The sequence below is a fragment of the Pseudogemmobacter lacusdianii genome (assembly GCF_030848395.1).
GTDB classification, from domain to species: domain Bacteria; phylum Pseudomonadota; class Alphaproteobacteria; order Rhodobacterales; family Rhodobacteraceae; genus Pseudogemmobacter; species Pseudogemmobacter lacusdianii.
On the sequence record NZ_JAVDBT010000005.1, the window covers coordinates 225,351 to 281,045 of the forward strand.

Below are 55,695 nucleotides of genomic sequence, written 5' to 3' on the forward strand. Positions count from 1 at the left end.
ATTACCAAAAGGCGCTGCGGGCTGAGGTGTCGGACCTTTTGACCGCGCCGCTGACGCTGGACGAAGGTCGGACGGGTGCCAGCCATCCTTTGCAGGGGTTTGCGGCGCAAGTTGTGAACAATATCAACGCCACGCTGACGCAGATCCCGGCGGAAGAATTCCTCGCCGCCGCCGCTCTGCTGGCCGATACGCAAAGGCGGATCACCGTGATGGGCGGGCGGCTCACCCATGCGCATGGCGATTACCTTGCCACATTGCTGCGGGTGATCCGCGCCGATGTGACTTATCTCGCGGATGTGCTGACCGATTGGCAGCAAGCGCTTTTGGATCTGCGCGAGGGCGATGTGGTGGTGATCTTCGACATCCGCCGCTACGAATCAAATGCGGTGCATTTTGCCGAACTCGCGGCGGAGCAAGGCGCTGAGGTGATTTTGATCACCGACCGCTGGCTTTCGCCCGCCGCCGCTCATGCCCAACATGTGCTGGCCTGCGCGGTCGAGGTGCCTGCGGCCTGGGACAGCACGGCTTCGATCCTTGTGGTGGTCGAGGCGCTCCTGGCCCAAGTCCAAGGCCGGTTGGCAGATCAGGTGCAAGCAAGGCTCAACCGGCTTGAAGACCTTTTCGCCCGCACCAAAGTCTTCCGCGCGCCTAAGATGACCAGCAAGAACTGATCTTCGTCTTTCATCTTGATGAAAATACTCCACGGGGGTCCGGGGGTGTGAAACCCCCGGCCGCCGGGCCAAAACCTCAGCTCAGGTAATGATTGACCGGCGCCAAAGCCTCAGGCGCGGTCTCGCCGAGATGCGGCGCGAGGGAAATCTCGGCAGCGCGACAGATCGCATCCAAAGCGATGCCATTGGGGCTTGAGGCGAAGGGGTGGCTCAGCTCCTCGGTCACCTCGGCGAGACCAAGGAACATATAGGCCACCACAGCGACCAGAACCGGGGTCATCCAGCCGGTGCTGGAGGTCAGCGCCAAGGGCAGGAGCAGGCAGTAAAGATATGAGGTGCGGTAGATCAGCAGCGAATAAACAAAGGGCAGCGGTGAATTGGCCACGCGCTCGCACCCGGCTTGCTGCAAGGCCATGCTGGCCAGTCGACCGGTGAGTGCCCGCGCGCCGAACCCATCGACTTGGCCACTCCGATGCGCCTCGGCCACCAGCGCATTCACCCGATCGAGTGCCGCACAAGGTGGATGCGGTGCACTTGCCACTGGCTCTTGCCCTTTCGCCTGCGGCGAGAGGCGGCGCAGGTTGATGCGATGCGCGTGGAGATAGACCAGCGCGCCCCGCAGGATCTGATGACGCAACGGGGGATCGGCGACAAAGACCTCGGTCTCGCGGGCAAGGCTGCGCAGATCAGCCAAAAGCCCGCCCCACAGCTTGCGCGCCTCCCACCAACGGTCATAGGCGGCGTTGTTGCGAAACCCAAGGAAGAGCGACAGGCCGATGCCAAAGACGGTGAAAGCCGTGCCGTCAAGGCGCGGCAGGATATGGGCATGGCGCTCTGGCGCGACCACGGCGGTGGCAATCGCGGTCAAAAGCAGCACCGGCAACGTGATCCGCGGCACGATCGAGCCGCGCAACGCGGTCAGAAGATCCCAGACGTCGGGCTTGTCGCGGACGATCATAACGGCTCATTCCTTTTGGCAGCGCCGGCAAGACGTTCGCACCATTGCGCTCTGTGCTGTTCTTAGCAGAGCCGGTGCCGCGCAAAAGCCTGATCCGTGGCATCGCTTGCCGGAAATGCGTAATCTGATTGTCAGAATTGGCCGGTCAGGCTAGCCAAGTAGGGCGCGCAACAGCAGGGGCGGTCGGCGATGGCGGTACAGCTTTGGGACGCGACGGCCAAGGCACATGTGATTGCCATCGATGACGGTGGCAACTGTCGGGCGCGCATCAGCGATTTTGGCGCGCGTCTGCTGGACCTTTGGCTGCCCGATGCGCAAGGCCGCTTGGCCGATGTGGTGCTGGGCCATGAAAAGGTGGCGCCTTACACCAAGGCCGCAGGGCTCTTCACCGGTGCCACCTGCGGCCGCTTTGCCAATCGGATCGCAGGGGCGGGGTTTACCCTTGAGGGGCGGCGCTTTGAGCTCGAGCGCAACGATGGCGACAACCAACTGCACGGTGGCAGCGGCGGCTTTCATGGCAAGATCTGGCGCATCAATGAGGTAAGCCCTCGTGCAGTGCGCTTCGCGCTGCATGCGCCCGAGAGGGAGATGGGCTATCCCGGAGACCTTGCCGCCTCGGTCCGCTATGCCTTCACCGGCCCCGCGCAGTTTGAGATCACGATGGAAGCGCAGGTCGCGGGGCGGGCGACGGTGGTGAACATGGCGCATCACAGCTATTTCAATCTGGCCGGGCAGGGCTCGGGGCCTATTGATGCGCAGCTTTTGCGGCTGGATGCGCCAAAGTATCTGCCGGTGGATGCGCAGAAAATCCCCATTGGCGCGCCTGCCGCGGTGGCGGGAACCGCGTTTGATTTCCGCTCTTTGCGGGCTTTGGGCGCGCTCGTGCCTCCGGGTGGATTTGACCATAACTTCTGCCTTGCCGCGCGCCCGCCCGACAGCCCGCAGATCGAGGCGCGCGATCCTGCCTCCGGCCGGGGGTTTCGGCTTTGGACCAATCAGCCGGGGGTGCAGCTTTATACCGGCGGGCATTTCCCGGAAGGCCTGCCCGGCAAAGGTGGCGCGCTTTATGGGCCAAGGGCGGGCTTCGCCTTGGAGACACAAGGTTGGCCAGACAGTCCCAATCGACCGGATTTCCCATCGACCATGCTGAGGCCGGGGGAGAGCTACCTGCACCGGATGGTGTTCGATCTAAGCCCGCGCGCGGTCTGAGCTTAGTCCTCGGGCCGGGACTTCCACAGTCGGAACAGCAAAGGCGCGCCCATGATCACCAGTAAGATGCGCGTCAGATGGTGGACGATGACAAAGCCCAGATCGGCCCCGGTGATCAGCGCCAGCATCGACATCTCGGCCTGACCGCCGGGGGTGAAGGCCAAGAAGCCCTCAACCGGCGGGCCAAGGCCGGTGAGCGTGACGATCTCGGTCATCGCAGCGGCGAGAATGGCAAGGATGATCACGAAGGCAGCCCCCCCCGCGACGGTGTCGCGCAGCTCGCGCAAGGTGACGCCGACGTAGCTGACGCCAATTCCCATGCCGATCAGGAATTGCGCGGCCAAAAGCGCCTCACGCGGGGGGCGGAAATGCAAGAGGCCGGTCAGCGACAGGATCATCGCCACGATCAGCGGGCCAAGGATCGCGGCGCCAAAAAGCCCGATCCGCTCGCCGCCTTTCCAGCCGATCAGGGCGGCGGCGATCATGATGGCAAGCTCGGCCAGCGGGATTTCCCCGACCGGCTGGCCGATTGGATGGTTCAGCGCCACGCCGTAGATCTGCACCAGCACGATGGGGGCGACGATCATGATGACCAAAAGCCTTGTGGCATGGACCAGCGAGAGCTGGCGCACATTGGCCCCGGCCTCTTGGCCGAAAAGCACCATATCGGCAGCGCCTCCGGGCATGGCGGCGTAAAAGGCGGTGACGCGGTCGAAGCGGCAGATTTTGCGGAAATAGGGCACGCCGATCAGCCCGATCAGCAGAATATAGATCGGGACCAGCGCCATTGAGGCCAGCATTTGCGGCACTTGGGCCACCAAGGCAGGCGTGACCGAGGCGCCAATTGCCACGCCAAGGATCGAGCGTGCCCCGACCGAGATCTGCCCCAGACCCGCCAGATTGGCCCCCAAAAGTGCCGCCACCAGCGAGGCCGCCATCGGGCCAAAAAGGAACGGCAGCGGCAGCGACAAAAGCTGAAACGCCATCACCCCCAAAGCTGCGATGGCAAGGGTCAGGATTTGGCGGGGCAGGTTCGTAAACATCTCTATCAGTTTCTGGCAGCGCCGGGACGCCAAGGGGCAGGGAGAAAAGCGAACCGGCCGCCGGGTGGGGCGGCCGGGGTAAAACTTACGGCAGAGGCTCGATCTTGCGACTGCGCCGCCATTGCAGCGCGGCGGGCACCACCACGACCGCCAGTGCCACCGCCATCAGCGTGGCCGAAAGCGGTGTGCTGACCAGCGCAAGGATATCGCCCTGTTGGGCTTGCAAGGCGCGGCGCAATTGCTGCTCGGCCATCGGGCCAAGGATCAGGCCGATCAGCACCGGGGCGATGGGGAAGTCATAGACCCGCATGACATAGCCCAAGACGCCAACGCCAAACATCATTGCCAAATCGACCCAAGAGTTAGACACGCCCCAGATGCCGACCAGCGAGAAGATCAGAATGCCCGCGTAAAGATAGGGGCGCGGCACGAAGAGGAGCCGCACCCAAAGCCCCGCCAGCGGCAGGTTCAGCACCAAAAGCATCAGGTTGCCGACATAGAGCGAGGCAATGAGGCCCCAAACCAGATCGCCCGAGTTGATGAAAAGCTGTGGTCCCGGTTGCAGCCCGTAGTTCTGGAAGGCGGCCAAAAGGATCGCCGCTGTGGCCGAAGTGGGCAGGCCCAGCGTCAGCAAAGGCACCAAAACCCCTGCTGCGGCGGCGTTATTGGCGGCCTCGGGGCCAGCGACGCCTTCGATCGCGCCATGGCCAAACTCTTCGGGATGTTTGGTCAGCTTGCGCTCAACCGTGTAGCTGAGGAAGGTCGGGATCTCGGCCCCGCCCGCGGGCAAAGCGCCGATCGGGAAGCCAAAGCCCGCGCCGCGCAGCCACGGCTTCCAACTGCGTTTCCAGTCTTCCTTGGTCATCCAAATCCCACCCGCCAGCGGGTTGAGGTTGGGGGTTTGCTTGCCGTAGCGGCTGGCGACATACAAAAGCTCACCAATGGCGAAAAGCGAGACGAGGACCACGGTCATCTCGACCCCGTCCATCAGATCGGGCACGCCAAAGGTGACGCGCTGCATACCGCCCGCCTTGTCGATGCCAATCACCCCGAGCGACAGCCCGATGAAAAGCGAGATGAAACCGCGCACTTTTGAGGTGCCCATGACCACCGAGACCGACAGGAAGGCCAAGAGCATCAGCGCGAAATAATCCGGCGGTCTGAAGTAGAAGGCGAGTTCGGCAATCGGCGGGGCAAGGAAGGTCAAAAGCACCGTGCCGATGGTGCCTGCCACGAAAGAGCCGATGGCGGCGGTGCAAAGTGCGGCCGCACCCCGGCCTTTGCGGGCCATCTTATTGCCCTCTAAGGCGGTCATCATCGAGCCGGACTCGCCGGGCGTGTTCAAAAGGATCGAGGTGGTCGAGCCGCCATACATCGCGCCGTAAAAAATGCCAGCGAACATGATGAAAGCGGCGGTCGGCTCAATATAAACGGTGACGGGCAGCAAGAGCGCGATGGTGAGTGCGGGGCCAATCCCCGGCAGAACGCCAATCGCGGTGCCCATGAAGGTGCCGACAAAGCACCACAGCAGGTTTTGTGGCTGCAAGGCGATACCGAAGCCCTGCATCAGGCCCGAGAGTGACTCCATCTCTACATCTCCGCGATAGGAAGCAGGCCGCCCAATTGGACGCCAAGCTTGCGAAAGAGCCACCAGCAGATCAGCGAGAACACCAAACCAATCGCGGCATTCAGAACATGGCTGCGCGATTTGAAAGCCGCTGCGACCAAAACGAAACATCCCACGCAGGTCACGACGAAGCCCAAAGGCTTCATCGTCAGCATCGGGAGGGCGCAGGCGGCCGCGGCAAGGCCGAGGGCGCGGTAGCTGACCGCATGCCCCTCGGCCACATCCTCGGCCTCCTGCTCTTCGAAGCGAACGCCCCGGTGGATCTGCCAGGCCAACATCAGGCCCAAGACGATCAGCACTCCGCCAACGATTGAGGGGAACATCCCCGGTCCAATCCCAGCGTATCGGTCAAACTGTGGTAATTCCGCAGCCTTCCACAGCACGATGGCGCCCCATCCTGCAAGGCCAGCCGCGATCCACCAAGGGCGTTCGGTCATGCTTTATCCTTCCGAAAGGGAAACCGCTTACTGGATCAGGCCAACCTCTTTCAGGACGGCTGCGGTAAGCTCTTTCTCTTGCTCAAGGAAAGCTGCGAAGTCGTCACCCGCAAGGAAAGCATCTTCCCAGCCTTGCAGAGCAAGGGTGTCCTTCCAAGCTTGGCCTTCGTGCATCTTGGTGAAGCGGTCAATCCACATGGCCTTGCCCGCATCCGACATGCCGCCAGCGCCGACGATGCCGCGCCAGTTGCCGGTGACGACCGGGATGCCGGCCTCGGTCAGGCTGGGGGCATCAATGCCGTCGACGCGCCCTTCTGAGGTCACCGCGATGATCTTGATCCGGCCCGCATCGGCCATCGGCTTGAACTCGGACACGCCCGAGACCGCCAGAACCACCGCGCCGCCGCCGACCGCCGTCACGCTCTCGGCACCGGAATCGTAGGGGATGTAGTTCAGCGCCGCCGGGTCGAGCCCGATGTTTTTGGCGATCAGCGCCATGGTGATATGGTCGACACCGCCCGAAGAACCGCCCGAGATAGACACCGCGCCAATATCGGCCTTCATCGCTGCGACCAGATCATCGACCGATTGGATCGGGCTGTCCGGTGCGACGGCGATCACGCCGGTGTCATTGGTCAGCCGCACCAGCGGGGTCACATCATCCAGCGTCACGGTGGAGTTGTTGAGCAGGATGCCGCCCACCATGATCACACCCATCGACATGATCGCATTGTCATTGCCGGTGTTGGCGCCGACGAATTCGGTCAGGCCAATGGTGCCGCCTGCGCCGCCTTTGTTGGTGTAATTGGCGCCATCGGTGAAGATGCCGTCTTTCTGCATCGCTTCAAGCGGCAGGCGTGCGGTGGCGTCATAACCGCCGCCAGCACCGCCGGGGGCCATCACCACGGCCGGTTCGGCAAAGGCGGCAAGGCCCGAAAGCGACAAGGCGGCTGCAGCCGTAAACATCGTTCTGATCATCATCTTCCTCCCAAAAGATCCGGGGCGTTTTGCCCGCATTCTGCTGCGGTTTGGGTGAGGGAGGAAAACTGTGCTTCCGCCGTCGCGCCGCAGTTTCGTCTGCCTAGTGATACGCAATCCGCTTGGCCGATCAACTTATTTAGTGGCGGGATGGGTGGGCGAGTGCAGATTTTTACGATCTGAAATTTTGTTATTTATCAGATATTTAGAATATATCCTGCGCGCTCCGGTCGCATCTGCGCAGCCAGAGGGACGCGTTGCACAACGCGGAGGGAAGTGCCGCTCTGGCCCATTCAACCTATGGCCTGTGGCGGCGAGGAAGGTCCGCGCAGCGCCCCGCGGCGGGGGGCTGGCGGCAAGCGGTTCAGTCGATCTGCATCTCTTCAAGAAGGCTGGCCCAGCCCGCGCCATGCATGTCGCGATCAGCCCGCGTGCCTTGCACCTGTGGGCGCGGGAAGGAGAATTTCACCACGTTGAGATCGGCGATGTCGAAGCGCTTCACCAATTGGCGATCCACCCGGTAAAGCTTTGCCACCGCATCATCTTTCAGGCTGCCGCTGACCCGTTCGAACACCTCGGCGCTGCCGCAAAAGATATCGATCGTCACCCAAAATGGCCCCGCATTTTTCGAGCGCACTTTCTGTGCGATCTGTCCCAGTTCAGCCATGACCCACCTCATGCAGCTCAAGCTTAAAGGCCGCCATCGGGTCATCCAACTCCATCACATGGTTGAGGCAAAACTCATAAAGCGCGCCGCGCTGCATCTCGGCGGGCGAGAAGGGGAAGGCGAAGGTCGGCATCGGCTCATCCTCGGTGAGGGGATGGTGCAAGAGATAGGGGTTGAGGATCTTGGCCGCCTCGGCCGCCTGTTCCGGCGTGGGGCAGGTGAGGATGCCCAAAGCGCCAACCTCAACCGGCAGATCGTGCCGGTTCTCAAGGTCTCCCAAGGTGGCATTCATGCCGATAAGCCGCAGCTCAACCGCGAAATCGTCAGGCTTCAGCCCCATGCGGGCTTCGATCTTGGCGCGGACTTTGGTCTCAATATCCGCCGCCCAAACGCGGGCATTGGCGACGTAATGGCGGTCGCGGATCACCGCAAGGCCGACCGATTGATAGCCCACCACCCGCGCGCCTTCGAGCTTGACCGTATAAGGGCCGGGCACCCATTTGGAGCCCTCAACCCGCACCCGCCGCGCGTCCAAAGCGCGGTAGTCCGAGCCGGTGACATCAAGATAACCGCCCGGTTCGTAAAGGATAAAAGGGTCGGAGTTTTCATAAAGCATATGGGCCGAGACGGTGTAGGCTGTCGCGGCTGCCGCCTCTGCCATCGGCTCAATCGTGAAGCCACTGGCGTCAAAATCGATCTGGATCACGCCGGAATTGGGCTGGGTTGTCGCCAAAGCCCCGCATTCGCCAACCTTGGCGCCATGCCAAGCCGCCCCCGCATTGTCGCCTCGCGTCAAAGGCAAAGCGGCGATGATCGCGGTATCGGTGGTGCGGCCCGCGATCACCACATCGGCCCCGGTGGCCAAGGCGGCGGCGATCTGCTCGGCCCCGGCAAGGGCGACGATATTGGTGCAATCCTCCAAGATTTGGTCCGAGATTTCCGGTGCCGCCGCCAGCGGGCGCACCCGGCCCTTGGCCAGGGCTGCCTTCACCGTCTCGGCCGTCTGGCCCGAGCGCAAAGTGGCGACCTTGATCTTCATGCCCTCTTCGGCGGCGATCTCTTTGGTGATGTCAAAAAGCCAATCTACCGCCGCATCCGCCCCGCAAGTGCCGGCGGTGCCGATGACCAAGGGCACGCCCGCCTCGGCCCGCGCCCGCATCAACTCGCGCCATTCCATCTTGGTCGAGGCGCGGGCGTATTTCGACACGCCGCGGCCAAGGTAGGAGGGGCCGGAATCGGTGGAGCCGCCATCGACCGCGATGATATCGGGGCGGTTGGCGATGCCGCGTTCCAATGCGGCGCGGTCATAGCCAAGGCCCAAGGCCCCGGCGGGTATCAAAACGCGGGTCATGGCTTTTCCCCTTGTGCCAAGGCGGCGATGATTTGGTCGGTGAAGGCGATGGTGCCCAAAGGGCCGCCGAGATCGGCGGTGCGGCGGGCGGGATCGGCCAAGCAAGCCTCAACCGCATCTGTGATCGCAAAGGCCGCACGGGCCAGTTGCGGGGCATTGTGACGGCTTGCCATCCAGTCCAGCAGCATTGCGGTGGAAAGGATCAGCGAGGTCGGGTTGGCCTTGTTTTGCCCCGCGATATCGGGGGCCGAGCCGTGCTGGGCTTGCGCCACGCAAAGACTGTCGCCCCGGTTGAGCGAGCCGCCAAGCCCAAGGCTGCCCGACAGCTCGGCCGCCTCGTCCGAGAGGATATCGCCGAACATATTGGTGGTGACGATCACGTCAAAACTGTCGGGGCGGCGGATCAGATGCGCGGCGGCGGCATCGACGATCATCTCTTCCAGCGTCACATCGGGGAAATCCTGCGCAACTTTGCGGACCTCCCGCAGGAAAAGCCCGTCGGACAGCTTCAGCACATTGGCCTTATGCACCGCCGTCAGCTTCTTGCGCCGCGCGCGCGCGAGCTCAAACCCCACCCTCGCGATCCGGTTTGAGGCTTTGGCCGTGACCTTGCGCACCGACAAAGCCATGTCCTCATCGGGCATAAACTCGCCCGATCCGGCGAACATATTGCGGTCGGAGTAAAAGCCTTCGGTGTTCTCGCGCACGATAATCAGATCCATCGGTTTGCGCAGGATCGACAGGCCCTCCCGCGCCCGGTTGGGGCGGATATTGGCGTAAAGGTCCAGTTTGACACGCAATTCTGACGAGGGGTTGATGCCACCCTTGTCGCGGCTGGGGTAGTCAAGATGCGAGACCGGGCCAAGGATGACGCCATCGGCCTCACGCGCGCGGGCCATAACGGCGTCGGGCAGGGTGCTGCCTTGGCTCTGAAGCGCGCTAAAGCCGATATCGGCCTCTTCGATCTCCAGCCCAAGCCCGAAATCCGCCGTCACTTGCGCCAGCACGCGCAGGGTGGCTGCGGTGATCTCGGGGCCGATTCCATCGCCGGGCAGGGCCAGAATGCGCATTTTGCAGGCTCCTTCGTCTGGCACTTTGGTGCTTTAAAATGCCATAGCCTGCCGGAGTGGTTCTTTGCAATGCTAAAATACCATCGCCTTGGCTTTTGCGCGGCTCTATGCGACGATGCCTTTCCCGAACGGAGCGATGATGTCGCAGATTGCCAGCAGCCTAGCGCCCGAAATTGCCCGCCTGATCCGGCAGGGGCTTTTGACCGAGGCGGACCTCAGCGAACGCGCGCTTGCGGCGCGGTTCCATGTCTCGCGCTCGCCGGTGCGGGTGGCTTTGCGTGAGTTGCGTGAGGCGGGTTTGCTGGAAGGGGCCGCTCAGACCGCGCCTGAAGGCCCTGATCTTTCAGCAGAAACCCCGCCCGCGCCCGAGGCGGATGAAGAGACCTATTTGGCAATTGCACGCGACCGGCTGGCGGGGGAGATCCCCGACCGGATCAGTGAAAATGAACTGATCCGCCGTTATGGCAGCACGCGCCCGCGCATGCAGGCACTGCTCCGCCGCATGGCCGAAGAGGGCTGGGCCGAGCGGCTTCCCGGTCATGGCTGGCGGTTTTTGCCGGTGCTAACCTCGATGCAGACCTACCGGCAAAGCTACAGCTTCCGCCAAGCGATCGAGCCTGCCGCTTTGCGCGACCCCGGCTTTCAGCCCGATGTGCCTGAGCTGACGCGCCAGCTGGAAATCCAGCGCCGCTTGGTGGCGGGCGAGGTTCTGACCATCTCGGCCGTGCAATTGTTCCATATAAACAGCAACTTCCACGATGCGTTGATGGCCTGTAGCCGCAACAGCTTTTTCATCGACGCTTTGCGGCGGGTGAACCGGCTGCGGCGGCTGATCGAATATCGCCTGACGGTGGACCGCGAAAAGGCCCGCGCGCGCTGCGCCGAACATGTGCGGATCTTGGAACTGGTGCTTGCCGGCAGCCGCGAGGAGGCAGCCCTTTTGATGGAGCGGCACTTGGCGGCTTTGGGCCCGATCAAGGCCCCCGATCAAGCCTCATAAAATCTTCCCAAACCGCGACGGAATGGAACAGCGGCGGCGTTTAGGCTTGGCAGGCTGCGTTTGGCGCGCCGCCTTGGCACAACTCAAAACTGCGCGATCTGGCTTTTCCTCTGCCGACAAGTGCTTATCATGCGCAAGCCCACCGAATGCCCGATCTTAGAAGGCCGATGATAAAAGGCCGGATCGTTTAGGAAGGACCATAGATTTCATGAGGATCCTCCCTCAGCTTCTTACCATCGCCGCATTGACCGTGGTGGCTGTGCCGCTTGCGGCGCGGTTCATGCCCGGCTCGCATGCGGCTTTGGCCAGCGTTGGCCTTCTCGCGCCGCTTTCGGCGATGGGTTTGGTCCCGGAGAATGCCGAGGCGGGCGGCGGTCCGCGCGGGGGCGGGCGGGCGATCCCGGTGGTCGCGGCTCCGGCGGAAGAGCTGATGCTGCGTGATGTGGTCAGCGCCATCGGCTCGGCGCGCGGTGTGCAGGCAGTGGCTTTGGCCCCCGAGGTTTCGGGCCGGGTTTTGGCGTTGCGGGTGCAGGCGGGCGACCGGGTGAAGGCCGGGGACCTCATGGCCGAGCTGGATGACGAAGCCGCCCGGCTGGCGTTGGAGCGGGCCGAGCTGGTCTTGGCCGATGCCCAAGCCACGATGGCGCGGGTTGAGCGTTTGACGGGCAGTGGTGCGGCGTCAACCTTGCAGCGGCAAGAGGCGGAATTGGCCTTGCGCACGGCGGATCTGGCGGTGCAATCGGCGCGGCGCGATCTGGCCGATCACCGTTTGGTCGCCCCCATCGACGGCGTGGTTGGGCTGATCGAGGTGCAGGCCGGCGATCTGATCTCTCCCACGACCGAGGTGACGCGGATCGAAGATCGCTCATCGCTTACCATCGATTTTCGGGTGCCCGAGCGGGTGGCCGCCTTGATTGCATTGGATAATCCGGTCGAGGTGCATGCCGTCTCGGCCCCCAATCAGCCGATTGAGGGCGTGATTAGCGCCATCGACAACCGCGTGGATGAGGCCAGCCGCACCCTGCGCGTGCAGGCGCGGATCGGCAATGAGACCGATGCTTTGCGGGCAGGCATGGCCTTCCGCGTGGCGCTGGAATTCACCGGCGCGATCTATCCGGCGGTTGATCCAATGGCGATCCAATGGGGCGCCGAGGGCGCCTATGTCTGGGTCTTGCGCGCGGGCAAAGCCCAGCAACTGCCGATCCGCATCTTGCAGCGCAACAGCGAAAACGTGCTGGTCGAGACGGCCTTGCAGCCCGGTGATCTGGTGGTGACCGAGGGCGTGCAGGCCCTGCGCCCCGGCGCCGAAGCCAGTGCCGTTGCCGCCAGCGAGGCCAGCTGATGGCTGGCCGCGACACCCCGGATATTAGCCAATCGCGCACCGCGCTTTTCATCCGCCGCCCGATCCTTGCCTTCGTGCTGAACGCGCTGATCATCATTGCGGGCCTTGCCGGGCTGATGGGCGCCGATGTGCGCGAGCTGCCGGATGTGGACCGCCCCGTCGTTTCGGTCTCGACCAGCTATTCGGGTGCTGCGCCAGAAACCGTTGACCGTGAGGTCACGGCGGTGATCGAAGGCGCTGCCGGACGGGTGGCCGGGGTGAAGTCGATCTCTTCGTCGTCGCGCTTTGGCTCGTCAAGGGTCACGGTGGAATTCCGCGATGATGTGGATTTGGACGTGGCCGCCACTGATCTGCGCGATGCGGTGGCGCGGGTCACCAACAGCCTGCCTGATGAGGCCGATGCGCCGCGCGTGGTGAAGGCCGATGCTGATGGCGATGCGGTGATGCGGATTGCCGTCACCTCAAACCGGCGCAGTGCCGAGGATCTGACCAAGCTCGTTGAGGATCTGGCCGAGACCCGGCTTTTGTCCGCCCCCGGCGTGGCCGATATCCAGATCAACGGTGATCGCGGCCTCGTCTTCCGGGTCGATGTGGACATGATGCAACTCGCGGCGCGGGGCCTGACCTTGGCCGACCTGCGCACGACCTTGGGCGATGTGGCCTTTGACCGGCCTGCCGGGGCTTTGTCCTCGGACCGCCAAAGCCTGATGGTGCGCACCACTGCCGCGATCAGCACGGCTGAAGAGATCGAGGCGTTGACCGTCGCGGGTGATGTGCGGATCGGCGATGTGGCGCAGGTCACCTTGGGGCCAGAGCCCGGGGCCTCGATGCTGCGCTCGAACGGTGAGACCGGCGTCGGCATTGGCATCCTGCGCCAAGCCAATGGCAATACATTGGAAATTTCCTCTGCGGTGCGGCAGGTCGTGGCGGATTTGCAGCCGATCTTGCCTGAAGATGTGCAGATGTTTGTCACCTCGGACAGCGCCGATTTCATCAATGGCGCCATTCATGAGGTTGAGATCGCTTTGGGGATCTCGGTCCTGATCGTGACGGCGGTGATCTATCTTTTCCTGCGCGATGCGCGGGCGACCCTGATCCCGATTTTGGCGATCCCGGTGGCTTTGATTGGCACTTTGGCAGCTTTGTGGCTGGCCGGATTTTCGATCAATATTCTGACCTTGCTGGCTTTGGTGCTGGCCACCGGCATCGTGGTGGATGACGCAATCGTGGTCTTGGAAAACATCGTCAGGCGGCGGTCCGAGGGCATGGGCGCACGAGCGGCCGCCGTATTGGGCGCCGAGCAGGTGTTCTTCGCCGTCATCGCCTCTACCACGACTTTGGCAGCCGTTTTCCTACCCTTGTCCTTCCTGCCCGGCCAAACCGGCGGGCTGTTCCGTGAGTTTGGCTTCACCCTTGCGGTCTCGGTGGTGCTTTCCGCCGTCACGGCTTTGACGCTGACGCCTGTCCTCTGCGCGCGGCTTTTGCGCCCGCATGAAGAGCAGAAATCTGGCCGCATCGGCACAGCTCTGGCGGATTTTTACGCCAAAACTCTGAAGCTTGTCTTGAATGCGCCCTTGGTCTCGGGCTTCGTGGCGGTGCTCTTCGCACTGGTGGCGGTGGCCAGCTTCCCGCTTCTGCGCCAAGAGCTGACCCCGCCTGAAGACCGCGCTGCGGTCATGTTCTCGGTGCAGACGCCGCAAGGCTCTTCGCTGGAGTACACCAATCAAAAGATGCGCGAGATTGAGGCTTTGGTTGAACCTCTGCGCGCCTCGGGTGAGGTGACGAGCGTCTTTGCCATTGCGGGCCAAGGTGGGTCGGACAACCGCGCCTTCATCATGGTGACTTTGGCCGATTGGGCGGACCGCAGCCGCAGCCAACAAGAGATTGCGGCGGAATTGCAGGCCGGGATGGCCGGGGTGATCGGGGTGCGGGCCTTTGCCATGCAGCCGAATTCCTTGGGCATTCGCGGTGCGGGGCAGGGGCTGAGCTTTGCGCTGGTGGGCGATGATTACGGCCGGCTTGCCGATGTTGCCAAAGAGCTGGTCGATCAGATGGAGCAAGACCCGCGCTTTGGGCAGGTCCGTCTCGGCTATGACACGACCCAAGCCCAGCTTTTCGTCGAGATCGACCGGGTGTTGGCCGAGGATCTGGGCGTGAACATCTCGGGCATGGGCGAGGCTTTGCAGGCGGTGCTCGATGGCCGCACCGTGGGCACGCTGTTCCTCGATGACGACAGCTACGACATTCGCCTCGTCTCAACCTCGGATCCGGTCAATGATCCGGGCGATTTGGAGCGGATCTTCGTGCCCACGCGCGATGGCCAGATGGTGCCGATCTCCAGCTTCGTGACCCTGACCGAGCGCGCCGTGGCACCCGAGTTGCGGCGCGAGCAACAGATGCGTTCGGTGCCGCTGAGCGCGGGGCTGACCAAGGATTTGGCCTTGGGCGATGCTTTTGCCGAGGTGCAGGCGATGGCCGCGCCCTTGCTGGGCAGCGATATGCGGGTGGTGCCGATGGCGGAAGCCGCCACTTTGGGCGAGACCTCTTCGGGGATGCTGATCACCTTTGGCATCGCGCTGGCGGTGGTGTTCTTGGTGCTGGCGGCGCAGTTTGAAAGCTTCGTCTCGGCGGTGATCGTGATGGCCACCGTGCCCTTGGGGCTGGCCTGCGCGGTCTTTGCCATGCTGGCCACGGGCGGCAGTATGAACGTCTATTCGCAGATCGGGCTGGTGCTTTTGGTGGGGATCATGGCCAAGAACGGCATCTTGATCGTCGAATTCGCCGATCAGCTGCGCGAACGCGGCCTCAGCGTGCGCGAGGCGATCACGCAATCGGCCTCGGTGCGGTTGCGCCCGGTGATGATGACGATGATCGCCACGGTTCTGGGCGGTCTTCCCTTGGTCTTGGCGCAAGGGGCCGGGGCCGAGGCACGCGAGGTGCTTGGCTGGATCATCGTTGGCGGTCTGGGGCTGGCGACGATCGCCACGCTTTACATCACGCCTTTGGCTTACCTCTTGCTGGCAGGGCTTTCCAAGCCGCGCAGCCATGAGCAAAGCCTTTTGGCGGGCGAGATGCAGGCCGCGCAAAAAGCTTTGGATCAAACGCCCGCCGAATAGGCGGGCGTCAGGCCAGCATGCGGTCGGCCGAGGCCTCAAAGAGACTGCGGGCGTAAGCCGTGGTCATCTTGGCCTCGGCCAGATCATCGCGCGACAGCTCTTCCACCGCGCGGCCATGCTGCATCACCAGCACCCGGTCGCACATATGGTCGATGACGGCGAGGTCATGCGAGACCATCAGGAAGGTCAGCCCCCGCTCTTCGCGCAAGCGGTTGAGAAGGTTCAAAACCTCCGCCTGCACCGAGGCATCTAAAGCCGAGGTCGGCTCGTCCAGCAGCAGGATTTTCGGTTCCAGCATCAAAGCGCGGGCAATGGCGACACGCTGGCGCTGGCCGCCCGACAGCTGATGCGGATAGCGAAAGCGGAAGCTTGTCGGCAGGCCCACATCCTGCAAAGCCTGCATAACCTTTTGGTCCGAGCCTTTGATGCCGTGGATCGCCAAAGGCTCCGACAGGGTGCGGTCGATGGTATGGCGCGGGTGCAGGCTGGCATAGGGGTCTTGGAAGACCATCTGCACCTGTCGGCTGAAATCGGTGCCGCGCGGGTCTTCCAGCGCCTCGCCAGCGATGCGGATGGAGCCGCCGGTGACCGGGGCAAGGTCACAAATCGCGCGCAATATGGTGGATTTGCCCGAGCCGGATTCGCCCACCAGCCCATAGCTTTGCCGCGCCGCGACTTGCAGGCTGACGCCCTCCACCGCCCGCACCTCGCGGCCCTTTGAGCGGTAAGTGACGGTCAGATCTTTGATTTCGATCAGCGCTGTGCCTGAGGCTGTCGCGGTGGTCATCATGCGCCCTCCTTCGCCCAATCGCCCGAGCGATCGAGCCCCGGCAATGGCCCCCGCGCGCCGCCGATCCTTGGCAGGCAATTCAAAAGCCCTTGGGTATAGGGATGCTGCGCCTGAGCGAGGTTTTTCGCCTCTAATTCCTCGACCACCTTGCCCTTATACATCACCAAAATCCGGTCGCAGAACCGCCCCACCAGCCGCAGATCATGGCTGATGAAAATCAGCCCCATGCCACGGTCTCGCACCAAACCGTCAAGGATCGCCAGAACCTCGGCCTGCACGGTCACATCCAAGGCAGAGGTCGGCTCGTCTGCGATCAGAAGATCGGGCTCGGGGATCAGCATCATCGCGATCATCACCCGCTGGCCCATGCCGCCTGAAAGCTCATGCGGATAGGCCGCCATCACCCGCTCAGGATCGCGGATCTGCACGGCCTCAAGCGCGGCAATCGCCTTGGCGCGCGCCTCCGTGCGGCCAATCCGGTCGCGGCGGCGCAGGCCCTCGGTCAGTTGCTCACCCACATTCATCACCGGGTTGAGACTGTATTTCGGATCCTGCATCACCATGCCGATCCGGTTGCCGCGCAGGGCCCGCATCTCACGCTCAGACGCGGCCATGAGATCGACGCCATCAAAGCTCATCGCGTCGGCCTCAATCCGCCCCGGCGGGCGGATGAGCCGCAGGACGGAGCGCCCGGTCATCGTCTTGCCCGAACCGGATTCGCCGACGATCCCCAACCGCTCACGGCCCAAAGAGAAAGAGACCCCGCGCACCGCCTCAACCGGGCCGGTCTCGGTGGCGAAGGTCACGCGCAGGTTTTTGACCTCAAGCAAGCTCATTTCCCAGTGCTCCTTGGGTCCAAGACATCGCGCAAGCCGTCGCCCAAAAGGTTGAAGCCCAGCGAGACGATCAGGATGGCCAGCCCCGGCATGGTGGCGACCCACCATTGCTCGAACAGGAACTTGCGGCCCGAGGAGATCATCTGCCCCCATTCCGGCAAGGGCGGCTGCACGCCAAGGCCAAGAAAGCCCAAGCCCGCAGCGATCAGGATCACGCCCGCCATGTCCAAGGTGACGCGGATGATCACCGAAGGCAGGCACATCGGCACGATATGGCCCCAGATGATCCGCGGCGCGCCCGCCCCTTGCAGGCGCACAGCGGCGATGTAATCCGAGTTGCGCACGGTGAGAGTCTCGGCCCGGGCGATGCGGGCGTAAGGCGGCCAAGCGGTCAAGGCGATGGCGAGGACCGCATTCTCCACCCCCGGACCCATCACCGCGACCAAGGCCAGCGCAAGGATAAGGCGCGGGAAGGCCAAGAAAATATCGGTGATCCGCATCAAAAGCGCATCGATCCAACCGCCGAAATAGCCCGAGATTGTGCCGATCAAGAGCCCCAGAAGCGGGGCCGTCACTGCCACCAGAGCAATGATGTAGAGTGTGATGCGCGAGCCGAAGATGATCCGGCTAAGGATATCGCGGCCAAAGTCATCGGTGCCAAGCAGGTTGCCGGGCGTGCCGGGCGGCAGCAACCGCCGCGACAGATCCTGCGCCAAAGGGTCATGCGGCGCCAAAAGCGGCGCGAAAGCCGCCATCAACAAGAGCAGCCCGACGATGACCAGCCCGGTCATCGCGAGCTTATTGCGGCGAATGCGCAGCCAAGCCAGATAGCCTTGCCCCAACCGCGCTTGGCGGCGGGAGGCGGGGTTCGGGTCGGTCAGCCAAAGACGAAGACTGCTCATGCTTGCGCCCTCGGATCGACCAGCCGGTAAAGGATGTCAGAGAGCATGTTCAGCGTCACGAAAGCCACGCCCACCACCACGGTGCCCCCCAAAACGGCAGGCATATCGGCGGCGAACAAAGCATCGGTGATATAGCTGCCAAGCCCCGGCCAAGCGAAAATCGTCTCGGTCAGCACCGAGCCTTCAAGAAGATAGGCATAGCTCAAGGCAATGACGGTGATCAAAGGCACCAGCACATTGCGCATCGCATGGACCCAAACCACCCGCCATTCCGGCATGCCCTTCACCCGCGCCGTGGTGATATATTCTTGGCTCAGCTCATTCATCATGAAGCTGCGGGTCATCCGGCTGATATAGGCCATCGAGACATAGCCAAGCAAAGCCGCTGGCAGCACGATATGGCTGATGGCATTGGCGAACATATCCCAAGCGCCGTTCAGCGCGGAATCCACCAAGATCATCCCGGTGTATTGCTCCATCTGGAACTGCATCATCATCTGATAACTGGCATCGAGCCGCCCCGGCCCGCCAACCCAATCAAGCTTGCCGTAAAAGACCAAAAGCCCAATCAGACCGAGCCAGAAGACCGGCATCGAATAGCCCAAAAGCCCAACCACCCGAACCACTTGGTCCGAGATGCTGCCCGGCCTTGTCGCCGCCAAAACCCCGGCAGGCACCCCGGTGATCACGCCAAAAAGCGTGCCAAGTGTGGCCAGTTCCAGCGTTGCAGGGAAGCGCTCGGCGACTTCCGACAGCACCGGCTCACGCGTGCGGATCGAAGTGCCAAGATCACCTTGCACCGCGTCCCAAAGATAGATCGCGAATTGCTTCCACATCGGCTCATCCAGCCCGTAAGCCAGCCGTGCGGCTTCATATTGGGCGGTGGTGGCGCGCTCGCCCAAGATCGACAGCAATGGGTCGATCGGCACGATGCGGGCGATGATGAAGGTGACGAAGAGCAGGCCCAAAAGCGTCAGCGCTAGGGTCAGAAGGCCGCTGCCAACCCCCCAAAAAAGTGGGCGCAGACGGGACGGGCGGCGGGGCACAGGGGCGATATCTACCATGATAAACGGCCCGCGCGAGCGACACCCGCGCGGGCCTTAACCTTACTTCGTGACCAGCCAGTAAGAGGCGCTGTCGACCGCGCCACCGGTGTGGAAGCCCTGCACATTGGCGCGCGCGCCGGTCTGTTGCAGCTGGCCGAACATCAAGATGAAGGCGGAATCGTCGCGGTGCCGCTCTTGGATCGAGCGATACATCTCAACCCGTTTAGCCTCATCCATCTCGGCCACAGCGGCCTCGGTCTCGGCCGACATTGCACCCGGATCCCAAGCGGTCCGCCAAGCGAGATAGCCCGTGAGCTTGGCCTCATCCGAGTTGTCCGGGTTGATCGCAAAGGTCGAGGCATTGGTATGCGGATCGGGGTAATCCGGGCCCCAAGTTTGCAAGGTCAGCTCATGCTGGCGGGCGCGGTATTTGTCCAACACGGTCGCGCCATCGCCGACATCCAAGCTCAGCTCAATCCCGGCTTGGGCAAAGGTGTTTTGCACCGATTGCGCGATATCCATCCGCTCTTGGTTGTTGCGCACGGTGAGGCTGATCTTCAAGGGCAGCTCAACCCCGGATTCCGCCAACAGCGCCTTGGCCTTTTCGATATCAAGGCTATAGGGCGTGTCTTCGATCGCGCCCAAGAAGCCCTTGGGCAAGAAGGCCTGATGCACCGCCCATTGGCCTTTCAGGATGGTGTCGGCCATGCCTTGATAATCGACTGCCCAACGCATCGCATCCAGCACCGCCGGATTGGCCAAAGCCTCGTTCTTTTGGTTGGCGGCAAGGTAGTAGATCTGCCCGCCATTGTCGTTCGAGATCGCCACATCGGCATTGCCTTCAAGCCCGGCCACATCGGTGGGGGTCAAAGCGCGGGCAATGTCGATATCGCCTTTTTCCAGCAAAAGCCGCTCGGTCGCGCCTTCGGGGATATGCTGCATGAAGACATTCTTCAGCTTGGCATCACCGCGCCAATGGCCCTCACGCGCCTCAAGGATATAGCCCTCACCCGCCTTGAAGCTTTTCAGCACATAGGCCCCGGTCCCGGCCGAGTTCGACTTCAGCCAGTTGTTGCCCATATCGCCGTCAACCTCATTGGCCATGACGGTTTTCATATCGACGATATTGCCCACCGCAGCGGTGAGGCAGTTGTAAAAGAAGCTCGGCGCATAGACCTTGTCGGTCTTGATGGTGACGGTGTCACCCTCAAAGGTGATCATCTCCTCCACGTTTTCCGGCGTGAAGCCGAATTGCGCCATGATGAAGGCCGGGGTCTTGTTGATCTTCACCACCCGGCGCAGCGAGAAGGCCGCATCCTCGGCCGTCACCGGATTGCCGCTGGCAAAAGTGACGCCGGATTTCATCTTGAAGCTATAGGTCATCCCGTCTTCGCTGACCGACCAGCTTTCGGCCAGACCGGGGACCATCTCGCCGGGTTTGGTGGGGTCCAGCTCGATCAAGCTGTCATAGACGTTGTTGACCAGATCAAGGCCCGAGAATTCAAAGGCCTCATGCGGGTCGATCGAGACGATGTCATCGATCGCATCGGCCAGAACCAGCGTATCGGCCGGTGTCTCGGCAAAGAGGGCTGCGGGGGCCGCTCCGGCCAGAAGGGCCGCAAGAGCAACGGCGCGGCAAGAAGCATGCTTCAAAGACATCCTAAACTCCCTGTGTTTTATCATTGGGGATACGGGAATGGTCGCGGCCCGTTCCTAAGCTGATTGGAGGAATGTGCTTTGCAGCTGTCAACGTCATTCGCAAAGCGCGGCACGGCACGGCATCGGCTTTGGCGGAATGGCGCTGCCCGAGCGGGGCCGGACAGCGCAAGGGCAGGGGATTAGGCGGATTTGCGCGGGCGGCGGCTTTCCAGCCAACGGAAGCCCAGCGCGATAATCCCAGCCAGTGCCAGATAGATCGCCGCCACCAAGAACAACGGCTCATAGGTGATGAGCGTGTCTTGGCGCACCCGGCTGGCCACGGCATAGACCTCAAGCACGGTGATGGTGGCGACCAAGGGCGTGGCCTTCAGCTGCAAGATCGTCTCGCCGCCCAAAGTGGGCAGCACACCTTGCAGCGCCAAAGGCAGCGAGATGCGGCGGAAGATGGTGAAACGTGGCATGCCCATGGCGCGCGCAGCCTCCAACTGGCCGCGTGGCACCGAGCGGAAGGCACCCCGCATCACCTCGCCCTCGTAACCGGCATAAGAGAGCGACAGGGCCAGCAAAGCATAGGGCCAAGCTTGGCGCAGGATCGGCCATAACTCGCTTTCGCGGATCCAAGGAATGCTGGGGAAAAGCGAGCCAAGCCCGTAGTAGAGGAGCCAAACTTGCAAAAGCAGCGGCGTGCCACGGATCACCGTGCAGAAGACCCGCGCCGGCACCGCCAAGAACCACGGCCCCGAAGCTTGGGCGAGGCCCAAAGGCACCGCCAAGGTAAAGCCAATGGCGACCGAAAGCACCAAAAGCCAGATCGTGCGCCACACGCCCTGCACGATCATCGGCAGGTATTTCGGCAGCCATTCCCAATTGCCGGCCACGATCACCCAGACCACCAAAGCGGCAGCAATGGCGAGCATGACAAGGCGGTGGGGTTGCATCAGGGCCTGCATCATGTGCCCCCCGTCATGCGCGGTGGATCACCCCGGCGCGCCCAACGCTCCAACCGGGCAAAGCCCCAAGTCGAAAGCATAGAGATCGCAAGGTAAATCGCCCCGGCGGCAAGGAAGAAGGTGAAGAAGGCCTTGGTGGTGCCCGCCGCTTGCCGCGTGGCAAGGGTCAGTTCCGAGAAGCCGACAATCGCCAGCAAAGCCGTGTCTTTGGTGGCAATCAGCCACAGGTTCGACAGCCCCGGCAAAGCCAGCCCCAGCATGGTCGGGATGGTGATGCGCCGCGCGATCTTGGCCGCCGGCATCCCCATCGCCCGCGCCGCCTCGATCTGGCCGGGCGGCACCGCAAGGATGGCGCCGCGCAAAACCTCGGTCGCATAGGCGCCTTGGACAACGCCCAAGACCAAGACCCCCGCCACCACGCCCGAGATCTGCACGCGATCATAGCCCAGACCCAGCATGATCTGGTTCACAATATCGGTCAGGCCGAAATAAAGCAGCAATATCAAGATCAACTCGGGCAGGGCGCGCACCACGGTGGTGTAGACGCCAAGGCAATCGCGCAGCACCGGCCCGCCATAGATCTTGCCGTAAGCGCCGCCCAAACCAATGATGAGGCCAAGGCCAAAGGCCCCAACCGCGATCTGCATCGAGGCCCAAAGGCCCGCGAGCAGCGTGCCCCCCCATCCGGGGGGGCTAAGAGCCAGCAGGCCAAGGGTGTTTTCCATCGGTCAATCAGCCCGAAGATCACTCGCCATAGATCGAAGAGGCGAAGTAATTCGCGGTGATCTTGTCATATTCGCCGCTGGCGATGACATCCTCGATCGCCTTGTTGAACTTGGCCTGCATCTCGGCATCGCCTTTGCGCAGACCAACGCCAACGCCCAGACCCAGCACATCGGTGTCATTGGCAACCGCACCCATCAGCTCGCAGCAAGCGGTGCCCTCGGCCGAAGCAAGGAAAGCGTCGAGCGCGATCGAATCGGCTTGGATCGCATCAATGCGGCCCGCGACCAAATCTTGGTTCGCCTCATCTTGGGTTTGGTAAACCTTGATCTCGGAAGCGGTCGCTCCGAAATGTTTTTCGGCATAGGTTTGGTGCACGGTCGAGACCTGCACACCAAGGATCTTGCCGGTCAGACCCGCCGCATCCGCAGTGATGCCTGCGCCTTTTGCGGCCACGATCACCGTCGGGGTGTCATAGTATTTGTTCGAGAAATCAATGACCTTCAGCCGGTCCGCATTGATCGACATCGAGTTCATGATCGCATCGATCTGCCCCGCTTCCAGCGCCGGGATCAGGCCATCCCAAGACACCGGCGCGATCTCACATTCAAATGCGGCCGCTTTGCACAGGGCCCACATCAGATCAATTTCCCAGCCGGTCCAATTGCCCGAGGCATCGACGCTGGCGAAGGGCGGATAGGGTTCGGGCGCCATGCCGACGCGGACCTTCTCGGCCATTGCCGAACCCGCAGTGACGCTCAAAGCCAAAGCCACCGCGGCGATTTTCATCTTTTTCATCTTATTTCTCCCTGTTTGGTTGTTTGCAGTCTTCTTACGAGACCGATTTTAGAAATTGCTTCAGCCGGGCCGATTTCGGGTCGCCAAACAGCTGCTCTGGCGGGCCCTCTTCCTCGATCAAGCCGTTATAAAGATAGACAACATGGTCCGAGACCTCGCGGGCGAATTTCATCTCATGCGTCACCAAAAGCATGGTGCGCCCTTCATCGGCCAGCGATCGGATGACGGCGAGAACCTCGCCGACCAGTTCGGGGTCCAAGGCTGAGGTCGGCTCATCAAACAGCATCGCGCGCGGCTCCAGACACAGCGCGCGGGCAATGGCAACGCGCTGCTGCTGGCCCCCAGAGAGGAAGGCAGGATAGGCGTCTTCCTTGGCCGCCAAGCCCACGCGGTCCAGCAATTTGCGCGCCCGATCAATGGCTTGTTCTTTGGCTGTGCCCAGCACATGCACCGGCACTTCGATCAGGTTTTCCAAGACCGTCTTATGGGTCCAAAGGTTAAACTGCTGAAACACCATGCCCAGACTGCGGCGCAACCGTTCGATTTGGCGCCGATCTGCCGGCGTGCCATCGGCGCGGCAGCGCACCTCCTCGCCACCAATCAAGATCCGGCCCGAGCTTGGCGTCTCAAGAAAGTTCACGCAGCGCAGCAGGGTGGATTTGCCCGAGCCCGAGCCGCCGATCAGCGTCACCACATCGCCCTCACGCGCCGAGATCGACACGCCTTTCAGCACCTCATGCTGACCAAAGCTTTTGTGCAGCGCCTCAACCTTAATTGCCTCGGCCGCCGCGAAGGGCTGGGCCGAGCCGTGGGGCAGGGTCGCAGAAATACTGGCGTCAGAGCCCATCGGTAATACTTTCGGTCGTCCAATTCCGCTCAGACGAACAGAAGGATTTGTGCAATGCAAGCAAAGACTGGTGCGGCAGCTGCGGTTTGCAGTGCCAAGATCGCAGCCGGGGCAACGCCTTAGGCGCATCACGCCATCGCTGTGCAACCTGAAGGTGAGGTGCTGGTCCCCTTTCATCATGCGCTATAATAAAGCCTTGCGCCCTTTCGAAGTGCCCGAGAGCTGTGCCACTTGATCCCAGCCTGTTCCCGCGAAATAATCGTGCCGCTGCATCCTTGCGGCCAGATCCATTGAGAGGGCCAAAAGATGAGCGGAAAAGGCAGCAATTCAGCTAAGTTGCGCCAGTATAACGAGCGTTTCGTCCTGCAAGCCCTGCGCCAATTGCGCGAAGGCTCAAAATCCGATCTGGCCCGAATGGCGCATCTGACGCCGGCTGCGGTGGCGGGCATTGTCGATGGGCTGGAGAAGGCCGGTTTCGTTAAGCAAGTGGGAAAAAGGCTAGGCCTGCGCGGCTCGCCTTCGGTGCTTTACCGCCCCAATGCCAACCGGCTCTACAGCATCGGCCTTAAGATCGGTCGCCGCGCGCTTCAGGCGGTCTTGCTGGATTTCGCCGGAGAAGTCTGCGCCAGTATTGAGCGGGACTACGACTTTCCCGATCCCGCCGTGGTGCGTCGCGCGGGCAATGCGGCAATCGCCGAGTTCTCCGCGCAGGTCGCCCGAACCGAAGGCGCGACTTTGGCGGGCCTTGGCATTGCCGCCCCCTATTATTTGGGCGGCTGGAGCGAAGAGCTGGAGCTGCCGCAAGGCCTTGGCGCACTGTGGCAAGAAATTGATCTTAAAATATTTTTCAAGACCGATCCGGGGCTGCTGGTCTGTGTCGAGAATGACGCCACCGCCGCCGCCCATGCCGAGCTGGCCTTGGGCCAAGGCAGCCGGTTTCGCGATTTCATGCATATCTCGATCGACAGTTTTATCGGCGGCGGGCTGGTTTTGGGCGGCAAGGTCCATGCCGGGCCGCATGGCAACAGCGCCGCTTTGGGGCCGCTGCCGGTCTCGCCTTCAACCTTGAGCGGTGCGGCTGCCCGTCCGGCGCGCTATTCCAGCCTGCTGCACCGCGCCTCGGCCTATGTGCTTTTGAACCATTTGCGCGCTTGCGGGCTGTCCATCACCCGGGTGCGCGACCTCGAACCTTTGCCGAAAGAGGCGCGCCAGCCGGTGCAGGATTGGCTTGACGATTGCGCCGCCGCTTTGGCCGAGGCGATCATCGCCATCACCTCGATCCTCGACCCCGAGGCGATCATCATCGACAGCATCCTGCCGCGCGCGCTGCACTCCGATCTGGTGGCGCAGGTGCAACGCCGCTTCAGCCAAGCGGCACCGATCGGCATTGTGGCACCGCAAATCCTCAGTGGCACGCTTGGTCCGCAGGCATCCGCAATGGGGGCGGCGAGCCTGCCGATCTCGGCACTGCTGGCACCCGATTCCAGCATCTTGATGTTGGGGGATGAGGCGGGCGGCCTTGCCGGACGGCTCTCCTAAGACCGCGACACCTCGCCGCCGTTGATAATTTCCACAGCGCCTGCAAAGAGATAGCCAATCGCGCGCTCGGTCACGATCAGACGCGGCTGGCTGGGGTCGGGCTCAATCTTGCGTCGCAATCGCAGGATCAGAACGTCAATCGTGCGCTCATAAACCGCGTCATGGCTGCGCCGCGTCAAATCCAACAGCTGCGCCCGCGACAGGATGCGGCCATGCGCGGCCAAAAGTGCGGCCAAAAGGTCAAACTCGCCCACCGTCAGTTCCACCGGGCGACCGCTTGGATCGCTCAACTTCCGTCGCGCGCTGTCTAGGCTCCAACCCTCAAAGCGAAACCCGTCTCGCAGGCTTGGCTCGCCAAGCGGCGGGGCAGGGGCGGCAGTACTGCGGCGCAAAACCGCCCGGATCCGCGCTGCCAATTCGCGCAGGCTGAAGGGTTTCACCAGATAATCATCGGCGCCAATTTCAAGCCCCACAACCCGGTCCACCTCAGAGCCGCGGCCCGTCAGGATGATGATCGGAACCCCATGCAAAGCGCGGATCTTGGCCGCCAAAGCAAAGCCATCCTCATCCGGCAGGCCCAGATCCAACAGCACCAAGGCGGGCAGTTCTTCGGCCAAAAGCTGCATCAACCCGCGCGCATCGGCGCAAGTGGCGCTGCGATAGCCCTCGGCTTGCAACATATCGGCCAAAAGCAGCGCCTGATCGGCGTCATCCTCGACCACAAGGATCAACGGGCCTTGCCCCGTGGCTTTCTCTGCCGCGCTCACGGCGCAGCCATCCAATAATCCTTGCCCGTCACCACCATCTCGCGGGTCAAAAGCTGCACCGGCACCGAGATCGAGCGTTGGGCCAAATCCTCACCGCGCCACAGCGCCAGCCCTGCCGCAACCGCCTCATCCGCCATGACTTTCGGGTGCTGCGCGACCGAGGCGGCGAGAAGACTGCCGGGCTCCATCATCGCGCGTAAGCCTTCGGGCGAGGCATCGACCGAGACGATAAAGAACTCATCCCGCCCCGCTTCTCGCGCGGCCTGCATCACCCCAAGCGAGGTCGGATCGTTGAAGGAAAACACCGCATCGATATGCGGCAAGCGCGGCAAGAGCGAGGACATATAGGTCAACCCGCCAAGCCGCGAGCCGCCCGAATCGCCATGTTCAGACAGCAAAGTGATCTCGGGATAGGATGAAAGCGCCTTCTGGCAGCCCTCATTGCGGTGCAGCACCGCCGAAACCGGGGGGCCGTAAAGAATGAGCACATTGCCTTTGCCCGCCAACCGCTCGGCGATAAAGGCGCAAGCCGCGCGCCCGGCCTCAATATTATCCGAGGTCACCACCAGATCAGCGCCTTCAGCTTCCACATCCACCGCGATGACGGGGATGCGCTTGGCACGCGCCTCGGCAATCACCTCGGTTAAGGCGCTGGTGTTAACCGCATTGATGATCAGGAAATCTGCGCCATTGGCCACTGCATCGCGGAGCTGTTGGCGCTGCCGGTTCAGGTCGTAACCGCTTGAACGCACCACCACCTCGGCCTGCGGCGCGACGATGTTCAGCCGCGCCTCAATCTGGCGGGCGAGATGAGAGAAAAACGGGTTGGACAGATCGGCGATGATCACCTCAACCCGCTGCGGGAGCGGTGCGTCTTGTGCAATGGCAGGGGAGAGTGGCGCCAGGCAGCACGTCAAAAGCGCAAAGCGGCGAAAGCCGCCGCGCTGCGGGTTCAGAAAGGCCTGCACTGCCTTAAGCATTTGCATTCTCCTTGCGGCACAAGGCTAATCTAAAAGGCGGCGGATACAAGGTTCCTGAAAAACCCGCAGCCGCCGCCAGATCGCCGCATCAAAGAAAGTGCTGCTTAGCTTGGATCAATTGGTGGCGGTCGGGTCCGCCGCCCAGCCAACGTAGCTGCCGATATTGTCACGCGTCACCAGCTTGGAATCCATCAGCTCCACCGGCTCGGCCAAAGTCTCGCCGTTCAAGAGTTGCACCCCCAAAGCCACCGCGCGCCGCGCCATATCATAGGGGTTTTGCGAGGCCGAAGCCTCAATCATTGCCGAGGCGCTGTCCTTCAGCGCCACTTCGATATCCGGCGCACCATCGACGGCAGTGATGACAATCCCCTCGCGGCCCTGCTGGCGCGCGGCCAGATCGGTGCCAATGGCTTGCGGATCGTTGATCGCAAAGACCGCGTCAATCTCGGGGAAGCGCACCAGATGCGATTGCATCACATTAAGCCCGCCTTCGCGTGAGCCTTTGCCGTCTTGATCGTCCGACAGAACCGTGATCCCCGGCGCAGCCTCAAGCACCGCTTTGCAGCCATTCACCCGGTCCACCACGGCCGAGACCTGCGGGCCGTTTTGGATGATCACATTGCCCTTGCCGTCCAGCCGATCGACGATGTGCTGGCAGGCGATCTCACCGGCTTGCACATTGTTGGTGGTCACAACCGCATCAGCGGCCTCGGCGAAAGTATCCACCGCCACGACCACAATCCCGGCCTCTTGCGCGCGTTTGATCGCTGGCCCAATCGCCGAAGCATCAGCGGGGTTGAGCAAGATCAGATCGACCCCGGCCGAGATGAAATTGTCGATCTGGGCGAATTGTTTGGCAATGTCATAATCATAGCCAAAAGCCAGTACCTCAACATCGGGGTTCACCGATTTCGCTTCCGCCTCGGCGCCGCGCGCCAGCGCCACGAAGAAGGGGTTGCTCATCGTTCCAAGCGAGATCCCGATCCGCTCCAGCTTTTCCTCGGCCAGTGCCGGGGTGGTCAGGGCCATCAAACCCGCCAAAGCCACGCCCGTTTTCAACATAGATTTCAGCATCAACTTTCTCCTCCCAGGCGGTTTAAAAACAGGTTCCCCAAGGCAGGCCTGGCGCCGCAGGGACCCTCAGCGCTTCCCCCTCAGGTCCGCGCAGATTCCCTTTGGCGCAGGCGGTCCAGCGCCACCGCGCCGATGATCACCAGGCCCTTGATGACATATTGCCAGATGTCTGAGACGCCGATCAGCACCAGCCCGTTCGAGAGCACCGCAATGATCAAAGCGCCGATCAGCGTGCCCCAGATCGTGCCGATCCCGCCGACGAAAGAGGTGCCGCCCAAGATCACCGCGGCAATCGCATCAAGCTCATAGGCTTGGCCGAGTTGCAGCCCGTTGGCGGCGAAAAGCCGGGTCGAAACCATCACCCCGCCAAGCCCGGCCAAAAGCCCCGAGATGCCGTAAACGATCAGATAGATCCGCGGCACTTTGATGCCCGACAACCGCGCCGCCGCCTCATTGCCGCCGACCGAATAAATATGCGTGCCCAAAACCGTGCGCTTCAGCACAAACCACGAGGCCAAGATCACCAGGAAGGCGATCACCGCCAGCCAAGGCAAAGCGAAGATCTCAGGAATGATCGGGATCGAGCTGTTGCCGATAAAGCTGAACGGTATCTCGGGGTTAAAGATTGTTGTGTCATTGCCCATCAGCCGGGCAATGCCGCGCACCGCGGTGAGCGAACCTAAAGTGACGATGAAAGGCGGTAATTTCAGCGCCGAGATCAAAAAGCCATTGAGCATGCCAAAGGCCAGACCCGTGGCCAAAGCTGCGAAGACCCAAAGGTATTCCACCCCCGGCATGTTCGACACGATCAGCCCCGCCATCGCCGCCGCCGCCAGCACCGAACCCACCGAAAGGTCGATCCCGGCGGTCAGAATGACAAAGGTCATCCCCGCCGCCAGCACGGTGTTAACCGAGGCTTGTTGCAGCACCACGCTGACATTCTGGCCGGTAAAAAAGCGGCCATCCGACAAAAGATGAAAGCCAATCGCCACCAAGATCAGCACAGGCAGCATGCCCAGCGTCGCCATCATCGCCTTCAGGCGCTGCTGGCGCTCGGCCGCACCAGGCCCTGCGCTCGCGGTTTGAGAATTGCTCATAATGTCCCTCCTCCAAGGGTGAATGTCCGGGTCTGCCGGGCCCATTGGGGGGACCGGCAGACCGCACGAGATACGTCGTCACTCGTTAAAAATTGACCGGGAGGCCGCAGGATCCTCCCGGATCCGTCTCAGGCGGCTACAGCGGAGCGGCCGATGCCCGAGGCGAATGCCATGATGTTTTCCTGCGTGGCTGGAATGCCGGTGTCGCCGCCAACCTCGCCGCTGATCCGCCCCTCATGCATCACCAGAATGCGGTCGGCGACGCCCAGTACTTCGGGCAGCTCGGAGGAGATCACCAAGATCGCCACACCCTCGCGGGCCAAGGCGTCGATGATGCGGTAAATCTCTGATTTTGCGCCAATATCCACGCCGCGCGTCGGCTCATCCAAGATCAGAACGCGCGGGCGGATCTGTAGCCAGCGCGACAAAAGCACCTTTTGCTGATTGCCGCCCGACAGCCCGCCCACCGGGAAACCGGCATGGGGCACTCGCACCGAAAGGTTGCGGATCGATTCGTCGGCACGGGCACGGGCACGAGAGCGGTTCAGCACCATGCCCCAACGCGCATCGCTGCGCAGCACGCCGGTGTTGATGTTTTCCTCGCAAGACATATCGAGGAAAAGCCCGTTGCCACGCCGATCCTCGGTCAGATAGGCGACCCGCGCCGCGATGGCGTCTTGTGGGGTGTTCGGCGCAAAGACTTCGCCGTCCAGCCACATCGCGCCGCCCTTGCGCGGCCTTGCGCCGAAGATCGCCTGCGCCAGCTCGGACCGGCCCGAGCCGACCAGTCCGGCCATGCCCACCACCTCACCCGCGCGCAACTCAAACGAACAGCCATGCACCCGGCTGCCATCGGAAAGCTCGCTTACCCGCAGCACCGTCTCGGTGTAAGCCGCCTTGCTGCCGGCGGTCTTGGTGTAAAGCGAGGACAATTCGCGCCCCACCATATGGCGCACAATCGCCTCGGGCGAGGCTTCGTCTTTGCTCAAAGTGCCAGTATAGCTGCCGTCGCGCAGGATCGAGACGCGATCGGCCAGCTCATAAACCTCATTCATCCGATGCGAGATATAGACGATCGCCAGCCCTTCATCGCGCAGTTGCCGGATCATCGAGAAGAGCCCCGCCGTCTCGCGCTCTGACAGCGCAGTCGTCGGCTCATCCATGATCAGAATGCGCGAATCTGCGTGCAAAGCGCGGGCGATTTCAACCAGTTGCTGGTTGGCCACGTTCAGATAGCGCACCGTATTGCCGGGGCCAAACCCCGCACCCAGCCGCTTCAGCACCGGCGCGACCGAGGCTTCCATCTCGGCCTTGCGCAGCACGCCACCATGCGAGAGCTCGCGGCCAAGGTAGATATTCTCGGCCACCGTCAGATTGGGCGACAGCGCCAGCTCTTGATAGATGATCGAAATCCCGGCGGCGCGGGCGCTGATCGGGCCGGTGATATTGACCGGCGTACCGTCGATCAGAATCTCAGCCCCTGCATCGGGCCGATAAGCGCCCGAAAGGATCTTCATCAGCGTCGATTTGCCGGCGCCATTCTCGCCCATCAAAGCGTGAACCTCGCCGGGGAACAGCTGCAATTGCACATTCGTCAGCGCCTTCACGCTGCCGAAAGTCTTTGAAACGCCCCGCATTTCGAGCACTGGCTGCATCACTCTCTCCCTCTTCACCACGACGGCGAACCCTTGTGGGAGGAGTAAAGGCGAGCGATGTGAACGAATGATCTTCGATTTTCACTCGGTCTCGTTCATCGTTCATTAACAATCGCCGCGTTACGGCTGCAGGATGACATCGCCCTGACTGTTGTTGCGGATCAGCGCGGCATTGGGCAGGTCATTGCCCTCGACATGGGCGATCACATCGGCGGGGCTGCAGCCCAGATCGCGCCAGCGCCGGGTCAGGCGGCGGCGCAGCTCGGTCTCGGGGACGTCGATCACGGCGGTCAGATCGAAAAGCCCGCGCAGCGCCGCCCAAGGCCCGCTGGTCAGGCCCAGATAATTGCCCTCCACCACGACAAATTTGGTCGCGGCGGGCAAAAGCTCGGCGCAGCCGCGCACCACGTCGAGCTCGCGGTCAAAGACCGGCATCACCACCGGCTCGCGCGCCCGGATGCGCCGCAGCATTGCGCCAAGGCCTGCAATATCAAAGGTATCCACCGCGCCCTTGCGGTGACGCAGGCCCAGCCGGTCGAGCAGCAGGTTGTCAAAGTGAAAGCCATCGGCCTGCAAAATTCCGGCATCACCAAGCCGATTGGCCAAGATCCGCGCCAAGGTGGATTTGCCGGCACCGGGCGGGCCGGCCAAGGCGATGATGAAGCGCTCATACCCCGCGGCGCGCTGCATGATCTGCGCCAGAGCATGGTCCAAGCTGCGCGGCGCCGAGGGCCGCATGTCGCCACTCTCGCAGCGCCCTTGCGCCTCTTTCTTCAAGCCAGACAAGGCGACCATGCACATCTCCACACGAAACGCATCTTTATGTAACCTGCTATCATAAAGATAAAATCAAGTCCATAGATGCCGCTGTGACAGGCCCTGCGCTTCCCGTGTTAACCAGCGTCATCGCGCAGAGATTTTATGCGATTGCGGGAAAACTCCACTACTTAAGTGAGCTGCCGAGCCGAGCTTCTGATGAGGAGAGGCGCGGAGTTCAGATCTATTAAAATAATCTTTGCTATAATTAACGGTGATCTGCGTCTTCTAAACCGCTGCGCCGCGACCTTGAAGCGCGCGGCTCACCGCCGTCGCCAAATCGCCCGTGCGATAGGGTTTTCGCAGCAGGGCCGCCCCTTCGGGCAGGGTCAGAGGGTGGTCATCCTCAGCCTGCATATAGCCCGAGGTGAAAAGAAGCGGAACGCCGGGCAAGAGCCGCGCGGCCTCGCGCGCGACATCAAGGCCGGTCTGGCCTTCGGGCAATAGGAAATCGGTGAAGATCAACGCAAAATCGCCCTCGGCCATTGCCGCCTGCGCCGAGGCGACATCGCCGACCACCTGCACGCGGTAGCCCAGAGAGGTTAGCATATCCGCCGCCGTCTCACGCACCAAAGGGTCATCCTCGACCAGCAAAATCCGCTGACCTTCGCCCAAGGCGGGCAGGGGGGCTTGGGTCAAAACCGGCCCCGCCGGTTCCGCCGCAAGCGGTAAGGGTAGGCGGATTTCCACCTTGGTGCCCTGTCCTGGCGCGCTTTCCACCACGATCTCCCCACCCGATTGCGCGATGAAGCCGTAAACCATGCTGAGCCCCAGCCCCGAGCCGCGCCCATTGCTTTTGGTGGTGAAAAAGGGCTCGTAAATCCGCGCCTGCACCTCGGCCGACATGCCAATGCCGGTATCGGTCACCGAAAGCGCCAGCACCTGAGTCTCGGGTTGCAGCTTTGCCGCCAAAGTCACCGTGCCACCGTCCCCGATGGCGTCGCGCGCGTTGAAGAGCAGGTTCAGCACTGCACTTTCCAGCTGCCCCGGATCCACCATCACCCCCGGCAGATCCGGCGCAATCTCGGCCCGGATCTCAATGGTCGGCCCCAGCCGATATCCCAGCAACTCCAGCAGGTTGAACATCAGCTCGTCCACCTGCGTCATCTCGGGCCGCAAGGTCTGCTGGCGCGAAAACGCCAACAGCCTTTGCGTGACCGAGGCCGCGCGTTCGGTGGCATCCAAAGCGCGCAGGATGCGGGCTGAAAGCTTGGGGTCTTCATAAAGCTGGTCTTGCAGCATCTGCAGATTGCCGCTGATCGCGGCTAGGAAGTTATTGAAATCATGCGCAATGCCGCCGGTCAGCTGACCCACAGCCTCCATCCTTTGGGCTTGGCGCAACTGGCGCTCGATCTGGCGGCGGTCGGTCTGATCCATATAGACGGTGGCAAAGCCGCCCTCAGGCATCGGCTGGCTGCGGATTTCGATCACCCTTCCGTCGCGCAGATGCAGCTCATAAGAGGCGCGATCGCCGCTGCGCAGAATGGCGGTGGCTTTGTGCTCCACCGGCCTGCCGTCAAGGCTGTGCAGCCTCGCCCCGGCCTCCTGCAACAGCGCCGCCACCTCGGCAAAGCCCATGCCATGCCGCACCCGTTCCGCCGCAAGCCCCGTCATCGCCAGAAACTGCGGGTTCCACGAGACCAGCCGTTGCCGGGCGTCAAACACCGAAATCCCGTCGCTCATATTGGCATACATCGCCTCGACCAGCCGATTGCCTTCGCTCAGCTGTTCGGCCAGACGTTCGCGCTCGCGGCTGGCGTCTTTGAAGATGCTAAACGCCCGCGCCAGACTGCCCAATTCGTCACTGCGCTGCAGCCCCGGAATGCTGGCACTGCTGTCGCCCGAGGCGAGCCGCGACATCGCCCGCGTCACCGCATCCAAATTCCGCGCGAGATCCGTGAGCACATAAAGCGCCGTTAGCCCCGCAGCGATAATCGCAATTGTGCCAAGCAGGCCAATGCTTTGCATGGTGCGTTGCAGGGTCTGGCTCAGCTCTTGGCTCTGCGCCTCGGCCGCCGCTGACGTCGCGCTGACGATGGCGGCAACCGCATCGCCCATATCGGTCGACAGCGTCTGGATCGAGGCCAGCAGGAAGCGCACCCGTTGCAGCACCTGCAATTCCTTGCGCCGCAGATCGAAGAGTTGGGCCTGTTGCGCCATGAAGCGCGGCACATCGGCGGCCTCGGGTGGCAGTTCGACCGTCTGCAGAAGGTCGCCAATCTGGTGATACCGCGTCTCCAGCTGGTCCAGCTGCCAAGGGCTCTCGCTGATTCGCGCGCTCAGCACGATGCTCACCGCTTCCGAGAACAGTTGGCGCGGCGAGCTCCAAACCGTCGCCGACAGCGCCGTTTGCAGCCCGCCTTGCGCATCAAAGCCATATTGCAGCTCGACCATTTCGGCCCGCAACTCCAAGCCCTTGCGGCTTGCGTCCAAAAGCTGCTCGGTGCTGCGCGACAGGTTTGCTGCGAGATCGCGCAGCTTCTGGCCGCTCTCACCGGTAAAGGCGCTGCTCTGCGGCAGCTGCGCCACCAAAAGATCCAAGCCGCGAATCATCCCATCGATTCGCAATGCCTCGGCATCCAATTGGTTCATCACCTCAACCGAAGAGACAAACGGCGCCAGTGAGGCCAGCGCGGTGCTGTGCCGCGCCAGTTGCGTCGCCGCAAGAATATCGGGCAGCCGCTCATCGCTGAGGGCCGTCACCGTATTGCCAGTGCGGTGCAGCCCCGCCACCGCCAGCATGGCCGAGCCGATCATCAGCGCCAGCATGGCCGCAATCGCCAGCAAAAGCTTAGCCCGGACCGAGCGTGGCAGAGCGATGGGCATGACCCCTCCATCCCTATGGATCCAAAAGTGATCCTGACAGAGGCGGCGCATTCGACCAAGCCTGAGATGCAGGCGGCTTTGCGGGGAGGGGGGGCAACAGAGCCCTGAAAATGACAACGCCCCGCGCAAGCGCAGGGCGTCTGTCAATCTAGCTCAATCAAGCGATTGAGAATTTGGTGGAGCCAAGGAGGATCGAACTCCTGACCTCTTGCATGCCATGCAAGCGCTCTCCCAGCTGAGCTATGGCCCCACTCTATCTCTGCGTTTCCGCTTCGATCTCTCGACGTTTCCGTCTCGATGTCGGCTATTTAGTGGGCTGCGCGGGGGGCTGCAAGAGGAAAAATGCAGTCCCGCGCAATATCTTAAACTTCTTCTTCGTCGCCCGCGACATCAGCCAATTCGTCCAACGAGACGTTGTCGTCGCTGTCATCCTCGAGCAGGTCATCATCGATCTCGGCCTCATCAGAGACCGCTGCTTCGAGCAGATCATCATCGGCTTCCAGATCGTCGACCAGAACGTCGTCGTCTTTCTCGGGAGCGACCCGAGCGATCACAGCGGCAGCCATTTTGCGGCGTGCGGATTCAATATCCACCACTTCGCCGGTATAGGGGCTGACCACGGGTACGCGATTCAGGTCATAGAAGCGCTTGCCAGTCGTCGGGCAGATACGTTTCGTGCCCCATTCTGCTTTGGGCATGGGTTATCCCCTTCAACGGATGTCCAGAAACCCGCCCCTTGCCACAGGCACCGGGCGGTGTCAAAGCCTTTTGGTCCAGTGCCGAAATGGCGATCACACCCCAACCGTTCAAGGGGATTGCGCGAGGCTTTTTATGCCGGTTCTTCCGGGAGATCCGCCGATCGAAGTGCATCTGCGCCGCTCCGCGCAAGCGCGGCGCTTCTCGCTGCGTGTCTCGCGGCTCGATGGCAAGGTGACGCTGTCGCTGCCGACCCGTGCGCGGGAACGTGAGGCTTTGGCCTTTCTGGCCGGTCAAGAGGGCTGGCTGCGCCGGACTTTGGGGGAAATGCCGGAATCACAGCGCGCGGGCGTCGGTATCGGCAGCTTGGTCCCGGTCGAGGGGCGGATGCTGGAACTGGTGCAAGGCACTGGCCGCGCTATCAAAGTTGACGGCGACCAGCTTTTGGTGCCGGGCGATCCGGCCCGCGCGGGCGTGCGGCTGCAAGCTTGGCTCAAGGTGCTGGCGCGCGACCGGCTGGCGATTGCCTCGACCCGTTATGCCGCACAATTGGGGCGCAGCTATGCGCGGCTCAGCCTGCGCGACACCCGCTCACGCTGGGGTTCGTGCAGCCATGACGGCACTTTGATGTATTCCTGGCGGCTGATTATGGCCCCGCCTTCGGTGCTGGACTATGTCGCCGCCCATGAATGCGCGCATCTCATTGAGATGAACCATTCCCCGGCCTTCTGGGCGGTGGTTGAGAGCATCTACCCCAATTGGCAGCGCCAGCGCGGCTGGCTGCATGACCAAGGCAGCAGCTTGCACCGCTACCGATTCGCCAGCACCACGTCAGAGCCTGAGGACAGGGATTGACCGCCCCCGCTGGCGGTGCTTCCCTCCGCGGCATGATTGCGCCTCGTCCCACCGATCCCAATGCCTCCGCCCATGAGCGGCTTTATCGCGCGCTGCGCCAGCAGGTGTTGCATGGTGAACTGGCCCCCGGCCAAGCGCTGACCCTGCGCGGTCTTGGCAAAACCTTTGGCGTCTCGATGACCCCAGCGCGTGAGGCGGTGCGGCGGCTGGTGGCGGAAGGCGCGCTGACGCTGACCTCCTCGGGCCGGATCAGCACGCCGGAATTATCCCCCGAGAGGATCGAGGAGCTGGCCGCGATCCGCGCCATGCTGGAACCTGAGCTGGCCTCGCGCGCCTTGCCCCGTGCGCATTTCGCGTTGATCGAGCGGCTTGCGGCGATCAATTCGCTGAACGCCGAAGCGGCGGTGAAGCAAGATGCCGTCGCTTACGTCCGCACGAACCTTGAGTTTCACCGCACGCTTTATCTGCGCGCCCAATCCCCCGCCATGCTGGCTCTGTGCGAGACCGTCTGGCTGCAACTTGGCCCCACCATGCGCGCGGTCTATGCGCGGCTGAAGCGGCGCGAGCCGCCGCAGCACCACCGCATGATCCTTGCAGCCCTGAAGGCAGGCGACGAGCCGGGCCTGCGCCTTGCGGTGCGCACCGATGTCACCCAAGGCCTGCGGCATCTCAGCGGCTGATCCAATTGAGCGCCTTGCGGCGCAAAGTATTTCTCCGCCTCTGCGCCTGCGGCGCAACCGGCGGTTCGTGCCTCCGGCGGGGATATTTTTGTTCTGAAAGAGAACTTGTGCGTTTTCGCACTTTAAGGGGCTTGGTTTCGGGGTTTCTGTGCGGGTGTCTTTGGGTCATCTTCTGACCATACCGGCGCTTTAGAGCAACCGCGCCGAGGAAGGAGACCCCAATGTCCATTCGTCCGGTGATCGAGACCCGTCGCGCCCAGCCCTTTGTCGAGGGCGCTGGCGTCAACCTGCATCGCGCCTTTGGCTTCACCGACCCGACCGAGGCCGATCCCTTCCTCTTGTTCGATGATTTCCGTGGCGATCATCCCAGCGACTACTCCGCGGGTTTCCCTTGGCATCCGCATCGCGGCATCGAGACCATCACCTATGTTTTGGCGGGCACCGTTGAGCATGGCGATTCCCTTGGCAATCGCGGGATCTTGGGGCCGGGGTCTTTGCAGCTGATGACGGCGGGCCGTGGGATCTTGCACCAAGAGATGCCGAAAGGCGATGCGCAGGGCCGGATGCATGGCTTCCAGCTTTGGGGCAACCTGCCGCGCGATCTGAAGATGACCGACCCGCGTTATCAAGACGTGCCGGGGGTGGAACTGCCCGAGCGGCATGAGGATGATGGCACCTCGATCCGGGTGGTGATCGGCGATTATCGCGGGGTGAAGAGCCCGGTCGAAGGCATCGCCGCCGATCCGCAATACCTTGATATCTTCGTGCCTGCCGGCAAGCGCAAGACGTTCAAGGTCGACACCCATCGTCGTGCCTTTGCCTATGTCTTTGAAGGGGCAGGGCGGTTCCGCGATGCCGCTCATCCCGAAGGCGTGCTTTTGGAAAAAGAGGTGCGCGGCCAAGAGGTCAATATCCGTGACCTCTCCGGCAACCGCACGCTTGTGCGCTTTGGCGCGGGCGATGAGGTGACGGTGACGGCGGGGCCGGAAGGTGTGCGCTTCCTTTTGATCTCGGGTGCGCCAATCGAAGAGCCGGTGGCTTGGGCCGGGCCGATCGTGATGAACAGCCAAGAAGAGCTGCGCCAAGCCTTTGCCGAGCTGCGCAATGGCACCTTCATCAAGCCTGCGCATTAAGGCCCGGGCATTAAGCTTCCCAAATGAAAACGGCGGCGGATTTCTCCGCCGCCGTTTGTCTTTAGGCGTGGATTGCGCCGTCGCCGCAGGCCAGAGCCGCCTCACGCACCGCTTCCGAGAAGGTCGGGTGGGCGTGGCAGGTCAGCGCCACATCCTGCGCCGAGGCGCCGAATTCCATCGCCACGCAGATCTCATGGATCAGATCGCCCGCACCCGGCCCGATGATATGGCAGCCGAGCACGCGGTCGGTTTCCTGATCGGCCAGAAGCTTCACAAAGCCCTCGCCTTGGAACACGGCTTTCGCCCGCGCATTGCCCATGAAGGAGAATTTGCCGACCTTATAGGCGCGGCCTTCTTCCTTCAGCTGCTCTTCGGTTTTGCCGACCGAGGCGACTTCGGGGGTGGTATAGACCACACCCGGGATCACGGCGTAATTCACATGGCCATGTTTGCCGGCGATGGTTTCGGCCACCGCCATGCCCTCATCCTCGGCCTTATGGGCGAGCATCGGGCCGGCGACCGCATCACCGATCGCGTAAAGGCCGGGGATATTGGTGGCGAGATGGTCATTGGTTTTGATGGTGCCGCGCGGGCCCATCTCAACGCCCAAAGCCTCAAGGCCCAGACCCGTGGTATAGGGTTTGCGGCCCGTGGCGACGAGGACGACCTCGGCCTCGATCTCGCCGGGCTTGTCGTCTTTGCGCAGCTTCCATGCGACTTTCGCGACATTGCCTTGGCGTTCCACCACTTGCACCGCCGCACCCAGCACGAATTTGATGCCTTGCTTGGCCAAGATGCGCTGGAAGCTTTTGGCGACCTCGGCGTCCATGCCGGGGGTGATCGCGTCGAGATATTCGACCACGGTCACTTCGGCGCCCAGACGGGCATAGACCGAGCCCATCTCAAGCCCGATCACACCGGCGCCGATCACCACCATCGATTTGGGGATCTTCGGCAGCGAGAGCGCGCCGGTCGAGGTGACGATGACCTCTTCATCCACCGTGATGCCCGGCAGGACCGAAGCCTCAGACCCCGTGGCGATGACGATGTTTTTCGCCGAATGGACTTCCTCGCCGACCTTCACTTGGCCGGGGGCGGTGATCTCACCCCAACCTTTCAGCCAGGTGACTTTGTTCTTTTTGAACAGGAACTCGATGCCCTTGGTGTTGCCCGAGATCACATCATCCTTGTAGCGCAGCATCTTTTCCCAATCCACGCTGGGATTGGCGCCCATCAGGCCCATTTTCTCAAAGTTGGTTTGGGCTTCGTGGAGCTGATGCGTGGCGTTCAGCAAAGCTTTCGACGGGATGCAGCCAACGTTCAGGCAGGTGCCGCCAAGGGTTTCACGCCCTTCGACGCAAGCGGTTTTCAAGCCAAGCTGGGCGGCCCGAATGGCGCAGACATAGCCGCCGGGGCCGCCGCCAATAACGATCAGGTCGAAGTCAGCCATGGGGTTTCTCCTTATAGGCCGAAGGCCGGGGGCTGCCTGCCCCCGGACGTCCGGGGATAGTTAAGTTCTGATAAAGCGGTCAGAGCAGAGCTGCGACCAGAAGGGTGAGGGTTGCGAGAAAGCCAATCGCCCAGATCGCCGAGCGCCAGGGGCGCCAGCCAAGGGCATAGGCCGGGATGTAGAGGATGCGGGCGGCAAGGAAGATCCAAGCGGCCGTTTGGGTGAGCGGGCTGGACTGGCCCGAAAGGGTGATCGTCACCACGGCGAGGGTGAAAAGGATCAGCGCCTCGAAATGATTGTTGAGCGCGCGTTGCAGCCTTGCCGTGCGGATCGAAAGCTGCCGCGAGGGCGGTCGGTCGCGGGCCGAGGAGGTATAGCCGGTCCCAAGCTCGATATTCGCCGGGATGGCGAAGAGCAGGAATTGCAGCGCTTGCAAGAGGCCGCATAGCGCGAGGACGGTCAGCTCTGGCGTCATAAGGTCGGGCATCTCAGAACAGCCCGATGATCAAAAGCGCCATGGTGGCACCTGCGCCCAGAGCCCAGATGAGCGAGCGCCAAGGCTGCCAGCCAAGCGCATAGGCCGGCACATAGATCGCCCGCAGCGCCACATAGAGCCAAGCCAAAACCGCCGTGGTGGCCGAGGTCTTCTGCGCCAGCACCACCACAAGCACGGCAATGATGAAGGGGCCGATATTCTCGGTGAAATTGGCATTGGCGCGGCGCAGGCGCAGGGTCAGCGGCGAGAGTTGTGCTTCTAGGTTCTCGCGCGTGCCGGCATTGCCCTCACGCCCGATGTCGCGGGTCAGGAAGCGTTGCGACACGAAGATGCTGGCGAAATGCACGAAGGCAGCGGCGGCAAGGGCGGCAAGTTCTGGGGTCATCTGAAAGCTCTCTCCACAGCCGATCTGACGGCGTAACGGGCGGAATTTGCGGCCATTGTCACAAGGTCTTCAGGAACCGGGCCGTGCCTGCGCCATGCAATTCACCTTCCACCTTCAACCATTCCTCGGCCCCCGACCGGTCGCGCAGTTCGAACAGGCAAACCACTGCGCCATTGGCCTCATCGCGCCAGATTTGCAAAAGCGAAAGGCCCGCCGCTGCGCGCATCTCGGCCCTGGCGTCGAAATCCTGTTGCCAAGCGGCAGGATCAGCGGCGGCGTAGTCGAGAAGAAGCTGCATCGGCGGGCCCTTTCAACTGTGGTCGTGTCAACTCGGACGTGAGGCAACAAGATTGACTCAGTTACAAGTCAACCCTCATTAATGTTCCATTAAGCATTCAAACATTGGAGCCAAGACATGAAACTGACCTTTACAGCCGTCGTAGCCCTTTTCATGGCAAGTCAAGCAATTGCCCACAGCGGTGGTACAAACTCTGCGGGTTGCCATAACGACACGAAAACGGGCGGCTATCACTGTCATTGAACATCCGGACCCCAGCTGTCGAAGCTGATAAGGCGGGCATTGCCCGCCTTAAGTTTTATTACAGATCCATCAGCAGGCGGCGGGGATCTTCCAGCGCCTCTTTAACGCGGACGAGGAAGGTCACAGCGCCTTTGCCGTCGACGATGCGGTGATCGTAGCTCAAAGCCAGATACATCATCGGGCGGATCACGATCTGACCATTGACCACCACCGGGCGGTCTTGGATCTTATGCATGCCCAGAATACCCGATTGCGGCGGGTTCAGGATCGGCGAGGACATCAGCGAGCCGTAGACGCCACCGTTCGAGATGGTGAACGAACCACCTTGCATCTCGGCCATCGAGAGCTTGCCGTCACGGGCGCGCAGGCCCAACTCGGCGATCTTTTTCTCGATCGCAGCAAAGCCCATCTGATCGGCGTCACGGACAACCGGAACCACCAGACCCGAGGGCGTGCCAACAGCCACGCCCATATGGACGTAGTTTTTATAGACCACATCGGTGCCGTCGATCTCGGCATTGACCTCGGGGACTTCTTTCAAAGCATGGGTGCAGGCTTTGACGAAGAAGGACATGAAGCCCAGCTTCACGCCATGCTTCCTCTCGAAGGCATCCTTGTATTCGTTGCGCAAGGCCATGATGCCCGACATATCGACCTCGTTATAGGTCGTCAGCATCGCGGCAGTGTTCTGCGCATCCTTCAGCCGGCGCGCGATGGTCTGGCGCAGGCGGGTCATCTTCACGCGCTCTTCGCGGGCCGCATCATCGGCCGGAACCGGGGCGCGCGGGATCGCGGCTTGGGCCGGGGCCGGGGCCACAGCCGCTGCCGCCGCACCCGAGGCACCAGCAACCGCACGGGCCACGTCTTCCTTCATCACCCGGCCATCTTTGCCGGTGGCCTGCACGGCGTCACGCGACAGGCCGGCTTCCGCCATGGCCTTCTTGGCCGAGGGCGCATCTTCCACATCGGCGCGCGGGGTCACCACTTCGGGGCCAGCGCCGGGCGAACCCACAGCGGCAGCCGCCTCGGCCTTCGGCTCAGCCGCTTTCGGAGCGACAGCACCGGCAGCGCCTTCGGTCACAATCGCCAGCCGCGCACTGGCGGCAACCGTGGTGCCTTCCGGCGCCAAGATCTCGGCCAGAACGCCCGAAACCGGCGAGGGCACTTCGACCGAGACCTTATCGGTCTCCAACTCGCAAAGCATCTCGTCTTGCTTCACCACATCGCCGGGCTTCTTGAACCAGGTCGACACCGTGGCTTCGGAAACGCTTTCGCCCAGGGTGGGCACCATGACATCGGTCATATCTAACTCCTTCAGGCGATGGTCAGCGCGGCATCGACCAGCGCAGTTTGTTCAGCTTTATGGCGCGAGGCGAGACCCGTGGCCGGCGAGGCAGCGGCCACGCGGCCGACATAACGCGCCCGGGTATTGGTGCCGCGCACCTTGCTCAGAAGCACTTCCAGTTCCGGCTCGATATAGGACCAAGCGCCTTGGTTCTTCGGCTCTTCTTGGCACCAAATGAACTCGGCATTGGGGAAACGCGACAACTCGGCAGTCAGTGCCATGCCCGGGATCGGGTACAGCTGCTCGACGCGCAAGAGATACACATCATCCAAGCCCCGCGCATCGCGTTCGGCCAGCAGGTCGTAATAGACCTTGCCCGAGCACAGCACGACGCGCTTGATCTGGTCATCAGACTTCAGCACCAGATCGGAATGGCCCTTCTGCGCATCGTCCCAAAGGACGCGGTGGAAGGTCGAGCCATTGGTGAAATCTTCCGCATCCGAGATGCACATCGGATGACGCAGCAGCGACTTCGGCGTCATCAGGATGAGCGGCTTACGGTAGCTGCGGTGCATCTGGCGGCGCAGAATGTGGAAATAGTTGGCCGGGGTCGAGCAATTCGCCACGATCCAGTTTTCCTCGGCCGAGTTCTGCAAGAACCGCTCCAAACGGCCCGAGCTATGCTCCGGCCCTTGGCCTTCCATGCCATGCGGCAAGAGGACCACAAGGCCCGACATCCGCAGCCATTTCGATTCACCCGAGTTGATGAACTGGTCGAACATGATCTGCGCGCCATTGGCGAAATCGCCAAATTGCGCTTCCCAGATGGTCAGACCATTCGGCTCGGCCAGCGAGTAGCCATATTCAAAGCCCAGAACCGCATATTCCGAGAGCATCGAGTCGATGACCTCATAGCGCGCTTGACCGGCGCGGATGTGGTTCAGCGGGTAGTAACGCTCTTCGCTGTTTTGGTCGATCAAAGCCGAATGGCGCTGCGAGAAGGTGCCGCGGGTGCAATCTTGGCCCGACAGACGGACCGGGAAGCCTTCGATCTGCAAAGAGCCAAAGGCCAAAGCCTCGGCCGTGGCCCAGTCAAAGCCCTTGCCTTCGGCAAACATCTTGCCCTTGCCATCCAGCTGACGCTGCACGGTTTTGTGGATCGCAAAGCCTTCGGGCGCGCGGGTCAGCGCGGTGCCGATATCGGCCAAAGCCTCGGGCGTGATCCAAGTTTCGCCGCGCTGGTAGTTCTCCAGATCCTTGGTCTGCAAATGCTTCCAGCGGCCGTCCAGCCAGTCGGCCTTGTTCGGACGGTAATCCTTACCCGCTTCAAACTCTTCGTTGAGCTTGGCTTGGAAGGCCGCCTTCATATCCTCGATCTCGCCCTCGGGGATCAGGCCATCCGCCACCAGCCGCTCGGTATAAAGCTGCAAGGTGGTCTTTTGCTTGCGGATGCGGTTGTACATCGTCGGGTTGGTGAACATCGGCTCATCGCCTTCGTTGTGACCAAAGCGACGGTAGCAGATGATGTCCAGCACCACGTCTTTGTGGAATTTCTGACGGAACTCGGTCGCCACGCGGGCGGCATGGACCACGGCTTCCGGGTCATCGCCGTTCACATGGAAGATCGGCGCTTCCACCATCAAGGCGATATCCGTGGGATAGGGCGAAGTGCGCGAGAAATGCGGCGCGGTGGTGAAGCCGATTTGGTTGTTCACCACGATATGCAGACAGCCGCCGGTGCGATGGCCTTTGATGCCGGAAAGCTGCAAGCATTCCGCCACCACGCCTTGGCCGGCAAAGGCCGCATCGCCATGCAACAGGATCGGCAGCACGGCGGTGCGGTCGGCCTGATCGTTCAACTGGTCTTGCTTGGCGCGGGCCTTGCCCAGAACCACCGGGTTCACGGCCTCAAGGTGGCTGGGGTTCGCGGTCAGCGACAAGTGCACCTTGTTGCCATCGAACTCACGGTCCGACGAGGCGCCAAGGTGATATTTCACGTCACCCGAACCGTCGACATCCTCGGGCTTATAAGAGCCGCCTTGGAATTCGTTGAAGATTGCGCGGTAGGGCTTGCCCAGAACGTTGGCCAGAATGTTCAACCGGCCGCGGTGCGGCATGCCGATGATGATGTCTTTGACACCCAGCTGACCACCACGCTTGATGATCTGCTCCATCGCCGGGATCAGCGCTTCGCCGCCGTCCAAACCAAAGCGCTTGGTCCCCATGTATTTGACATGGAGGAATTTCTCATAGCCCTCAGCTTCGACCAGCTTGTTGAGGATCGCTTTGCGGCCCTCACGGGTGAAGGCAATCTCTTTGCCATAGCCCTCAATGCGCTCTTTCAACCACGAGGCTTGCTCGGGGTCCGAAATATGCATGTATTGCAGCGCGAAGGTGCCGCAATAGGTGCGCTTCAGGATATCAAGGATCTGCCGCATCGAGGCATGGGTCAGGCCCAAAACGTTGTCGATGAAGATCGGACGGTCCAGATCGGCTTCGGTGAAGCCATAATTCGCCGGGTCCAGTTCGGGCTGTTCGGTGCCTTCACGCATCCCCAGCGGGTCCAGATCTGCCGCCAAATGCCCGCGGATCCGGTAAGCGCGAATGATCATCAGCGCACGGATCGAGTCGATCACCGCGCGCTGCAATTGTGCTTCGGTCAGGTTCACGCCCTGATCGGCTGCTTTCGCCGCAATCTTCGCACCTGCCGCTTTGGCATCCTTAGCCTGCGCCACCGGCCATTCGCCGGTCAGCGCGCCCGTCATCTCATCACGCGGCTGCGGCGGCCAATCGGCCCGCGCCCAAGACGGCCCCTCGGCGGCGCGTTTCGCCTCAACCTCGGTGTCGCCCATCGCGCGGAAGAACTCGGCCCAAGCGGCATCCACCGAATTGGGGTCCGAGGCGTAGCGCGCCTGCAATTGATCGATGTAATCCGCATTGGCCCCGTCAAGGAAGGACGAGGCGTTGAAGGCGGCGGTGGGGGACTGGTCGGTCATTGAATTACCTCAAGCCGGGTGGACCGTATCGGTTTTGGTCTTCTAGGGCGGGCGCGGTTAGGCGACGTCTTTAGCATATTAAGTTGGCAAAAGGCGGGCAGGGCGCATCACGCCACTTGCCCGCCTTTGGATAGATTAGCCTTTGATGGCTTTCAGCACAGCTTCACCCAGCGTTGCCGGGCTGTCGGCCACGACGATGCCTGCGCTTAGCATGGCTTCGATCTTGGATTCCGCATCGCCTTTGCCGCCAGCGACGATCGCGCCAGCATGGCCCATGCGGCGGCCCGGAGGTGCGGTGCGGCCAGCGATGAAGCCAGCGGTCGGCTTCCAACGGCCTTTTTTCTTCTCGTCAGCCAAGAACTGCGCGGCTTCTTCTTCGGCCGAGCCACCGATCTCACCGATCATGATGATCGAGGTGGTTTCGGGATCTGCGAGGAACATCTCCAGCACGTCGATATGCTCGGTGCCCTTGATCGGGTCGCCGCCGATGCCGACAGCCGAGGACTGGCCCAGACCAACATCGGTGGTTTGCTTCACGGCTTCATAGGTCAGCGTGCCCGAGCGCGAGACCACACCCACCGAGCCGACCGAGAAGATCGAGCCCGGCATGATGCCGATTTTGCACTGGTTCGGAGTCATCACGCCGGGGCAGTTCGGCCCAATCAGACGCGACTTCGAATTGATCAAAGCGCGCTTCACTTTCATCATGTCGAGCACCGGGATGCCTTCGGTGATGCAAACGATCAGCTCGATCTCTGCATCGATGGCTTCCAGGATCGAGTCAGCCGCGAAGGGCGGCGGCACATAGATCGCGGTCGCGGTCGCGCCAGTGCGCTCCACCGCTTCATGCACCGAGTCAAAGACCGGCAGGTTAAGATGCGTGGTGCCGCCCTTGCCGGGGGTCACACCGCCCACCATTTGCGTGCCGTAAGCGATCGCTTGTTCCGAGTGGAACGTGCCTTGGCTGCCGGTGAAGCCTTGGCAGATCACCTTGGTATTCTTGTCAATGAGAACGGCCATCGGGGCCTCCATATCTAGCGTTGGTTGCCCGGACATCCGCCGGGCCGCATTGAAATTACGGGGTCGCGTCGGGGGCAGGGCCCCCTTCGAAACCTTAGCCCTTCACAGCCTTCACGATCTTCTCGGCGCCGTCCTTCAGATCATCGGCCGCGATCACATTCAGACCGCTTTCGTTGATGATCTTCTTGCCGAGCTCCACGTTCGTGCCTTCCAAACGCACGACCAGAGGCACTTGCAGACCCACCTCTTTCACCGCTGCCACAATGCCCTCGGCAATGATGTCGCAACGCATGATGCCGCCGAAGATATTGACCAAAATCCCCTTCACCTGCGGGTCCGAGGTGATGATCTTGAAGGCTTCCGTCACCTTCTCCTTGGTCGCACCGCCGCCCACGTCGAGGAAGTTGGCAGGCTCAGCACCGTAAAGCTTGATGATGTCCATCGTGGCCATCGCCAGACCGGCGCCGTTCACCATGCAACCAATCTCGCCGTCCAGCGCGATATAGTTCAGGTCAAACTTCGAGGCCGCCAGCTCTTTGGGATCTTCCTCGGTCTCGTCGCGCAAAGCGGCGATATCGGGGTGGCGATAGATCGCATTGCCGTCAAAGCCCATCTTGGCGTCAAGAAGCTTCAGATTGCCATCGGTCAACACCACGAAGGGGTTGATCTCCAGCATATCCATGTCTTTGTCGGTGAAGAGACGGTAGAGGTTCTTCACAATCGCCACGCATTGCTTGACTTGCGCGCCTTTCAGACCCAGCGCGAAAGCCACGCGGCGGCCGTGGAAATCTTGCAGACCCGCTGCCGGATCAACCGAGAAGGTGTGGATTTTCTCGGGGGTCGCATGTGCGACCTCTTCAATATCCATGCCGCCTTCGGTCGAAGCAACGATCGAGATCCGGCTGGTCTGACGGTCGATCAGCAGCGCGAGATACAATTCCCGCTCGATGTCCGAACCATCTTCAATATAGATGCGGTTGACTTGCTTGCCAGCCGGGCCGGTCTGGATCGTCACCAAAGTGCGGCCCAGCATCTGGCGCGCAAACTCGGCAGCTTCTTCGACCGATTTGGCCAGACGCACGCCGCCCTTTTCGCCCGCTTCCGCCTCAAGGAATTTGCCCTTGCCGCGACCACCCGCGTGGATCTGCGACTTCACCACCCAAAGCGGACCATCCAGCTCGCCAGCGGCAGATTTCGCCTCTTCAGCGCGCTGGACCAAGCGGCCGTCCGAGACCGGGATGCCATAGCTGCGCAAAAGAGCCTTGGCCTGATATTCGTGGATGTTCATGCAATCACTCCGGTGAGGCGTCAGGTTTGGGGGGTTCTGCCACAAAACAAAGGGGGGGCCAAAGCGATTTTCCGTGCGCAGCGGCAAATCGGCAGAGAATGGCAGATTATGTGATCACAGAATTTAAAAGTGTGATCACAGTTTCAAAAACTGTGATCACCCGGTTTGCTTGCAGCCCATTGCAGGGGCGATTCGCAGTAAAAATTAGTTTAAAAAGATAGCAAATAGCATCGAGTCGCCCATCACCAACCGCTCAAACTCGCGCCACGACTGGGCCGAGGCTTGGGGGCCTTTGCGGACATAGGGCAAGAAGGCTTCGCCTTGGATCATACCGATCAGATCCACGGCGGGCGGCTCTTGGAAAAGCTTTGCCACATCGATGCCCGCCTCGGCCCCATAGCGCCAATGCGGCAGCAAAAGCTCGCCCTTCAGGATCTTCTCGCCGTCCAGCAGCACCTCTTGCCAATGCGCCCCCAGACCCTGCGGCACCGGCAGGCCCAGGCCCGAGGCTTGGCGGTCATTCGGGATCCATTCATGGTCATTGTCGGTCTCAATCTCGACCAAGGCCCAGAACCGCCGGTTCTCGCGGATCACCGCCAAAAGATGCGCATGCGCGCTGGCCGCCAGCGCCTGATCCGGAGCGCTCGCCAGCGCATGCAAGATGATCGCCACCCGGTCGACTTGGTTGCCAAACATCATATCAAAGGCGGTGTTGAACGGCGTGGTGCCGTGGAATTCGGCAATCTTTTCATTGGCTTTCGTCACCCGATCGACCGCCGCAGCTGGGTCATAGGCCTGTGCGACATGCACCACCGCCGACAAAAGATGGGTATAGGCGGTCAGCCAAGCCGCATCGGCGGTGTCAAAGCGGATCGCGGGGTCGACCATTTCGGTGCCGCCAAAACCGCCCAAGCCCAGCGTCAGCCCCGCGATTTGCGCAACGGACTCGCCCGCATCGCGGATGCCGTTCATGTTGATGTCAAACCACAGATCTTTCAGCGCAATTTCCAACTGGAACTGCTGCTCGCCCAGCGTGCTGAGCGCCGCCCTTGCCGCCTCCATCTGCCCGTCCACACCGCTCATCAAGGTGTTAAGATCGGCGCCGGTGAAGGCGCGCGCATCGGGGTTTTGCGGGATCGGCAGGCGCAGGATCGGCAGTTCCGACCAATCGGCTTGCAGGTCGGTCTGCCAGCGCAGTTGCAATGCCGCCTCGACCCCCGACAGGAACCGCACCCCGGCCAAAGCGAATAACTCGGGCGGCGCAGGGTCGGGCAGGGCCGCCAGCCGCGTCTCGGTGGCCTTCAACCCGGAGCTGCCAATCTCGGCGGAGAGGGCCGAAGGCTCGGCAAGGCTCGTGCCAGCCAGCATCAGACTGGCAAGAGCGAAAGCGGGGGAGAGCAGGGCGCGCATGACAATCTCCTTGCAGCGGAGGGGCAGGATGCGCGCCGCAAAGGGGGCGGTCAATTGGCCGAGGGGTGGGGAAATCCGCCTGCGGCCGAGGTAAGGCCGAAAGCCATACCTAAGCCATACGCAAACCAGACGTAAAACAGACGTTGATTGGGCCTAGATCGGCTCCAAAACGCAGAGATCTTGGCCGCGCGGCAGCACCCTTGTGCGCCAGCTGACCGCAAAGCCTGCGGCCTCGGCATCCGCCTCTACATCTGCCCTATAGCGGTGGTAGGGCGGGCGGTGCGGATGGGTCACAACACCGTCTTTTTGTCGGTAAGCGCCGGCATGGCCTTCAGGCGCGATGAACACCGTGAAGAGAAGTTTTTGCAGCGATGTCAGGTGCTTGCGGGCCGAGATCAGCGCTGGCCGCAGCATCTCGGCAGGCAAATGCGCAAAGACGCCAAAGGCAATGGCGTAATCTATATCTTGTGGCACGCCTGCGTAGGAAAAGCTGGCATCCTCGACCAGCTGTTCGCGCGGCAATCTTGCCTGCGCCGCCGGGGATAACTCCACCTCCCAGCCGCGCTGCATCAGCGGGCCCGAGGCATCCGTCCCCCAATAATGCCCTGAATCCAACCAGTTAACCGCCAGATGCCCCAGCCGCAAACAGCCGCAACCGATGTCGAGAAGTCGGTGCTCAGGCTCCAACCCCTCATCAATCAATGCGGCCATCTGCACAAAGCCAGTTTCATCCCACCGCCCACCAACGATGTCGCGATGTTTCCCTTTTTCAAGGGCTTGGTCGTAAAAGCCCGGCTTCAGATAGGGTGAGCTCAACCCGCCGCCTTCTTCGCCGCCGCTGCCTTCATGCGCTCCAAAAGCGCAGTCTTATCATTGGCTTCGGTCTTCGGCGCACCTTTTTGCGAGCCGCGCTTCGACTTGGGCGAGGTCTTGGCGGTATTGGCGCCGCCGGATTTCGAATAGTCCATTTAGGGCCTCCGCATGAAATTCTTCTCGGGAAGTGCCGCATTCCCGCTCCGGGGGCAAGGGGGTACCCCCCATCGTCTATATCTTGTGCGCTTTCCCCGCCCATGCTCTCCTGTCCGAAAAACGGGAGGAACCATGCAACGCGCCACAATATTTCTGCTATTTGCCATTGTGTTAGAGGTGATCGCCACCACAGCCCTAGCCCGGAGCCAAAGCTTCTCAAAACTCTGGCCCAGCGTCATCGCCATCCTAGGCTATGTGGGCGCTTTTTACTTTTTGTCATTCCCCTTGCGCAGCATGCCCACCGGCATCGTCTATGCGATCTGGTCGGGGCTGGGCATCGTGCTTATCACCATTGTCGCTTGGATCTGGGCCAGGCAAACCCTTGATCTGGCGGCAATCCTTGGCCTTGCCCTGATTATGGGCGGCGTCTTGGTGATCCACCTCTTCTCAAAATCCGTGGGTCATTAAGCCCAAAGAAGAAGCGCCCCCGGACGAACCGGAGGCGCTTTTTCACGCGATCTTAAGGCTTTGTTCAGGCCAGCGAGGGATCAATGGCTTTGCAAGCCGCCAAAAGGCCCTTCACCGCATCCACCGACTTGTCGAACATGGCTTGCTCGTCAGCATTCAGCTTGATGTCGACGATTTTCTCGATGCCACCCGCACCAATGATGGTCGGCACGCCAACATACATGCCGTCCAGACCGAACGCGCCATCCACATAGGCCGCGCAAGGCAGCAGGCGCTTTTGGTCCTTGAGATAGGCCTCAGCCATCTCAATCGCCGAGGTTGCCGGAGCGTAGAAGGCCGAGCCGGTTTTCAACAGGCCAACGATCTCGGCGCCACCATCACGGGTGCGCTGCACGATGCCGTCCAGCTTCTCTTGAGTGGTCCAACCCATTGAAACCAAATCAGGAAGGTTGATGCCGCCAACGGTCGAATAGCGCACCATCGGCACCATCGTGTCGCCGTGCCCGCCCAGAACGAAAGCGGTCACATCGCGCATCGAGACGTTGAACTCGACTGAGAGGAAGTGGCGGAAGCGGGCGGCATCCAAGACGCCAGCCATGCCCACCACCTTGTGATGCGGCAGGCCCGAGAACTCGCGCAGAGCCCAAACCATCGCGTCCAAGGGGTTGGTAATGCAGATCACGAAAGCGTTCGGGGCATGCTCTTTGATGCCTTCGCCGACCGATTTCATCACTTTGAGGTTGATGCCCAGCAGGTCATCACGGCTCATGCCGGGCTTGCGCGGCACGCCAGCGGTGACGATGCAGACGTCAGCGCCCGCGATATCGGCGTAGGAGTTGGTGCCCTTCAGGACGGCATCGAAGCCCTCGACCGGGCCGCATTGTGCAAGGTCAAGTGCCTTGCCCTGCGGGGTGCCTTCGGAGATGTCGAACAAAACGACATCGCCGAGTTCCTTGGTCGCAGCCAGATGAGCCAGCGTGCCGCCGATTTGGCCCGCGCCGATAAGAGCGATCTTGGGTCGTGCCATGAGGACCTCCTAAGGTTCAGTTTGGGGCAAGGCGTTAGACCCAAAATATGGCGCTGTCCAGCATTGCGAGAGACCTGCGGTATGCAATGGCATACGAATTAGGGGGTTCCCCGCTTATCTGCCACGGGTTAGCGATATCAGGGGCAGGGGGATGCGATGGTGGGATGGGAATTTTGGCTGGCGGCGGTGATCGCGGCAAGCTTGGTGGGGGCGGGCAAGGGGGGGGTGCCGATCGTCGGCATGTTGGGCGTGCCGGTTCTCTCGCTGGTGATTCCCCCCGGCGTGGCCGCCGGCTTGCTGCTGCCGGTCTATATCATCAGCGATATGTTCGGCCTATGGGCGTACCGGCGCGACTATAACGGGCGGGTTTTGGCGATCGTTTTGCCCGGAGCGGTCTTGGGCATCGCCTTTGGCTGGGCCACTGCGAGCTTGGTGCCCGAACCGGCAGTGCGGGTGATCGTCGGGGGGATCGGCGTAAGCTTTGCGCTGAACCTTCTTCTGCGCAAAGGAGTCGTGGCCCAAGCGCGCGCAGCGAAGGTGGGGCCGGGTCTTTTTTGGGGCGCGATGACTGGGTTCACGAGCTTCGTCAGCCATGCCGGCGCGCCGCCTTGGCAGGTCTATACTTTGCCCTTGGGGATGACGCGTATTGTTTTTGCGGGCACCTCAACGATCGCTTTTGCGGTGATCAATCTGGTGAAGCTGCCACCCTATATCGCCTTGGGATTGGTGAACTTTTCCAGTTTGAAGTTGGCGCTGCTGCTGGCCATTCCCGCCTCAATCGCGGTGTTTTTAGGCATGCGGCTGGTCAAGATTTTGCCGGAAAGACTGTTCTTTCAGCTGGTGACTTGGGCGCTTTTGGCGATCTCGATCCGGCTGATCTGGGATGGCGCGCGGGCTTTGCTTTAGGCGCAGCGTAGCAGATAAAATTTCTGCATTGCGGCAAATCCGCCCTTGATGAATGTGGCTGATTGTGGTCTCACGGCGCAATAATATTGCGTGAGGATCTGAGATGTCCCGTCCCTGCCGTTCCGTCCTCTATATTCCCGCCGCGCGTGAACGCGCGATGGAAAAGGCGCAAAGCCTGCCTGCGGATGCGATCATCTTTGATCTCGAAGACGCGGTCGCGCCGGAGGAAAAAGTCACCGCGCGTGACACTTTGGGCCGCGCTTTGCGCGAGATGGAGTTTGGCACCCGGCTGCGGATCGTGCGGATCAATGGTTTTGACACCGAATGGGGCAAGGACGATGCGGCCGCTTTGGCAAAGGCGCGGGCCGAAGGTGTGCAGATCGACGCCGTGCTTTTGCCGAAAGTGAACCAGCCCGAGGATCTTCAGGCCTTGGCCGAAGTCCTTCCCGGCATTGACCTTTGGGCGATGATGGAGACGGCGGCGGGCATGTTGAATGCCGCCTCGATCGCCAGCCACCCCGCCCTGCGCGGCATGGTGATGGGCACCAATGATCTGGCCAAAGAGCTGAATGCCCGCTACCGCGCCGACCGTTTGCCGATGCAAGCCGGCCTTGGGCTTTGCCTTTTGGCCGCCAAAGCGCATGGGCTGACCATCATCGACGGCGTCTATAACGCCTTTAAGGATGATGCGGGTCTGCGCGCCGAATGCGACCAAGGCCGCGACATGGGCTTTGACGGCAAAACCCTGATCCATCCGGCGCAACTCTCTGTTGCGAATGAGGCTTTTGCGCCCTCTGAAGCCGAGATCGACTTGGCCCGCCGCCAGATTGAAGCCTTTGACGCCGTGTTGGCCTCGGGCGGGGGGGTCGCGGTGGTCGATGGCAAGATCGTGGAAAATCTGCACGTTGTGACGGCCCGGGCCACCTTGGCCAAGGCCGAAGCGATTGCGGCGATGGCGGAATAAGGGCAGGGTCAGCGCAACCCATTCATCCAGCCGGAGACGCCCGATGACCCTATTGATTGCAGGCCTAGCCCTATGGTGCGCCGCGCATCTTTTGCGCCGCATTTCCCCCGAAACCCGCGCCCGGCTGGGCGGCTCGGGCAAAGCCGTGATCGCCGGCCTTCTGGTTCTGTCGGTGGTGCTGATGGTGCTGGGCTACCGCGGGGCTGAGTTTGTGCCGGTCTATACCCCGCCCGCAGGCTCGGGCCATATCAACAACACATTGATGCTGATCTCGGTTTTCCTGTTCGGCGTGGGCGGCACCAAGGGCACGCTTTACCCGAAGATCCGCCACCCGATGCTTTGGGGCGCGGTGATCTGGTCGGTCGCGCATCTTTTGGTCAACGGCGACCGCGCCTCGCTGGTGCTCTTTGGCGGCATCGGGCTTTGGGCGCTGGTCAGCATGGCGCTGATCAACCGCGCGGGCGCTTGGGTTCGCCCCAATAATGGGCGCGGGATCAAGGGCGATGCGATGAACCTTTTTGGCACTTTGGTGCTCTTTGGCCTGATCGCAATGGTGCACAAATGGCTGGGGCACCCGGTCTTTGAGGGGAGTTATTACTGATGCGGCTTTATCGCTTTCTAAGTGACGACGATACCTCGGCTTTTTGCCACAAAGTCAGTCTGGCTTTGTCCAAAGGGTGGGAGCTGCACGGCTCACCGACCTATGCGTTCGACGCCGCCAATGGCGTCATGCGTTGTGGTCAAGCGGTCGTGAAAGAGGTGGCGGGCGAATATTCCCCAGATCTGAAACTGGGCGAGCAATAAGCCGCCCTTATCTCTGGCCGCTATAGTGGCCGGGGGCTCGACAGGAGAGAGCATGAAGACCAATCCGGGCCGTTTTTTTGAGGATTACCGCATGGGGGAGGTGATCGCCCATGCGGTGCCGCGTACGCTTTCGGGCGGCGAGCGGGCGCTTTATCACGCGCTTTATCCGGCCCGGGGCGCGCTTTATTCCAGCGATGCTTTTGCGCGCAGCTGCGGCCTAGCCGCAAGCCCGATGGACGATCTGATCGCCTTCCATACGGTCTTTGGCAAAACTGTCCCCGATATCAGCCTCAATGCCGTGGCCAATCTCGGCTATGCCGAGGGGCGCTGGCTTTTGCCGGTTTGGCCGGGCGATACATTGCGCGCGGAATCCACCGTCATCGGGCTGAAGGAGAACTCCAACGGCAAAACCGGCGTGGTCTGGGTGCGCACCCGCGGGCTTAATCAGCGTGATGAGCTGGTGCTGGAATATGTGCGCTGGGTGATGGTGAAAAAGAACAGCAGCACTCCGGCAGCAGAGGCGGTTGTTCCAAAACTGCAAGAATCTGTGCCGTCCGAGGCTTTGGTGGTGCCGGAAGGCTTGGATTTCTCCAATTACGATTTCACCCTTGCGGGGGAGCGCCACCGCTGGGGCGATTATCAGATTGGCGAGCAGATCGACCATGTTGACGGCGTCACCGTCGAAGAGGCCGAACATATGCTGGCAACGCGGCTTTGGCAGAACACGGCCAAAGTGCATTTCGACGCCACCAACCGCGACGATGGCAAAAGGCTGATCTATGGCGGCCATGTGATCTCACTGGCCCGCGCCTTGTCCTTCAACGGGCTGGCGAATGCGCAAATGATCGTCGCTTTGAATGCAGGCGCCCATGCCAACCCTTGTTTCGCCGGTGATACGGTGAAAGCTTGGAGCGAGGTTTTGGACCGCGCCGAAACAACGGCGCCCGGTGTGGGCGCTTTGCGGCTACGTTTGGTGGCGGTGAAGCAAGGGGCCGAGCCTTTCGCTTTGCGCGATGACGTGGGCAAATACCAGCCCGAGGTTTTGCTCGATCTTGATTATTGGGCCTTGGTGCCGAAGTAATCCAAAGCCGAAAGTGAGCCGCGTCTTGCGGATTGCGGCTCAATTACCTGCTGTGGCGATATTGCACAGTTGTAGAAGAACCGCACAAAGGCGCGCGCAATAGTCTTGCCGCAACGCCGACTCATATCTCAACCTGAAAGGGTCAAGGATAGGAGCACCAAATGCGCAGCCAGAAAACACGTTTCGGTTTGTCTCTGTCTCTCGTAACGGGCCTGTTGGCCGCCTCGCCCACATTGGCGCAAGAGATGACGCTTTATGGCGGTCTGGAGCTGGAGCATCTCACCGAAGGCGATTGGGACGCGCAGACGGAAGTCAGCGGCTATCTCGAGCTGGAATATGGCGGGGCCTATGTCGGTGCGACCGCGCATGGGCTTGACGTGGATGGCGAGGATTACTTCGACGTCTATGTCGGCTATCGTGGTGAATCGGGGCAGCTTTCCTACACCGGCTACGCGACCTATTACATC

At 61.9% G+C, this 55,695-nt stretch carries 54 protein-coding genes and 1 tRNA gene (2 of these 55 running past the window's edge); 17 read left to right on the plus strand and 38 right to left on the minus strand.

The annotated features are described in order from the left end of the window. Positions 1-671, plus strand: the 3' portion of a protein-coding gene (locus Q9295_RS07030; RefSeq protein WP_306679813.1) for a MurR/RpiR family transcriptional regulator. Its footprint begins 214 nt before the window's first position; the window shows 671 of its 885 coding nt (coding positions 215-885); the start codon falls outside the window, past its left edge; the stop codon is at positions 669-671. A gap of 76 nt (positions 672-747) precedes the next feature. On the opposite strand, the gene Q9295_RS07035 is transcribed toward Q9295_RS07030, so the two are convergent. Continuing rightward, positions 748-1,629, minus strand: a complete 882-nt coding sequence (locus Q9295_RS07035; RefSeq protein WP_306679814.1) for a bestrophin family protein — start codon at positions 1,627-1,629, stop codon at positions 748-750. Between the two features lie 189 nt (positions 1,630-1,818). Between Q9295_RS07035 and Q9295_RS07040 the strand changes: the two genes are divergently transcribed. Then, the gene (locus Q9295_RS07040; protein ID WP_306679815.1) at positions 1,819-2,838 is read left to right on the plus strand and encodes an aldose epimerase family protein; all 1,020 of its coding nucleotides are present in this window, start codon (positions 1,819-1,821) and stop codon (positions 2,836-2,838) included. Positions 2,839-2,840: 2 nt separating this feature from the next. Here the strand turns inward: Q9295_RS07040 and Q9295_RS07045 are convergent, their stop codons facing one another. The 7 genes from Q9295_RS07045 to Q9295_RS07075 form a co-directional block, all read right to left on the minus strand. Beyond that, a complete protein-coding gene (locus Q9295_RS07045; protein ID WP_306679816.1) occupies positions 2,841-3,881 on the minus strand; it encodes an AbrB family transcriptional regulator in 1,041 nt (346 codons plus the stop codon). Positions 3,882-3,966: 85 nt separating this feature from the next. Continuing rightward, the gene (locus Q9295_RS07050; RefSeq protein ID WP_306679817.1) at positions 3,967-5,469 is read right to left on the minus strand and encodes a tripartite tricarboxylate transporter permease; all 1,503 of its coding nucleotides are present in this window, start codon (positions 5,467-5,469) and stop codon (positions 3,967-3,969) included. Positions 5,470-5,471: 2 nt separating this feature from the next. Then, positions 5,472-5,945 (minus strand): tripartite tricarboxylate transporter TctB family protein, encoded by a 474-nt coding sequence (locus Q9295_RS07055; RefSeq protein ID WP_306679818.1) that lies wholly within the window; start codon positions 5,943-5,945, stop codon positions 5,472-5,474. A 27-nt stretch (positions 5,946-5,972) separates the two neighbouring features. Continuing rightward, positions 5,973-6,923 (minus strand): tripartite tricarboxylate transporter substrate binding protein, encoded by a 951-nt coding sequence (locus Q9295_RS07060; RefSeq protein ID WP_306679819.1) that lies wholly within the window; start codon positions 6,921-6,923, stop codon positions 5,973-5,975. A 364-nt stretch (positions 6,924-7,287) separates the two neighbouring features. After that, a complete protein-coding gene (locus Q9295_RS07065; RefSeq protein WP_306679820.1) occupies positions 7,288-7,590 on the minus strand; it encodes a DUF4387 family protein in 303 nt (100 codons plus the stop codon). Further along, positions 7,583-8,941: an acyclic terpene utilization AtuA family protein gene (locus Q9295_RS07070; RefSeq protein ID WP_306679821.1), complete on the minus strand. Its 1,359-nt coding sequence runs from the start codon at positions 8,939-8,941 to the stop codon at positions 7,583-7,585. The genes Q9295_RS07065 and Q9295_RS07070 overlap by 8 nt, the downstream gene beginning before the upstream one ends. Continuing rightward, positions 8,938-10,011 (minus strand): isocitrate/isopropylmalate dehydrogenase family protein, encoded by a 1,074-nt coding sequence (locus Q9295_RS07075; protein WP_306679822.1) that lies wholly within the window; start codon positions 10,009-10,011, stop codon positions 8,938-8,940. The genes Q9295_RS07070 and Q9295_RS07075 overlap by 4 nt, the downstream gene beginning before the upstream one ends. 139 nt (positions 10,012-10,150) lie before the next feature. On the opposite strand from Q9295_RS07075, the gene Q9295_RS07080 reads away from it, so the two are divergent. From Q9295_RS07080 to Q9295_RS07090, 3 genes are all read left to right on the plus strand, one after another. Continuing rightward, complete coding sequence (locus Q9295_RS07080) at positions 10,151-11,011, plus strand: GntR family transcriptional regulator (RefSeq protein ID WP_306679823.1); 861 nt, start codon at positions 10,151-10,153, stop codon at positions 11,009-11,011. 208 nt (positions 11,012-11,219) lie between these two features. Then, positions 11,220-12,353: an efflux RND transporter periplasmic adaptor subunit gene (locus Q9295_RS07085; RefSeq protein WP_306679824.1), complete on the plus strand. Its 1,134-nt coding sequence runs from the start codon at positions 11,220-11,222 to the stop codon at positions 12,351-12,353. After that, complete coding sequence (locus Q9295_RS07090; protein WP_306679825.1) at positions 12,353-15,469, plus strand: efflux RND transporter permease subunit; 3,117 nt, start codon at positions 12,353-12,355, stop codon at positions 15,467-15,469. The genes Q9295_RS07085 and Q9295_RS07090 overlap by 1 nt, the downstream gene beginning before the upstream one ends. Before the next feature lie 7 nt (positions 15,470-15,476). On the opposite strand, the gene Q9295_RS07095 is transcribed toward Q9295_RS07090, so the two are convergent. The 9 genes from Q9295_RS07095 to Q9295_RS07135 form a co-directional block, all read right to left on the minus strand. Then, positions 15,477-16,256 (minus strand): ABC transporter ATP-binding protein, encoded by a 780-nt coding sequence (locus Q9295_RS07095; RefSeq protein WP_306679826.1) that lies wholly within the window; start codon positions 16,254-16,256, stop codon positions 15,477-15,479. Continuing rightward, positions 16,256-17,095 carry an ABC transporter ATP-binding protein gene (locus Q9295_RS07100; RefSeq protein WP_306679827.1) on the minus strand — a complete coding sequence of 280 codons (840 nt, stop codon included), beginning with the start codon at positions 17,093-17,095 and terminating at the stop codon, positions 16,256-16,258. Before Q9295_RS07100 ends, Q9295_RS07095 begins: the two co-directional genes overlap by 1 nt. Then, positions 17,092-17,997, minus strand: coding sequence for an ABC transporter permease (locus Q9295_RS07105; RefSeq protein ID WP_306679828.1), 906 nt, complete (start codon positions 17,995-17,997; stop codon positions 17,092-17,094). Before Q9295_RS07105 ends, Q9295_RS07100 begins: the two co-directional genes overlap by 4 nt. Next, positions 17,994-19,061, minus strand: coding sequence for an ABC transporter permease (locus Q9295_RS07110; RefSeq protein ID WP_306679829.1), 1,068 nt, complete (start codon positions 19,059-19,061; stop codon positions 17,994-17,996). Before Q9295_RS07110 ends, Q9295_RS07105 begins: the two co-directional genes overlap by 4 nt. 42 nt (positions 19,062-19,103) lie before the next feature. Then, positions 19,104-20,702 carry an ABC transporter substrate-binding protein gene (locus Q9295_RS07115; RefSeq protein WP_306679830.1) on the minus strand — a complete coding sequence of 533 codons (1,599 nt, stop codon included), beginning with the start codon at positions 20,700-20,702 and terminating at the stop codon, positions 19,104-19,106. Positions 20,703-20,881: 179 nt separating this feature from the next. Continuing rightward, entirely contained in the window at positions 20,882-21,652 is a 771-nt protein-coding gene (locus Q9295_RS07120) for an ABC transporter permease (RefSeq protein ID WP_373457440.1), read from the minus strand. Beyond that, positions 21,652-22,377, minus strand: a complete 726-nt coding sequence (locus tag Q9295_RS07125; RefSeq protein ID WP_306679832.1) for an ABC transporter permease — start codon at positions 22,375-22,377, stop codon at positions 21,652-21,654. The genes Q9295_RS07120 and Q9295_RS07125 overlap by 1 nt, the downstream gene beginning before the upstream one ends. 19 nt (positions 22,378-22,396) lie before the next feature. Next, complete coding sequence (locus Q9295_RS07130; RefSeq protein ID WP_306679833.1) at positions 22,397-23,173, minus strand: transporter substrate-binding domain-containing protein; 777 nt, start codon at positions 23,171-23,173, stop codon at positions 22,397-22,399. 34 nt (positions 23,174-23,207) lie between these two features. Continuing rightward, on the minus strand, positions 23,208-24,020 hold the full coding sequence (locus Q9295_RS07135) for an ABC transporter ATP-binding protein (RefSeq protein ID WP_306679834.1): 813 nt from the start codon (positions 24,018-24,020) through the stop codon (positions 23,208-23,210). A gap of 306 nt (positions 24,021-24,326) precedes the next feature. On the opposite strand from Q9295_RS07135, the gene Q9295_RS07140 reads away from it, so the two are divergent. Further along, positions 24,327-25,559, plus strand: a complete 1,233-nt coding sequence (locus Q9295_RS07140; protein ID WP_306679835.1) for an ROK family transcriptional regulator — start codon at positions 24,327-24,329, stop codon at positions 25,557-25,559. Here Q9295_RS07140 and Q9295_RS07145 read toward each other — a convergent pair. The 9 genes from Q9295_RS07145 to Q9295_RS07185 form a co-directional block, all read right to left on the minus strand. Beyond that, positions 25,556-26,326, minus strand: coding sequence for a response regulator transcription factor (locus Q9295_RS07145; protein ID WP_306679836.1), 771 nt, complete (start codon positions 26,324-26,326; stop codon positions 25,556-25,558). The two genes, Q9295_RS07140 and Q9295_RS07145, sit on opposite strands and share 4 nt — an antisense overlap. Next, positions 26,323-27,306 carry a substrate-binding domain-containing protein gene (locus Q9295_RS07150; RefSeq protein ID WP_306679837.1) on the minus strand — a complete coding sequence of 328 codons (984 nt, stop codon included), beginning with the start codon at positions 27,304-27,306 and terminating at the stop codon, positions 26,323-26,325. The genes Q9295_RS07145 and Q9295_RS07150 overlap by 4 nt, the downstream gene beginning before the upstream one ends. 114 nt (positions 27,307-27,420) lie before the next feature. Beyond that, positions 27,421-28,380 (minus strand): ABC transporter substrate-binding protein, encoded by a 960-nt coding sequence (locus Q9295_RS07155; protein WP_306679838.1) that lies wholly within the window; start codon positions 28,378-28,380, stop codon positions 27,421-27,423. A gap of 80 nt (positions 28,381-28,460) precedes the next feature. Continuing rightward, positions 28,461-29,477, minus strand: coding sequence for an ABC transporter permease subunit (locus Q9295_RS07160; RefSeq protein ID WP_306679839.1), 1,017 nt, complete (start codon positions 29,475-29,477; stop codon positions 28,461-28,463). 128 nt (positions 29,478-29,605) lie between these two features. Next, positions 29,606-31,132, minus strand: a complete 1,527-nt coding sequence (locus Q9295_RS07165) for a sugar ABC transporter ATP-binding protein (RefSeq protein WP_306679840.1) — start codon at positions 31,130-31,132, stop codon at positions 29,606-29,608. A 120-nt stretch (positions 31,133-31,252) separates the two neighbouring features. After that, positions 31,253-31,927 (minus strand): nucleoside/nucleotide kinase family protein, encoded by a 675-nt coding sequence (locus tag Q9295_RS07170; protein ID WP_306679841.1) that lies wholly within the window; start codon positions 31,925-31,927, stop codon positions 31,253-31,255. A gap of 249 nt (positions 31,928-32,176) precedes the next feature. Next, on the minus strand, positions 32,177-34,774 hold the full coding sequence (locus tag Q9295_RS07175) for a hybrid sensor histidine kinase/response regulator (protein WP_306679842.1): 2,598 nt from the start codon (positions 34,772-34,774) through the stop codon (positions 32,177-32,179). Between the two features lie 174 nt (positions 34,775-34,948). Beyond that, positions 34,949-35,024 (minus strand) — tRNA-Ala (locus Q9295_RS07180). Between the two features lie 112 nt (positions 35,025-35,136). Beyond that, positions 35,137-35,472: a TIGR02300 family protein gene (locus tag Q9295_RS07185; RefSeq protein WP_306679843.1), complete on the minus strand. Its 336-nt coding sequence runs from the start codon at positions 35,470-35,472 to the stop codon at positions 35,137-35,139. Positions 35,473-35,605: 133 nt separating this feature from the next. Between Q9295_RS07185 and Q9295_RS07190 the strand changes: the two genes are divergently transcribed. From Q9295_RS07190 to Q9295_RS07200, 3 genes are all read left to right on the plus strand, one after another. Next, complete coding sequence (locus tag Q9295_RS07190) at positions 35,606-36,325, plus strand: M48 family metallopeptidase (protein WP_306679844.1); 720 nt, start codon at positions 35,606-35,608, stop codon at positions 36,323-36,325. A 32-nt stretch (positions 36,326-36,357) separates the two neighbouring features. Then, positions 36,358-37,005 (plus strand): GntR family transcriptional regulator, encoded by a 648-nt coding sequence (locus Q9295_RS07195; protein ID WP_306679883.1) that lies wholly within the window; start codon positions 36,358-36,360, stop codon positions 37,003-37,005. A 221-nt stretch (positions 37,006-37,226) separates the two neighbouring features. Beyond that, positions 37,227-38,138, plus strand: a complete 912-nt coding sequence (locus Q9295_RS07200; protein ID WP_306679845.1) for a pirin family protein — start codon at positions 37,227-37,229, stop codon at positions 38,136-38,138. Between the two features lie 61 nt (positions 38,139-38,199). Here Q9295_RS07200 and lpdA read toward each other — a convergent pair whose 3' ends face one another. The 4 genes from lpdA to Q9295_RS07220 all read right to left on the minus strand — a co-directional run bounded on the left by lpdA (position 38,200) and on the right by Q9295_RS07220 (position 40,767). After that, a complete protein-coding gene (gene lpdA, locus Q9295_RS07205; RefSeq protein WP_306679846.1) occupies positions 38,200-39,588 on the minus strand; it encodes a dihydrolipoyl dehydrogenase in 1,389 nt (462 codons plus the stop codon). Between the two features lie 79 nt (positions 39,589-39,667). Continuing rightward, positions 39,668-40,063 carry an MAPEG family protein gene (locus Q9295_RS07210; RefSeq protein ID WP_306679884.1) on the minus strand — a complete coding sequence of 132 codons (396 nt, stop codon included), beginning with the start codon at positions 40,061-40,063 and terminating at the stop codon, positions 39,668-39,670. Positions 40,064-40,076: 13 nt separating this feature from the next. Further along, positions 40,077-40,469, minus strand: coding sequence for an MAPEG family protein (locus Q9295_RS07215; RefSeq protein WP_306679847.1), 393 nt, complete (start codon positions 40,467-40,469; stop codon positions 40,077-40,079). A 58-nt stretch (positions 40,470-40,527) separates the two neighbouring features. After that, a complete protein-coding gene (locus Q9295_RS07220; protein WP_306679848.1) occupies positions 40,528-40,767 on the minus strand; it encodes a hypothetical protein in 240 nt (79 codons plus the stop codon). Between the two features lie 153 nt (positions 40,768-40,920). Between Q9295_RS07220 and Q9295_RS07225 the strand changes: the two genes are divergently transcribed. Next, positions 40,921-41,010: a YHYH domain-containing protein gene (locus tag Q9295_RS07225; RefSeq protein ID WP_306679885.1), complete on the plus strand. Its 90-nt coding sequence runs from the start codon at positions 40,921-40,923 to the stop codon at positions 41,008-41,010. Positions 41,011-41,068: 58 nt separating this feature from the next. Here the strand turns inward: Q9295_RS07225 and odhB are convergent, their stop codons facing one another. The 7 genes from odhB to Q9295_RS07260 form a co-directional block, all read right to left on the minus strand. Next, positions 41,069-42,313 carry a 2-oxoglutarate dehydrogenase complex dihydrolipoyllysine-residue succinyltransferase gene (gene odhB / locus Q9295_RS07230; RefSeq protein WP_306679849.1) on the minus strand — a complete coding sequence of 415 codons (1,245 nt, stop codon included), beginning with the start codon at positions 42,311-42,313 and terminating at the stop codon, positions 41,069-41,071. Positions 42,314-42,324: 11 nt separating this feature from the next. Continuing rightward, complete coding sequence (locus tag Q9295_RS07235; protein ID WP_306679850.1) at positions 42,325-45,291, minus strand: 2-oxoglutarate dehydrogenase E1 component; 2,967 nt, start codon at positions 45,289-45,291, stop codon at positions 42,325-42,327. Between the two features lie 135 nt (positions 45,292-45,426). Further along, complete coding sequence (sucD, locus tag Q9295_RS07240; RefSeq protein WP_306679851.1) at positions 45,427-46,311, minus strand: succinate--CoA ligase subunit alpha; 885 nt, start codon at positions 46,309-46,311, stop codon at positions 45,427-45,429. Positions 46,312-46,405: 94 nt separating this feature from the next. Further along, complete coding sequence (gene sucC / locus Q9295_RS07245; RefSeq protein WP_306679852.1) at positions 46,406-47,599, minus strand: ADP-forming succinate--CoA ligase subunit beta; 1,194 nt, start codon at positions 47,597-47,599, stop codon at positions 46,406-46,408. A 204-nt stretch (positions 47,600-47,803) separates the two neighbouring features. Continuing rightward, positions 47,804-49,009: a hypothetical protein gene (locus Q9295_RS07250; protein WP_306679853.1), complete on the minus strand. Its 1,206-nt coding sequence runs from the start codon at positions 49,007-49,009 to the stop codon at positions 47,804-47,806. Between the two features lie 153 nt (positions 49,010-49,162). After that, positions 49,163-49,825, minus strand: a complete 663-nt coding sequence (locus Q9295_RS07255) for a class I SAM-dependent methyltransferase (RefSeq protein ID WP_306679854.1) — start codon at positions 49,823-49,825, stop codon at positions 49,163-49,165. Beyond that, the gene (locus Q9295_RS07260; RefSeq protein WP_306679855.1) at positions 49,822-49,977 is read right to left on the minus strand and encodes a hypothetical protein; all 156 of its coding nucleotides are present in this window, start codon (positions 49,975-49,977) and stop codon (positions 49,822-49,824) included. Before Q9295_RS07260 ends, Q9295_RS07255 begins: the two co-directional genes overlap by 4 nt. A 133-nt stretch (positions 49,978-50,110) precedes the next feature. Here Q9295_RS07260 and Q9295_RS07265 point away from each other — a divergent pair, with 133 nt between their 5' ends. Next, the gene (locus tag Q9295_RS07265) at positions 50,111-50,446 is read left to right on the plus strand and encodes a DMT family transporter (RefSeq protein ID WP_444860514.1); all 336 of its coding nucleotides are present in this window, start codon (positions 50,111-50,113) and stop codon (positions 50,444-50,446) included. 64 nt (positions 50,447-50,510) lie between these two features. Here Q9295_RS07265 and mdh read toward each other — a convergent pair whose 3' ends face one another. Next, on the minus strand, positions 50,511-51,473 hold the full coding sequence (gene mdh / locus Q9295_RS07270; protein WP_306679857.1) for a malate dehydrogenase: 963 nt from the start codon (positions 51,471-51,473) through the stop codon (positions 50,511-50,513). Between the two features lie 156 nt (positions 51,474-51,629). Between mdh and Q9295_RS07275 the strand changes: the two genes are divergently transcribed. The 6 genes from Q9295_RS07275 to Q9295_RS07300 all read left to right on the plus strand — a co-directional run. Beyond that, entirely contained in the window at positions 51,630-52,379 is a 750-nt protein-coding gene (locus Q9295_RS07275; protein ID WP_306679859.1) for a sulfite exporter TauE/SafE family protein, read from the plus strand. A 103-nt stretch (positions 52,380-52,482) separates the two neighbouring features. After that, a complete protein-coding gene (locus Q9295_RS07280; protein ID WP_306679860.1) occupies positions 52,483-53,343 on the plus strand; it encodes an HpcH/HpaI aldolase/citrate lyase family protein in 861 nt (286 codons plus the stop codon). Positions 53,344-53,386: 43 nt separating this feature from the next. Further along, positions 53,387-53,944 carry an NnrU family protein gene (locus Q9295_RS07285; RefSeq protein ID WP_306679861.1) on the plus strand — a complete coding sequence of 186 codons (558 nt, stop codon included), beginning with the start codon at positions 53,387-53,389 and terminating at the stop codon, positions 53,942-53,944. Beyond that, positions 53,944-54,147 carry a DUF1737 domain-containing protein gene (locus Q9295_RS07290; protein ID WP_306679862.1) on the plus strand — a complete coding sequence of 68 codons (204 nt, stop codon included), beginning with the start codon at positions 53,944-53,946 and terminating at the stop codon, positions 54,145-54,147. Before Q9295_RS07285 ends, Q9295_RS07290 begins: the two co-directional genes overlap by 1 nt. A 52-nt stretch (positions 54,148-54,199) precedes the next feature. After that, positions 54,200-55,228, plus strand: a complete 1,029-nt coding sequence (locus tag Q9295_RS07295; RefSeq protein ID WP_306679863.1) for a MaoC family dehydratase — start codon at positions 54,200-54,202, stop codon at positions 55,226-55,228. Between the two features lie 161 nt (positions 55,229-55,389). Further along, a protein-coding gene (locus tag Q9295_RS07300) for a hypothetical protein (protein ID WP_306679865.1) crosses the window boundary here: on the plus strand, positions 55,390-55,695 show its beginning. It continues 351 nt past the right edge of the window; 306 of the gene's 657 nt are visible here — the first part of the coding sequence; it begins with the start codon at positions 55,390-55,392; its stop codon lies beyond the right edge, outside the window.

Coding starts and splice junctions, on each gene's coding strand:
- Q9295_RS07215 (WP_306679847.1), bottom strand. CDS start 40,469: ATGACCCCAGAACTTGCCGCCCTTGCCGCCGCTGCCTTCGTGCATTTC.
- Q9295_RS07285 (WP_306679861.1), top strand. CDS start 53,387: ATGACCCTATTGATTGCAGGCCTAGCCCTATGGTGCGCCGCGCATCTT.
- Q9295_RS07090 (WP_306679825.1), top strand. CDS start 12,353: ATGGCTGGCCGCGACACCCCGGATATTAGCCAATCGCGCACCGCGCTT.
- Q9295_RS07115 (WP_306679830.1), bottom strand. CDS start 20,702: ATGTCTTTGAAGCATGCTTCTTGCCGCGCCGTTGCTCTTGCGGCCCTT.
- Q9295_RS07290 (WP_306679862.1), top strand. CDS start 53,944: ATGCGGCTTTATCGCTTTCTAAGTGACGACGATACCTCGGCTTTTTGC.
- Q9295_RS07265 (WP_444860514.1), top strand. CDS start 50,111: ATGCAACGCGCCACAATATTTCTGCTATTTGCCATTGTGTTAGAGGTG.
- Q9295_RS07210 (WP_306679884.1), bottom strand. CDS start 40,063: ATGACGCCAGAGCTGACCGTCCTCGCGCTATGCGGCCTCTTGCAAGCG.
- Q9295_RS07200 (WP_306679845.1), top strand. CDS start 37,227: ATGTCCATTCGTCCGGTGATCGAGACCCGTCGCGCCCAGCCCTTTGTC.
- Q9295_RS07160 (WP_306679839.1), bottom strand. CDS start 29,477: ATGAGCAATTCTCAAACCGCGAGCGCAGGGCCTGGTGCGGCCGAGCGC.
- Q9295_RS07220 (WP_306679848.1), bottom strand. CDS start 40,767: ATGCAGCTTCTTCTCGACTACGCCGCCGCTGATCCTGCCGCTTGGCAA.
- Q9295_RS07065 (WP_306679820.1), bottom strand. CDS start 7,590: ATGGCTGAACTGGGACAGATCGCACAGAAAGTGCGCTCGAAAAATGCG.
- Q9295_RS07045 (WP_306679816.1), bottom strand. CDS start 3,881: ATGTTTACGAACCTGCCCCGCCAAATCCTGACCCTTGCCATCGCAGCT.
- Q9295_RS07075 (WP_306679822.1), bottom strand. CDS start 10,011: ATGCGCATTCTGGCCCTGCCCGGCGATGGAATCGGCCCCGAGATCACC.
- Q9295_RS07155 (WP_306679838.1), bottom strand. CDS start 28,380: ATGCTGAAATCTATGTTGAAAACGGGCGTGGCTTTGGCGGGTTTGATG.
- sucC (WP_306679852.1), bottom strand. CDS start 47,599: ATGAACATCCACGAATATCAGGCCAAGGCTCTTTTGCGCAGCTATGGC.
- Q9295_RS07150 (WP_306679837.1), bottom strand. CDS start 27,306: ATGCTTAAGGCAGTGCAGGCCTTTCTGAACCCGCAGCGCGGCGGCTTT.
- Q9295_RS07175 (WP_306679842.1), bottom strand. CDS start 34,774: ATGCCCATCGCTCTGCCACGCTCGGTCCGGGCTAAGCTTTTGCTGGCG.
- sucD (WP_306679851.1), bottom strand. CDS start 46,311: ATGGCCGTTCTCATTGACAAGAATACCAAGGTGATCTGCCAAGGCTTC.
- Q9295_RS07295 (WP_306679863.1), top strand. CDS start 54,200: ATGAAGACCAATCCGGGCCGTTTTTTTGAGGATTACCGCATGGGGGAG.
- Q9295_RS07225 (WP_306679885.1), top strand. CDS start 40,921: ATGGCAAGTCAAGCAATTGCCCACAGCGGTGGTACAAACTCTGCGGGT.
- Q9295_RS07140 (WP_306679835.1), top strand. CDS start 24,327: ATGAGCGGAAAAGGCAGCAATTCAGCTAAGTTGCGCCAGTATAACGAG.
- Q9295_RS07170 (WP_306679841.1), bottom strand. CDS start 31,927: ATGGTCGCCTTGTCTGGCTTGAAGAAAGAGGCGCAAGGGCGCTGCGAG.
- Q9295_RS07280 (WP_306679860.1), top strand. CDS start 52,483: ATGTCCCGTCCCTGCCGTTCCGTCCTCTATATTCCCGCCGCGCGTGAA.
- Q9295_RS07135 (WP_306679834.1), bottom strand. CDS start 24,020: ATGGGCTCTGACGCCAGTATTTCTGCGACCCTGCCCCACGGCTCGGCC.
- Q9295_RS07235 (WP_306679850.1), bottom strand. CDS start 45,291: ATGACCGACCAGTCCCCCACCGCCGCCTTCAACGCCTCGTCCTTCCTT.
- Q9295_RS07055 (WP_306679818.1), bottom strand. CDS start 5,945: ATGACCGAACGCCCTTGGTGGATCGCGGCTGGCCTTGCAGGATGGGGC.
- Q9295_RS07275 (WP_306679859.1), top strand. CDS start 51,630: ATGGTGGGATGGGAATTTTGGCTGGCGGCGGTGATCGCGGCAAGCTTG.
- mdh (WP_306679857.1), bottom strand. CDS start 51,473: ATGGCACGACCCAAGATCGCTCTTATCGGCGCGGGCCAAATCGGCGGC.
- Q9295_RS07085 (WP_306679824.1), top strand. CDS start 11,220: ATGAGGATCCTCCCTCAGCTTCTTACCATCGCCGCATTGACCGTGGTG.
- Q9295_RS07190 (WP_306679844.1), top strand. CDS start 35,606: ATGCCGGTTCTTCCGGGAGATCCGCCGATCGAAGTGCATCTGCGCCGC.
- Q9295_RS07050 (WP_306679817.1), bottom strand. CDS start 5,469: ATGGAGTCACTCTCGGGCCTGATGCAGGGCTTCGGTATCGCCTTGCAG.
- Q9295_RS07080 (WP_306679823.1), top strand. CDS start 10,151: ATGTCGCAGATTGCCAGCAGCCTAGCGCCCGAAATTGCCCGCCTGATC.
- Q9295_RS07110 (WP_306679829.1), bottom strand. CDS start 19,061: ATGGTAGATATCGCCCCTGTGCCCCGCCGCCCGTCCCGTCTGCGCCCA.
- Q9295_RS07130 (WP_306679833.1), bottom strand. CDS start 23,173: ATGAAAAAGATGAAAATCGCCGCGGTGGCTTTGGCTTTGAGCGTCACT.
- odhB (WP_306679849.1), bottom strand. CDS start 42,313: ATGACCGATGTCATGGTGCCCACCCTGGGCGAAAGCGTTTCCGAAGCC.
- Q9295_RS07095 (WP_306679826.1), bottom strand. CDS start 16,256: ATGACCACCGCGACAGCCTCAGGCACAGCGCTGATCGAAATCAAAGAT.
- Q9295_RS07040 (WP_306679815.1), top strand. CDS start 1,819: ATGGCGGTACAGCTTTGGGACGCGACGGCCAAGGCACATGTGATTGCC.
- Q9295_RS07165 (WP_306679840.1), bottom strand. CDS start 31,132: ATGCAGCCAGTGCTCGAAATGCGGGGCGTTTCAAAGACTTTCGGCAGC.
- Q9295_RS07185 (WP_306679843.1), bottom strand. CDS start 35,472: ATGCCCAAAGCAGAATGGGGCACGAAACGTATCTGCCCGACGACTGGC.
- lpdA (WP_306679846.1), bottom strand. CDS start 39,588: ATGGCTGACTTCGACCTGATCGTTATTGGCGGCGGCCCCGGCGGCTAT.
- Q9295_RS07100 (WP_306679827.1), bottom strand. CDS start 17,095: ATGAGCTTGCTTGAGGTCAAAAACCTGCGCGTGACCTTCGCCACCGAG.
- Q9295_RS07120 (WP_373457440.1), bottom strand. CDS start 21,652: ATGCAGGCCCTGATGCAACCCCACCGCCTTGTCATGCTCGCCATTGCT.
- Q9295_RS07195 (WP_306679883.1), top strand. CDS start 36,358: ATGATTGCGCCTCGTCCCACCGATCCCAATGCCTCCGCCCATGAGCGG.
- Q9295_RS07035 (WP_306679814.1), bottom strand. CDS start 1,629: ATGATCGTCCGCGACAAGCCCGACGTCTGGGATCTTCTGACCGCGTTG.
- Q9295_RS07125 (WP_306679832.1), bottom strand. CDS start 22,377: ATGGAAAACACCCTTGGCCTGCTGGCTCTTAGCCCCCCCGGATGGGGG.
- Q9295_RS07070 (WP_306679821.1), bottom strand. CDS start 8,941: ATGACCCGCGTTTTGATACCCGCCGGGGCCTTGGGCCTTGGCTATGAC.
- Q9295_RS07105 (WP_306679828.1), bottom strand. CDS start 17,997: ATGAGCAGTCTTCGTCTTTGGCTGACCGACCCGAACCCCGCCTCCCGC.
- Q9295_RS07260 (WP_306679855.1), bottom strand. CDS start 49,977: ATGGACTATTCGAAATCCGGCGGCGCCAATACCGCCAAGACCTCGCCC.
- Q9295_RS07250 (WP_306679853.1), bottom strand. CDS start 49,009: ATGCGCGCCCTGCTCTCCCCCGCTTTCGCTCTTGCCAGTCTGATGCTG.
- Q9295_RS07060 (WP_306679819.1), bottom strand. CDS start 6,923: ATGATCAGAACGATGTTTACGGCTGCAGCCGCCTTGTCGCTTTCGGGC.